This is a genomic window from Corallococcus sp. AS-1-6 (assembly GCF_020037015.1).
In the GTDB taxonomy this organism is placed as follows: Bacteria; Myxococcota; Myxococcia; order Myxococcales; family Myxococcaceae; genus Corallococcus.
This window is the reverse complement of record NZ_JAIQDE010000009.1, coordinates 1-57,263: the sequence shown is the minus strand read 5'-3', so window position 1 is coordinate 57,263 and position 57,263 is coordinate 1. Positions and strand designations below refer to the sequence as shown.

At 72.3% G+C, this 57,263-nt stretch carries 45 protein-coding genes (1 of these 45 running past the window's edge); 18 read left to right on the top strand and 27 right to left on the bottom strand.

The features are described 5' to 3' along the window. Positions 1–308, top strand: partial view of a TonB-dependent receptor gene (locus tag K8612_RS14545; protein WP_223762694.1) — the final stretch only. It extends 2,896 nt beyond the left edge of the window; only the last 308 of its 3,204 coding nucleotides appear in the window; its start codon lies beyond the left edge, outside the window; the stop codon is at positions 306–308. Between the two features lie 40 nt (positions 309–348). After that, positions 349–1,101, top strand: a complete 753-nt coding sequence (locus tag K8612_RS14540) for a hypothetical protein (RefSeq protein ID WP_223744004.1) — start codon at positions 349–351, stop codon at positions 1,099–1,101. Here the strand turns inward: K8612_RS14540 and K8612_RS14535 are convergent. Then, positions 1,073–1,786, bottom strand: coding sequence for an HAD family phosphatase (locus K8612_RS14535; RefSeq protein ID WP_223744005.1), 714 nt, complete (start codon positions 1,784–1,786; stop codon positions 1,073–1,075). The genes K8612_RS14540 and K8612_RS14535 overlap by 29 nt on opposite strands. A gap of 188 nt (positions 1,787–1,974) precedes the next feature. Between K8612_RS14535 and K8612_RS14530 the strand changes: the two genes are divergently transcribed. The 3 genes from K8612_RS14530 (at position 1,975) to K8612_RS14520 (ending at position 4,518) form a co-directional block, all read left to right on the top strand. Next, positions 1,975–3,618, top strand: coding sequence for a sigma 54-interacting transcriptional regulator (locus K8612_RS14530; protein ID WP_223762693.1), 1,644 nt, complete (start codon positions 1,975–1,977; stop codon positions 3,616–3,618). A gap of 33 nt (positions 3,619–3,651) precedes the next feature. Next, positions 3,652–4,008 carry a hypothetical protein gene (locus K8612_RS14525; RefSeq protein WP_223744007.1) on the top strand — a complete coding sequence of 119 codons (357 nt, stop codon included), beginning with the start codon at positions 3,652–3,654 and terminating at the stop codon, positions 4,006–4,008. A 129-nt stretch (positions 4,009–4,137) separates the two neighbouring features. Then, a complete protein-coding gene (locus K8612_RS14520; RefSeq protein ID WP_223762692.1) occupies positions 4,138–4,518 on the top strand; it encodes a hypothetical protein in 381 nt (126 codons plus the stop codon). A gap of 79 nt (positions 4,519–4,597) precedes the next feature. Here the strand turns inward: K8612_RS14520 and K8612_RS14515 are convergent, their stop codons facing one another. The 6 genes from K8612_RS14515 to K8612_RS14490 form a co-directional block, all read right to left on the bottom strand. After that, on the bottom strand, positions 4,598–8,152 hold the full coding sequence (locus K8612_RS14515; RefSeq protein ID WP_223762691.1) for a serine/threonine-protein kinase: 3,555 nt from the start codon (positions 8,150–8,152) through the stop codon (positions 4,598–4,600). A gap of 120 nt (positions 8,153–8,272) precedes the next feature. Further along, complete coding sequence (locus K8612_RS14510) at positions 8,273–11,497, bottom strand: DUF4215 domain-containing protein (protein ID WP_223762690.1); 3,225 nt, start codon at positions 11,495–11,497, stop codon at positions 8,273–8,275. Between the two features lie 12 nt (positions 11,498–11,509). Then, positions 11,510–13,279 carry an OmpA family protein gene (locus tag K8612_RS14505; protein WP_223762689.1) on the bottom strand — a complete coding sequence of 590 codons (1,770 nt, stop codon included), beginning with the start codon at positions 13,277–13,279 and terminating at the stop codon, positions 11,510–11,512. A gap of 222 nt (positions 13,280–13,501) precedes the next feature. Further along, positions 13,502–13,918 carry a nucleoside diphosphate kinase regulator gene (gene rnk, locus K8612_RS14500; RefSeq protein ID WP_223744012.1) on the bottom strand — a complete coding sequence of 139 codons (417 nt, stop codon included), beginning with the start codon at positions 13,916–13,918 and terminating at the stop codon, positions 13,502–13,504. A gap of 364 nt (positions 13,919–14,282) precedes the next feature. Beyond that, positions 14,283–14,720, bottom strand: coding sequence for an imm11 family protein (locus tag K8612_RS14495; RefSeq protein ID WP_306799655.1), 438 nt, complete (start codon positions 14,718–14,720; stop codon positions 14,283–14,285). Between the two features lie 161 nt (positions 14,721–14,881). Next, on the bottom strand, positions 14,882–16,201 hold the full coding sequence (locus K8612_RS14490; RefSeq protein WP_223762687.1) for an AHH domain-containing protein: 1,320 nt from the start codon (positions 16,199–16,201) through the stop codon (positions 14,882–14,884). A gap of 94 nt (positions 16,202–16,295) precedes the next feature. On the opposite strand from K8612_RS14490, the gene opgC reads away from it, so the two are divergent. Next, on the top strand, positions 16,296–17,396 hold the full coding sequence (opgC, locus tag K8612_RS14485; RefSeq protein WP_223762686.1) for an OpgC domain-containing protein: 1,101 nt from the start codon (positions 16,296–16,298) through the stop codon (positions 17,394–17,396). Between the two features lies 1 nt (position 17,397). On the opposite strand, the gene K8612_RS14480 is transcribed toward opgC, so the two are convergent. The 5 genes from K8612_RS14480 to K8612_RS14460 form a co-directional block, all read right to left on the bottom strand. Then, positions 17,398–18,474 carry a nitronate monooxygenase family protein gene (locus tag K8612_RS14480; RefSeq protein ID WP_223762685.1) on the bottom strand — a complete coding sequence of 359 codons (1,077 nt, stop codon included), beginning with the start codon at positions 18,472–18,474 and terminating at the stop codon, positions 17,398–17,400. Between the two features lie 115 nt (positions 18,475–18,589). Beyond that, positions 18,590–19,009, bottom strand: coding sequence for a hypothetical protein (locus K8612_RS14475; protein ID WP_223744017.1), 420 nt, complete (start codon positions 19,007–19,009; stop codon positions 18,590–18,592). Between the two features lie 38 nt (positions 19,010–19,047). Then, the gene (locus tag K8612_RS14470) at positions 19,048–19,992 is read right to left on the bottom strand and encodes a serine hydrolase (protein ID WP_223762684.1); all 945 of its coding nucleotides are present in this window, start codon (positions 19,990–19,992) and stop codon (positions 19,048–19,050) included. A 12-nt stretch (positions 19,993–20,004) separates the two neighbouring features. Next, positions 20,005–21,207: a DUF819 family protein gene (locus K8612_RS14465; RefSeq protein WP_223762683.1), complete on the bottom strand. Its 1,203-nt coding sequence runs from the start codon at positions 21,205–21,207 to the stop codon at positions 20,005–20,007. Then, entirely contained in the window at positions 21,204–22,223 is a 1,020-nt protein-coding gene (locus K8612_RS14460) for a dipeptide epimerase (protein WP_223762682.1), read from the bottom strand. The genes K8612_RS14465 and K8612_RS14460 overlap by 4 nt, the downstream gene beginning before the upstream one ends. 96 nt (positions 22,224–22,319) lie before the next feature. Here K8612_RS14460 and K8612_RS14455 point away from each other — a divergent pair, with 96 nt between their 5' ends. After that, positions 22,320–23,714 (top strand): M20/M25/M40 family metallo-hydrolase, encoded by a 1,395-nt coding sequence (locus K8612_RS14455; protein WP_223762681.1) that lies wholly within the window; start codon positions 22,320–22,322, stop codon positions 23,712–23,714. 54 nt (positions 23,715–23,768) lie between these two features. Here K8612_RS14455 and K8612_RS14450 read toward each other — a convergent pair whose 3' ends face one another. From K8612_RS14450 to K8612_RS14415, 8 genes are all read right to left on the bottom strand, one after another. After that, positions 23,769–24,710, bottom strand: a complete 942-nt coding sequence (locus K8612_RS14450; protein ID WP_223744022.1) for a serine protease — start codon at positions 24,708–24,710, stop codon at positions 23,769–23,771. Positions 24,711–24,829: 119 nt separating this feature from the next. Continuing rightward, positions 24,830–25,579 (bottom strand): class I SAM-dependent methyltransferase, encoded by a 750-nt coding sequence (locus K8612_RS14445; RefSeq protein WP_306799654.1) that lies wholly within the window; start codon positions 25,577–25,579, stop codon positions 24,830–24,832. A 99-nt stretch (positions 25,580–25,678) separates the two neighbouring features. Beyond that, complete coding sequence (locus tag K8612_RS14440; protein ID WP_223762680.1) at positions 25,679–28,552, bottom strand: HEAT repeat domain-containing protein; 2,874 nt, start codon at positions 28,550–28,552, stop codon at positions 25,679–25,681. Next, positions 28,545–29,762 carry a VWA domain-containing protein gene (locus K8612_RS14435; protein ID WP_223762679.1) on the bottom strand — a complete coding sequence of 406 codons (1,218 nt, stop codon included), beginning with the start codon at positions 29,760–29,762 and terminating at the stop codon, positions 28,545–28,547. The genes K8612_RS14440 and K8612_RS14435 overlap by 8 nt, the downstream gene beginning before the upstream one ends. After that, complete coding sequence (locus tag K8612_RS14430; protein ID WP_223762678.1) at positions 29,759–32,071, bottom strand: DUF5682 family protein; 2,313 nt, start codon at positions 32,069–32,071, stop codon at positions 29,759–29,761. Before K8612_RS14430 ends, K8612_RS14435 begins: the two co-directional genes overlap by 4 nt. Continuing rightward, entirely contained in the window at positions 32,071–33,156 is a 1,086-nt protein-coding gene (locus tag K8612_RS14425) for an AAA family ATPase (RefSeq protein ID WP_206800695.1), read from the bottom strand. Before K8612_RS14425 ends, K8612_RS14430 begins: the two co-directional genes overlap by 1 nt. 104 nt (positions 33,157–33,260) lie before the next feature. After that, positions 33,261–33,779 (bottom strand): cyclopropane-fatty-acyl-phospholipid synthase family protein, encoded by a 519-nt coding sequence (locus tag K8612_RS14420; RefSeq protein WP_223762677.1) that lies wholly within the window; start codon positions 33,777–33,779, stop codon positions 33,261–33,263. 7 nt (positions 33,780–33,786) lie between these two features. Continuing rightward, positions 33,787–34,194 (bottom strand): VOC family protein, encoded by a 408-nt coding sequence (locus tag K8612_RS14415; RefSeq protein WP_223744027.1) that lies wholly within the window; start codon positions 34,192–34,194, stop codon positions 33,787–33,789. A 91-nt stretch (positions 34,195–34,285) separates the two neighbouring features. On the opposite strand from K8612_RS14415, the gene K8612_RS14410 reads away from it, so the two are divergent. From K8612_RS14410 to K8612_RS14395, 4 genes are all read left to right on the top strand, one after another. Further along, positions 34,286–35,098, top strand: coding sequence for a TetR/AcrR family transcriptional regulator C-terminal domain-containing protein (locus K8612_RS14410; protein ID WP_223762676.1), 813 nt, complete (start codon positions 34,286–34,288; stop codon positions 35,096–35,098). 132 nt (positions 35,099–35,230) lie between these two features. Further along, positions 35,231–36,562 (top strand): ferritin-like domain-containing protein, encoded by a 1,332-nt coding sequence (locus tag K8612_RS14405; RefSeq protein WP_223762675.1) that lies wholly within the window; start codon positions 35,231–35,233, stop codon positions 36,560–36,562. Between the two features lie 176 nt (positions 36,563–36,738). Next, a complete protein-coding gene (locus tag K8612_RS14400; protein ID WP_223762674.1) occupies positions 36,739–38,001 on the top strand; it encodes a C39 family peptidase in 1,263 nt (420 codons plus the stop codon). A gap of 241 nt (positions 38,002–38,242) precedes the next feature. Beyond that, positions 38,243–39,682: a glutamine synthetase family protein gene (locus K8612_RS14395; RefSeq protein WP_223744031.1), complete on the top strand. Its 1,440-nt coding sequence runs from the start codon at positions 38,243–38,245 to the stop codon at positions 39,680–39,682. Here the strand turns inward: K8612_RS14395 and K8612_RS14390 are convergent. Continuing rightward, a complete protein-coding gene (locus K8612_RS14390) occupies positions 39,679–40,527 on the bottom strand; it encodes a DUF1206 domain-containing protein (protein ID WP_223744032.1) in 849 nt (282 codons plus the stop codon). The two genes, K8612_RS14395 and K8612_RS14390, sit on opposite strands and share 4 nt — an antisense overlap. 169 nt (positions 40,528–40,696) lie before the next feature. After that, the gene (gene nhaR / locus K8612_RS14385; protein WP_223762673.1) at positions 40,697–41,602 is read right to left on the bottom strand and encodes a transcriptional activator NhaR; all 906 of its coding nucleotides are present in this window, start codon (positions 41,600–41,602) and stop codon (positions 40,697–40,699) included. Positions 41,603–41,807: 205 nt separating this feature from the next. Between nhaR and K8612_RS14380 the strand changes: the two genes are divergently transcribed. The 3 genes from K8612_RS14380 to K8612_RS14370 are packed head-to-tail and all read left to right on the top strand — an operon-like array spanning position 41,808 to position 45,980. Further along, positions 41,808–43,247: a TolC family protein gene (locus K8612_RS14380; RefSeq protein WP_223762672.1), complete on the top strand. Its 1,440-nt coding sequence runs from the start codon at positions 41,808–41,810 to the stop codon at positions 43,245–43,247. A gap of 4 nt (positions 43,248–43,251) precedes the next feature. Beyond that, positions 43,252–44,937 (top strand): peptidase domain-containing ABC transporter, encoded by a 1,686-nt coding sequence (locus tag K8612_RS14375; protein WP_223762671.1) that lies wholly within the window; start codon positions 43,252–43,254, stop codon positions 44,935–44,937. Further along, positions 44,934–45,980: an efflux RND transporter periplasmic adaptor subunit gene (locus K8612_RS14370; protein WP_223762670.1), complete on the top strand. Its 1,047-nt coding sequence runs from the start codon at positions 44,934–44,936 to the stop codon at positions 45,978–45,980. The genes K8612_RS14375 and K8612_RS14370 overlap by 4 nt, the downstream gene beginning before the upstream one ends. 14 nt (positions 45,981–45,994) lie before the next feature. Here the strand turns inward: K8612_RS14370 and K8612_RS14365 are convergent, their stop codons facing one another. Then, a complete protein-coding gene (locus tag K8612_RS14365; RefSeq protein ID WP_223762669.1) occupies positions 45,995–46,801 on the bottom strand; it encodes a S9 family peptidase in 807 nt (268 codons plus the stop codon). Positions 46,802–46,909: 108 nt separating this feature from the next. Between K8612_RS14365 and K8612_RS14360 the strand changes: the two genes are divergently transcribed. Further along, entirely contained in the window at positions 46,910–50,386 is a 3,477-nt protein-coding gene (locus K8612_RS14360) for a protein kinase (RefSeq protein WP_223762668.1), read from the top strand. Positions 50,387–51,067: 681 nt separating this feature from the next. Here K8612_RS14360 and K8612_RS14355 read toward each other — a convergent pair. Then, entirely contained in the window at positions 51,068–51,970 is a 903-nt protein-coding gene (locus K8612_RS14355; RefSeq protein WP_223762667.1) for an SDR family oxidoreductase, read from the bottom strand. Positions 51,971–52,050: 80 nt separating this feature from the next. On the opposite strand from K8612_RS14355, the gene K8612_RS14350 reads away from it, so the two are divergent. Continuing rightward, entirely contained in the window at positions 52,051–52,680 is a 630-nt protein-coding gene (locus tag K8612_RS14350; protein ID WP_223762666.1) for a TetR family transcriptional regulator, read from the top strand. Positions 52,681–52,697: 17 nt separating this feature from the next. Here the strand turns inward: K8612_RS14350 and K8612_RS14345 are convergent, their stop codons facing one another. Beyond that, on the bottom strand, positions 52,698–53,195 hold the full coding sequence (locus K8612_RS14345; RefSeq protein ID WP_223762665.1) for a hypothetical protein: 498 nt from the start codon (positions 53,193–53,195) through the stop codon (positions 52,698–52,700). Between the two features lie 72 nt (positions 53,196–53,267). Continuing rightward, on the bottom strand, positions 53,268–54,956 hold the full coding sequence (locus K8612_RS14340; RefSeq protein WP_223762664.1) for a sigma 54-interacting transcriptional regulator: 1,689 nt from the start codon (positions 54,954–54,956) through the stop codon (positions 53,268–53,270). 179 nt (positions 54,957–55,135) lie between these two features. On the opposite strand from K8612_RS14340, the gene K8612_RS14335 reads away from it, so the two are divergent. Next, positions 55,136–55,750, top strand: coding sequence for a DUF2378 family protein (locus K8612_RS14335; protein WP_223762663.1), 615 nt, complete (start codon positions 55,136–55,138; stop codon positions 55,748–55,750). Between the two features lie 20 nt (positions 55,751–55,770). Next, entirely contained in the window at positions 55,771–56,172 is a 402-nt protein-coding gene (locus K8612_RS14330; protein WP_223745074.1) for a TonB family protein, read from the top strand. Here K8612_RS14330 and K8612_RS14325 read toward each other — a convergent pair. Beyond that, entirely contained in the window at positions 56,159–57,172 is a 1,014-nt protein-coding gene (locus K8612_RS14325) for an NAD(P)-dependent alcohol dehydrogenase (RefSeq protein WP_223762662.1), read from the bottom strand. The genes K8612_RS14330 and K8612_RS14325 overlap by 14 nt on opposite strands. Positions 57,173–57,263 lie beyond the last annotated feature (91 nt).

Sequence of the window (57,263 nt, the reverse complement as noted above, 5' to 3'; positions counted from 1 at the left end):
GCCTCAACCAGCGGCTGGTGAAGGACTACGTCCTCACGGTGTCCCTGGACGTGTTCAACCTCTTCAACTTCCAGCAGTACACGGACGTGGACCAGACCTTCACCACCACGCGCGTGTACGCCATCGAGCAGGGCGGCAAGCCGGACGACCTCACCGCCTGCCTCAGTGAGAACAACCCCAACTGCAAGGTCATCTCCACCGCCACGGGGCTGCCCATCGGCGTGCAGGACATCAACCCCAACTTCAAGCGGCCCACCGCCTACCAGGCCCCGCGCTCCATCCGCCTGGGCGCGAAGCTCAGCTTCTAGGCCCAAGCCCATGAGGACTCCCGCGATGAAGCTTCGTTGGATGGCAGTGAGTGCAGGGCTCGCGGCGGCGGCCGTCGCCGTGGGCGCGTGCGGCAGTGAACCGGAGCCCGAGTGCGTCGTGGCCCGCGCCGTGTCGGACGGCTCCACCGGCTCGTTCGCCGCGACGTACCAGCTCAAGACCGGGCAGAACCCGGACACGGTCTGCGCGCGGCTCAAGCCGGAGCCGCTGGGGCTGCAGAAGTTCTTCAGCCCGGACCCGTCCGCGCCCGACACCGTGGGCGTGCGCAGCGCGCGGCTGGGCAAGCTGATGGAGGACTTCGCGTCCCGGCTGACGGAGGACTCGAAGGCGTCCGCCACCGCGGTGGGGCCGTTCGCCTCCGCGACGCCGGGGGCGGACCACTTCTGCTCGGTGCCGGATTTGACGCCCACGCGGCTGGAGGTGCCCGCGTCCACGGCGGCGGACGGCGGCGTGCTGCCCGCGCAGGACTTCGGCTACACGTGGAGCAACCTGCGCATCTACAACACGCCGGAGATTCCGGGCACGCAGTTCACCGCGGACCTGGTCTACGCGGAGAACGGCTGCAGCGCCGAGTACGCCGTGAAGGGCATCTGGCCGGTGGTGAAGTGCCAGAACAGCAAGACGAAGCTGCCGGACGACGCGCTGTGCGACCCGTACGCGGACTACGACGCGGGGCGGCTGCGCGGCTCCGGCATCAACCCGCTGTTCCCCGTGAAGTGCGACCCGGACGCGCTCATCTGCGTGCTCACGGGTGAGGTGCCGTCGGCGCCGTGAGGCCGTGGCTTCCGGGGCGCAGCGCCTGCGGCAGGTCCCGGAAGTCCCTCACCAGCCAGTCCGGCCGCTCCCGCGCCAGGACCTCGCGCGGGAACGACGTGGCGACGGCGACACACGCCGCGCCCGCGGCCCGCGCGGCCTGGAGCCCCGCCACCGCGTCCTCGAACACCACGCAGGCGTGCGGCGGGACGCCCAGCGCGGCGGAGGCCTTGAGGTACACCTCCGGATCCGGCTTGCCCCGCGACACGTCCGTGGACGTCACCCGCACGGGGAACAGGTGCTCCAGCCCCACGCGCGCCAGGGCCCGCTCCGCGTTGCGCGCCAGGGCGCTCGTGCCCAGGGCCCAGGGCACGCCCGCCTGCTTCAGGGACATCAGGTAGGCGCCCACGCCGGGCACGGCGGACAGGGGCTCGTGGTCGAGCAGCCGGTGGAAGGCCCGCTCCCGGTCCTCGGTGAGCGCGGCCACCTCCTCGTCACCCAACCGCGCGCCGAACCACGCGCGCAGCGTCTCCCCGGCCCGCCGGCCGTTGGTGGCGAGCAACTGCTCGCGCGTGGGCACGTAGCCCCGCTCGCGGGCGAACTCCGTCCAGACGCGGTAGTGCAGCTCGGTCGTGTCGATGACGACGCCATCCAGGTCGAAGAGGACGGCGCCGAAGACGGTGATGTTCGAGGTCGATGGAGTCATGGAGGTCGCGCTCTCTCGAAAATCCACACGGCACGCGTCACAAAGCTATTCATCGGACGGGGCGCGGGCGTGGCTTGCGCCCCTGCCGTCCGTGCCCGGCTTGCGAGCGGCCGTGGGCACGGTTTCCGGGGAGCGACGCCTGCCAGGCCCCGGGGCAGCCAGCCCGTTGTAGGCTGCCGGGGACGTCCATGCCGCCCAAGAACCCCACGGATTTCTCCACCACCGCCGTCCGCACGCAGGGCTCGCCGTCACAGGCCGCCCAGGTGGTGCCGGCGTTGACGCTCATTGGCCATGCCCAGCCCCAGCGCATCGGGGAGCGGCTGCTGCTGGACGGGCTGCTGTCCGCGGAGCGCGCGGTGGCGCTGTCGCGCAACGCGCCGGACTTCAGCCGTCCGGGCGCGGTGCTGGCGCTGCCCCTGGGCGACCCGTTCCTCAGCCGCACGCCGGTGCGCTTCGAGGCGGGGCCGGACGGCGGCGTGCGGCTGCGGGTGCCGGAGGGCGGGACGCCGGTGTGGGTGGGCGGCGAGCCGGTGCGCGGCGGGCGGGAGTTCCCCGCGCGGGCGCTGGTGGCGGGCGTGCCGCTGGTGCTCGCCGGGCGCGTGGCGCTGCTGCTGCACCAGGCCACCGTGCGCGGCGCGGGGGCCCCGACGGAGCTGGCGGGGCTGGGCATGGTGGGCGACAGCGAGGGCATCGTCCGCGTGCGCGAGGACGTGCTGCGCGTGGCCGACCTCCAGGTGCCCGTGCTGGTGCGGGGCGAGACGGGCACGGGCAAGGAGCTGGTGGCCCGGGCGCTCCATGAGCGGAGCCCGCGCCGCGCGGGCCCCTTCGTCAGCGTCAACCTGGGCGCCCTGGCGAAGGACCTCATCGCCGCGGAGCTGTTCGGCGCGGTGCGGGGCGCGTTCACCGGCGCCGCGCGCGACCGGGAGGGCTTCTTCCGCGCCGCCCACGGCGGCACGCTGTTCCTGGATGAAGTCGCGGAGGCGCCCCCGGAGGTCCAGGCGGCGCTCCTGCGCGTGCTGGAGACCCAGGAGGTCTATCCCGTGGGCGCGCAGAGCCCGGTGCGCGTGGACGTGCGGCTCGTCACCGCCACGGACGCGGACCTGGAGGCGCGCATCCGCGACGGCCACTTCAAGGCCCCGCTGCTGCACCGGCTGGCGGGCTTCGAAATCACCGTGCCCCCGCTGCGCGAGCGCCGCGAGGACATCGCGCCGCTGTTCCTCCACTTCGCGCGCCAGGAGCTGGAGTCCACGGGCGAGGCGGGGCGGCTGAGCTCCTCGGACGCAAGGGCGGAGCCGTGGCTGCCCGCGTCGCTCGCCGCGCGGCTGGTGCGCTCCGCGTGGCCCGGCAACGTGCGGCAGCTTCGCAACATCGCGCGGCAGCTCGTGATTGGAAGCCGGGGGCTGCCCGGGCTGCGCGTGGATGCGCGGCTGGAGCAGTCGCTGGACGCCGACGCGCTCCCCATTCCCGGCCAGCCCCTGACGGAGCAGGCGCCCTCCCCTGCCTCGGAGGACACGCCCGCGCCTTCGGAGACGCGCGCCCCCGCGCGGCGCAAGCCTTCGGAGGTGAGCGAGCAGGAGGTGCTGGAGGCCCTGCGCGCCTGTGCTTGGGACTTGAAGGCCACGGCGGACTGGCTGGGCATCCCGCGCTCCTCCGTGTACGTGCTCATCGACAAGAGCTCGCTCTTGCGGACCGCGCGCGACCTGAGCCCGGAGGAGATCACCCGCTGCTTCCACGAGTGCGAGGGTGACTTGGACCGCATGGTGCAGAAGCTGGAGGTCTCCCGCCGCGCGCTCCAGCGCCGGGTGCGTGAGCTGGGATTGGACGCGAGCTGAGCTGGTACGGTGTCTGCAATGGCGGCGGGCACCATGACCAACACCCTCACCATCGACGTCTCCACGACCCCTGTCAGCTACAACCCCAGCCCGGATGTGAAGCACGGCGACGCGGTGGTCTTCACGCTGGGCAACGCGCTCAACGCCACGGCCACCGTGTCGTTCCCCAACGGCACCTGCCTCACCACGTCCGGCCCGTACACGCTGGGCGGCGCGACGATGGCGACCGCGCCCCTGACCGTCGCCCTGACGGCCGCGCGCGGGGTCTATGCCTTCGACGTGGACTTCAACAACGGCCAGGAGTCCCAGGCGCGCAAGGGCCACGAGTGGGACCGGAAGAACGGCGGCATCGACGTGAGCAGCGACCCGCCGAAGGAGCCGCGCCGGTAGGCGCCGGACACGTCAGCTCCCGGGCGGTGACGTGTCACGGACGCGTCCGGGAGCGCGCGGGCGTGAAACATCCGGGGGGCGCTCCGGGAAATGCATGTTGGTACAGGGGCTGCAATGCTGTGCGGACCTATGGCCACCATCACAGTCGACCTCTCCACGGATCCCATCAGCTACAGCCCCGGCCCGGAAGTGAAACACGGTGACACGGTTGTCTTCTCGATGGGCAGCTACCCTGCCTCCTACACCGCCACCATCACGTTCCCCTCCGGGAACTGCCTCACCGTCTCCGCCTCGAACCCGTACCCGTACGAGCTCGGAGGGACCCACGCGCTGGTGACCTCCCCGCTGACCGTCTCGGTGACGGCGTTGAAGCGGATCTACGCGTTCGACGCGACCATCGACGACGGGTCGAGCACCCGGAGCGAGGCCAAGGTCGGTCCCATCGAGTTGGATCGGAAGAACGGCGGCATCGACGTGACCAGCGACCCGCCGAAGGAGCTGCTCCGGTAGGGCGCCGGACACGTCAGCCCCGGGCCGCGTCCTGTCATTGACGCGTCCGGGGCTGCACTGCGGTGCGCGCCCATGGACTTCAGGGCGCGGGGGCGTCAGCCACTGGCTCCCCGGACGGAGCGCGGGCAGCATCGCGGAGTGACCGCAGGCTGTCCCGCACCTCGCGCGCATGGAGCCACCGGGGACGGGCCGTCACCACCGCGTCGGCCAGCTCCAGCCCCCGCTTCAGCCCGGCCGCGGCGTCCTGCCCTTCCTGGATGCGCCACCGCGCCCAAGCGCCGTGGAGCTCCGCCGCCGCGAGCCGGTACTCCAGCCTCGGGTCGAGCTTCATCGCTTCATCAAAGGCCTGCGACGCGAGCGCGAACTCGCCTGCCGCGCCGTGGCCCTTCGCCATCCAGCGCGCACGTACGCCCGAGGCCTCCGCGAGGTAACGCCAGGCATTGCCCAGGCGCGGGTTCAGCTCGCGGGCCCGGTTCAGCGCCGCCTCCGCCTTCGTGAGGTCCGCCGCCGGGTCTCGCGCTTGCGACAGCGTCCACGTTGCCTGCCGCACCCAGGCCTTGCCCAGGTTCGCCAGCAGGTCCGCGTCGTCCGGCAACCGCTTCAGCGCCTGCGTGTAGTCATCCACCGCGGCGCGCAGCGCGGCGCTCGGGTCCTCGCCCTTCGCGAGCTGGAGCTCCGCGTGGAAGACCTCCCACTCGCCCAGGTTGTTGAAGGCGAAGCCCTGCGTGGGCGCCAGGGCGCGGGCCTTCTCGAAGGACGCCTTCGCCTCTTCGAGCAGGGCCCTCGTGTCGCCGCCCTCCTCCGCGCGCAGCTCCGCCTGCCAGAACACCGCGGAGCCCAGCGCGTTGTGGAGCGCGGGCTGCTTCGCGTTGAGCGCCAGCCCCTGCCGGTACAGCGCCAGGGCGCGCTCCAGGTCCACGCTCACGTCCTCGCCCTTCAGGTAGCGGGCCCGCGCGAGCTGCTCCGCCACCTCCGCGCCGTTGAAGCACGCGCCGAAGTTGTCCGGGTTGAGGGACAGGGCCCGCGTCAGCGCGCTGTTCGCGCGGCGCAGGTCGCCCGTCGCATCCGGCGCGTTCCGGGCATCCGCCCGCTTGCGGTACGCCACACCCAGGTTGATCCACGAGAACGGCTGCTGCTCGCTCAACTGGAGCGCCGCCTGGTACTCGGCGATGGCCTTGTCCAACAGCGGCAGCGCGTCCCCGCCGCGCGCGGCCTCCGCGTCCGCCTGCCCCTGCCACGCGAGGCCCAGGTTGGCGTGGAACGCGTAGTCGCGGTCTTCCGGGCGCAATTGTTCGAACGAGGCGATCGCGAGCTTCAACTGCCCTCGTGGGTCCTCCCCGTGCAGTTGCTGGTAGCGCGCCCACTGGCGGTGCGTCAGGGCCCGCTCCAGCGGGATGCGGTCGCTCGGCGTGGCCACGGCCTCCGCGGTGCGCAGCGCGGCCAGGGACTTCTCCAGCAGCGCCTCCACGCCCTCCCCGCCCTGGTTCGTGCGCTGCTCCGCGAGCCGGCGGTGGAAGCGCGACACCAGCACCAGCGAGCGGGCGTGGTCCGGCGCGGCGGCGAGCGCGTGCGACAGCGCCTCCAGGCCCCGCTCGTAGTGCGGCAGCACGTTGCCCTCGCCGTACAGCTCCATCACCAGCGCGGCCAGCTCCAGCCGCCCCAGCACCGAGTGCACGACAGGATGGCTCTCCGCCGTGGCGACGGCGGCGGCGTACGCCTCGCGGCTCAGCGCCAGGTCCGCCTGGGCGCCCGCGCGGTCCCCGCCATTCCAGCGCCGCGTGGCGCGCGCGAGCAGGATGTCGCCGCGCAGGAGCGGCGCCTCGTAGAACCACGGCGACTGCGTGCCCGGCGCGTCCAGCAGCGCCAGCGCGTCCTCCGGGCGGTCCTCGTAGAAGGCGAACAGGGCCTTCACGAACGACGGCGGCGCGGGCACGTCCGGCCCCTCCGCCTGACGCAGGTACTCGAGCGCCGGGTCGCGGTAGCGCCCGTTCAGCTCCTTGAGGCGGGCCTCGCGCTGCGCGGGGGCGCGGCGCTCCACGTCCAGCAGCAACTGCTCGCGGTACAGGTGGCCCAGCGTCTGCGCCAGGGCCCACGCCACGCGGGGCTCGCGGTAGCCGTGCGCCCACGCGGCCTCCAGCTTCCCGCGCGCGCCATCCAGGTCGTCCAGCGCGAACAGGGCGCGGCCCAGCGCGTACTCGCCGGGGCCCACCGCCTGCGCTCCCGCGCGGGCAATCTCCGCCTCCAGCGCGGCCATGCTCGCGCGCAAGGCCTCGCGGTCCTTGCGCGTGTCGTGCAGGCGCGACAGGGCGGAGTAGCGCGCCGAGGACTCGATGCGCTCCACGCGCTCCGTGAAGGCGCGGGCCAGCCGCTCGCGTTCGGCCACCTCGCCGCGCGCGAGCCGCGCCTGCGTGAGCGCGCCGGCCACCACCGCCACCACCGTGCCGCCCAGCGCCAGCGCCGCGCGGTGCTTGCGGACCTTCTTGCCCAGCCAGTAGCGCGCGCCGTGGCGGGCCCGCACCGGCTCGCCGGAGAGGAAGCGCTCCAGGTCTTCCGTGAAGGCGCGCACGGAGTCGTAGCGGAGGGGCCGCTCCTTCTCCAGGCACTTGAGGACCACCGCCTCCAGGTCCTCCGGGATGTCCGGCTCCAGCGCGCGCGGACGCGGAGGCGGCTCCGTCTGGAGCTTCGCGAGCACCTCCTTCTCCGTCCCGCCGGTGAAGGGAGGCTGCCCGGTGAGCAGCGCATACAACGTCGCGCCCAGCGCGTAGACGTCCGCGCGGCGGTCCAGGCGGTGGCCCTCGCCGCGGGCCTGCTCGGGCGGCATGTAGTGCGGCGTGCCCAGGACCGCGTTCGGGGTGGCGCTGTCCTCGCGCCAGTCCCGCGCCAGGCCGAAGTCCATCACGAACGGGAGGAAGCCTCCGTCCTCCGTGCGCTCCACCAGGATGTTGCCGGGCTTCAGGTCGCGGTGGACCAGCCCCACGCGGTGCGCGGCGTGCACGCCCTCCGCGGCCTGGCACAGCACCCAGACGCGCTGCTCCAGCGTGAGCGATTGGGAGAGCTGCCCCAGCGACGGGCCCTCCACGTAGCGCATGGCGATGAAGGCGTGCCCGCGCACCTCGCCCACCTCATAGACCTCGCACACGCGCTCGTGGCGCACGCGGGCCTGGGCGCGGGCCTCGGACAGGAAGCGGCGGGCCAGCTCCGGGTCCCCGTCGCGCACGAACTTGAGGGCCACGTTGCGGCGCAGGAGCGGGTCGTAGGCCAGGAACACCTGCCCCATGCCGCCCTGCCCCAGGAAGCGCACGGGCTCGTAGCGGTCCCAGCCGGGCACCGGGAAGGCGGGCACGCCCTCCACGGCCAGCGAGGACGGGACCGCCGTGCCCAGCGTGGCGGCCTCCTGGATGGGGACTTCACCCCGGTCCGTGCCGCGAGCCAGGTCCTGCCGCAAGAGGTCCAGGGTGTCCTCCGTCAGCCGGCCCCGCTCCTTCAACAGCTCCAGGGGCCCGCGTTGCAGGCGGAGGGCCTCCTCGCGCAGGGCGGCCGCCTCCTCGGAGGACAGCAGCCCCTCGTCCAGCGCGAGAAGGACCTCCTCCTCGTACGACTCCTGATGACCTGCCCCGGGCACGGACGGGAGCATACGGGGAAGGCCGGGGGACACGGGAGCGCCGCCGGAAGGGCGCCATGAGAGGGAGCGAGGGGGCGCTCCCGGGAAGGGGAAGGCCGGCCCCTCCGGCGGGCTCCTCAAGGCCATGCGGCGCTAGACGGCGCGGCGCTGACGGCGGCGCAGCCCCGGCACTCCCAGCAGGCCCAGCAGGGCCAGCCAGGAGGCATCCGGCGCGGTGCTGCACCCGCCGCCCGCGAAGGCGCGCGTGCTCGTCACCGTCCAGGTGTACTCCGCCGGGGTCTCATCCGTGTTGCCGCTGCCATCCACGGCGCGCACGCGCAGGACATGGTCCCCGGTGCCCACCGTGTAGCTGCCGCTGCACGGCCCCCAGGCGCCACCGTCGAGGCTGCACTCGAACGTGGAGCCCTCCTCCGTGGAGGCGTACTCGAAGTCCGCCGTGCGGCTGGAGGTGGTCGGCGCCGGGCCCTTCACGATGGAGGTGTCCGGAGCCTGGGCGTCCGGCACCACGCCGTCCACCACGAAGGGGACGGTGGAGGACGGAGGGCTGGTGACGCCCGCGGGCGACCGGGCCGTGGCCGTCACGGAGTGCGGGCCGTCCGGCAGCGGCGTCGTGGGCACGCAGCTCCACGCGCCGGCCGCGTCCACGGTGGCCGTGCAGAGGACGGTGGAGCCCTCGCGCACCGTCACCTCGGCGCCGGGCTCGCCGGTGCCGGTGATGGCGGGCGTGCCGGTGGTCACCGTGGCGTTCGCCTCCGGCCCGGTGATGACCGGGGCCGGGACCTCCGTGTCCACGACGAAGGGGACGGCGGTGGACGGGAAGCTGGGACTGCCCGTGGGCCCCTTCGCCGTGGCCGTCACGGAGTGCGGGCCATCCACCAGCGGCGTCGTGGGCGTGCAGGTCCAGTGGCCGGCCGCGTCCACGGTGGCCGTGCAGAGGACGGTGGAGCCCTCGCGCACCGTCACCTCGGCGCCGGGCTCGCCGGTGCCGGTGATGGGAGGCGTGCCGGTGGTCACCGTGCTGCTCGCCACGGGGCCGGTGATGACCGGGGTCGGCGTCACGGGCTCGGGCTGCTGCGCCACGCACTGCTGGGAGACCGGGTCGCAGTACGCCTCGCAGACGTTGGACGCGTTGCACGTCTGGCCCACCTCCAGCAGGCAGCGCGGCGAGCAGGTGTCGCCGCCCACCAGGTTGCCGTCGTCGCACACCTCGGTGCCCGCGCGGACGCCGTCGCCGCACGTGGTGCCGCAGGCGCTGGGCGCGCCGCTGCAGCTCCAGCCCGGCTCCACGGCGCAGATGGCGTTGCAGCCGTCGCCGCTGGCGGCGTCGCCGTCATCGCACTGCTCACCAGCCTCCAGCGCGCCGTTGCCGCAGGTGGCGAGGCACGCGGTGCCGGGGACGGGGCAGCTAAAGCCCGGCTCCACGGCGCAGGTGGCGTCGCAGCCGTCGCCCGCCACCGTGTTGCCGTCGTCGCACGACTCGGCGCCCGCGCGGAGGCCGTCACCGCAGAGGGTGGCGCAGGTGCTGGGCTGACCCGAGCAGCCATGGCCCGGCTCCACGCGGCAGCCGCTGGAGCAGCCGTCGCCGGAGGACGTGTCGCCGTCGTCGCAGGTCTCGTTCGCGTCCAGGGTGCCGTTGCCGCACGACTGGGCGCACACGGAGGGGCCGTTGGACGGCGTGGAGCAGGCGTAGCCGTCCTCCACGCGGCACTCGGTGGCGCAGCCGTCGCCGGAGGTGAGGTTGCCGTCGTCGCACTGCTCGCCCGGGTCCACGTCGCCGTTGCCGCACGTCTTCGCGCAGGGCTGGCCCGGCGTGGCGCAGGCATAGCCCAGCTCCAGGGTGCAGGCGTTGGAGCAGCCGTCGTTCAGGTGCGTGTTGCCGTCGTCGCACAGCTCACCGGCGTTGAGCACGCCGTTGCCGCACAGCGGGGCGCAGACGGACGGGGCGCCGCCGCAGGAGGAGCCCGTCTCGATGCGGCACGCCGCGGAGCAGCCGTCGGAGCTGAACACGTTGCCGTCGTCACACTGCTCCCCCGCGTGGATGACGCCGTCGCCGCAGGAGGCCACGCACGCCTGGCCCGGCGTGGGGCAGGCGTAGCCGTCCTCCACGCGGCAGCTCGCGTTGCAGCCGTCGTTGGCGGTGGTGTTGCCGTCGTCACACTGCTCGCCGGGGTTCAGGTTGCCGTTGCCGCACGTCTTCGCGCAGGCGCTGGGCGCCCCGGCGCAGCCGTAGCCGGGCTCGATGCCGCAGGTGGCGCTGCAACCGTCGTTGTTGTTCGTGTTGCCGTCGTCGCACTCCTCGCGCGGGGAGATGGCGCCGTCACCGCAGCGGTCGTCGTAGGCGTCCACGAAGAGGTAGCGGAAGGCGTTCGGCGGGCTGGCGGCGTTCTCGTTGCACAGCTCGATGCGGTTGAGGCCCGGGTGCCAGGCCGCGTGGGTGCCGAACTCGCGGAAGATGTTCTTCTGCCAGGGCTGGCCGGGGGGCTCGCTCACGGTGACCGGGGTGATGGCCACGCCGTTCACCCTGGCGCCGTCGAACTGGTTGTCATTGAAGGTGGCCAGGCGCAGGCGGAACTGCGCGATGTTCGTCGTCGAGGGGATGAGGAAGTCCTGGTACACGCACGTCTGCGCGCCCTGGGGCGCCATGAAGCGCGCGGTCTGCATCTCCAGCGGCCAGTCGTTGGCGTTGCGCACGCCGGTGTCCGCGCCGGTGGTGGTGCCGGCGTAGAACCAGTGCGGATCCACCGCGCCCGCGGGCAGGCGGCGGTTCTGCGCGTCCACGCCGGTGTTGAACACCGCCACGCCCGCCCTCACGCAGCGGCTGGGGCTGCCCGCGCAGGCGAAGCCGGGCTCCACCTCGCACTGGCGGCTGCACCCGTCGCCCTCGAAGCGGTTGCCGTCGTCGCAGACCTCCTGCGCGTAGGACGGGTACTGCCGGTTGTCGAACGCGCCGTTGCCACACAGCGACAGGTCACACGTGGCCGAACAGCCGTTGCCGTCGTCGGTCGTGTTGCCGTCGTCGCACAGCTCGCCGGGGTTCACCGTGTTGTTGCCGCACAGGCTGGCCAGCGAGCACGCGTTGCCGGGCACGTGGCACAGGTAGCCCGCCTCCACGGTGCCGGTGGACGAACAGCCGTCCCCGCTCGCCGTGTTGCCGTCGTCACACTGCTCGCCGGGCTGGAGCCGGCCGTCCCCCACGAGCGCGGACGCCTGGCTCGTGAGCACGGGTCCGGGAGTGGAGGAGCGCGCTTCGCAGCCGGCGACGAGGAACAGCGAGCACAGGGCCAGCATGTGCAGGCCCGTGCGCAGGGCCATGCGGGATGAATCTCCCCGGAGGGAAGGCATCAGGGTCTTGAACATGAACGGTCCGCCTTACTTCCGGAGGGTGTCGGGGGAAGAGGAGGAGGCCGGCGCCGTCTGCACGCCCTCGGCCTCTCCGACGATCTTGAACTCGACGCGGCGGTTCTTCGCGCGGCCGTCCGCCTTCGCGTTGTCCGCGATGGGCTGCGTGGGCCCGAAGCCCTTCGCCTCCAACCGCTCGCGCTGCACGCCCTTGCTCACCAGGTAGTCCACCACCGCCTCGGCGCGCCGCTGGGACAGGTCCAGGTTGTAGTCGGCCTTGCCGGTGTCGTCGGTGTGGCCCTCCACGCGCACCTTCTCGATGTCCGGGTGGGACACGAGGATGGCCGCGACCTTGTCGAGCACCGCGTGGCTGCGCGTCTGGATGACGGCCTTGTTGTTCTCGAAGAAGACCGCCTCGAGGATGCGGATGCTCCCGGCGTCGATGCGCGCGACGGGCGCCTCCTTGCAGCCGCCGTTCGCCTCGGTGCCGGGCTCGTCGGGGCAGTTGTCCAGCCGGTCCACGATGCCGTCACCGTCGCGGTCCGGCTCCACGTCCGGGCAGCCGTCCTTGTCCTGGAAGCGGTTGAACGTCTCCGGCTCCTTGGGGCACTGGTCCTTGGAGTCCACGATGCCGTCCCCGTCGGAGTCGGGGTCGTCCGGGCAGCCGTCCTCGTCCTGGAAGCCGTTCTTGTTCTCCGCCTGCGTGGGGCACCGGTCCGCCAGGTTGGGGATGCCGTCCTGGTCGTCGTCCTTGTCCGGGCAGCCCTGGAGCTGCGCCAGGCCCGCCGTCGTGGGGCACGCGTCGTCTCGGTTCTTCACGCCGTCGCCGTCGGCATCCAGGTCGGGGCACTCGGCGGCCACGTGGGGCTGGCCCGCGATGCAGACGGGGCCCTGGGGCGCGGGCGGCGTGCCGAAGGACACCCCGGCGAGCACGCGGAAGCGCGGCGTGCCCGGCGTCTGGCCAAAGCCCGGGCCGCCCATGACGTACACCTCGGTGCCGTCCGCGGAGGGGACGCGCAGGCCCAGGAGCGCCTCCAGCGAGCTGGGCGAGTCCTGCGTGGGGACGGTGCCGCGCACGATGACCTCTTCGCGCAGGCCCCAGAGGCCGGCGGACAGGTTGACGCCGCCGTTGAGCTCCACGCCCATCTCGTCCAGGGGGGGCTGCGTCTGCGGCGTCAGCGCGTACGTCTTCGTGCGCACGAGCGCGCCGACGTCCGCGCCCACGCGGAAGGTGCCGCCCAACTGCTTGCCGGCGCCCAGGCGCGGGGAGAAGGTGAAGCCCTCGTCGCGGGTGAGGGCGGCCTTGTTGCCCAGGGGCAGGGCCGCGCCCAGGTGCAGCGCCAGGTCCAGCGGCCCGCCCCGGTCCTCGGCGAGGAAGCCCACGCGGGCCTGGACCCACGGCGTGCCGAGCGCGCTGGTGGTGGGGCGGGACACGCCATTCGACGCGGTCTCCGGCCCCCACTGGGCGACGATGGGCACCTGCGCGCCCAGCTCCAGCCAGTTCGTGAGGGAGTACGCCGCGCTCACGTGCGCCGTCACGCGGTTCGAGACGATGTCGGCCTGCCGCTCGCCGTCCTCCACCAGGACGAGGGGCCGGTTCTCGTAGTGCGCGGTCAACCCGATGCGGAACTGACCCGCGGGGAGCAGGTCACCGGTGGACAGCACGAGGCTGTCGCGCATGCCGGGGTTGAGCTGCAGGCGCTCCAGTTCAATGCCCGGAATGCTGCTCTGGGCCTGGGCGCTGAAGGCGCAGAGGACCGCCAGTCCTCCGAGCCCCAGGTGATGCCTTCGTGCGAACAAGCGTTCCTCCACATGCACACGCGGGCGTGAGAGCGGCCCGCGTCCCTTCGCCAGGGCGAGGGGTGCGCGGACGTCTGCACGCCCGGGGCCAGGAGGTGTCCGGAAGACGACGTTCAGCAATCCCGCGGGGATGCGGCGGAGGGCCTGCCTCCCCGGGGTGGGCATGACGCGTCAGCGCGGGCCATGGGCACGGCGCTGACGCGTCATGGGAGGACGCGGGGCCTACAGGTGGAAGTGCCCGGCGGCCTCCGGCTGGTAGGGCACGGCGAGGATGCGCAGGCGGCGGGTGCGGCCCTGGGGGAGGGGCCACTCCACGGTCTGGCCCACGGACAGGCCCAGCAGGGCGCTGCCCACGGGGGCGAGGATGGAGATGCGGCCGGCGTCGCTGTTGGCGTCCTTGGGGTAGACGAGCGTGACTTCGCGCGTCTCGCCGGCCTCCTCGTCCTCATAGACGACGGTGCTGTTCATGGTGACGACGTCGCGGGGAACAGCGGTGGAGGACGTGACGACGGCGCGGGCGAGCTCGGACTCCAGTTGCTCCACGAGCTCGGCGTTGCGGGCGTTGCCGTACTGCTCGACGACGCGCTCCAGGCGCTGGAGGTCCGTGTCGGTGACGATGAGGGAATGGTCGTGGGTCATGGCGATTGCCTCCTGTGGGAAGGGGAGTGGGGATGGCACGCACACCTGGAAAGGTGGGCGTGCGTGGCGCGAAGGTTCAGTGGGGGTGGAGCGGACGCCGTCCGTCGTGAACTACGCGAGACGGGCGGCGTGGGTGACAAGCCAGGCGGTGGCTCGGCCGTGCGCGGGCAGCGTCCGGCGCACGGAAATCCGGCGCGGAGCACGCTGCAGGCAGGCTGTGAGCGAAACCGTCATCTGACGAGGGACCCGGGGGTTGCGGCTGCGGTGAAGTGCTGAATGTAGCCGGGTGAGCCCTGATTGCAACCGGCCCCCCGGAAACAAGCAACCTGGCGGACAGCCGCCGTGACGCACGCAGGCGCGGAAATCAGCGGAGCGGGGACACGTCCTTGAACCTCACGCCCGTGGCGCCGATGGATTCCAGCGCGAGCTTGATGTCCTCCGGAATGACGAGGACCACTTCCCAGTGCAGCGGCCGGAAGACCCGCGCGCTGCCGAGCCGCGTGGTGTCGATGCGCATGCCCCACACGGAGAGATAGGTCCCTACCTTCTCCGTCAGCCCATCCCTGGGCGTCCAGTACCGCGCCTCCTCCGAAGCTTCATCGTCGATGCAGTTCACGCGGCGGATGGCGTTCAGGATGAAGAAGTCGCCGGCCTGCCCCTCGATGTCCACGGGGAAGAGCTGGACGTCGTTCGGGGCCAGTTGCTCGAAGATGGATGCCACCCGCGAGGTGACCACCGGCGTGCTGAACGCCGCGTGGGAGTAGTCGAGCGCGTTGCCTGGAACCTCCACCGGGATGCGCAAGCTTCCTTCCCATGAACTCGGTCGGCCCATCCGGAACTGCCAGGAGTCCTCAAGGTCCCGCCCCTGGGCGTCCTGTGGATGGCCCAGTTCCCAGCGGCCCTCAAGGTACACGTCATCAGCGAGTTCGAAATATCGCAAGGACATGGGTCGGGTTCGTGCACTCACTGCGTGCGGGTCACCAGCTTGTTGAGGAAACTGCCCTCCTGGACGATCTCACGCGCCAGAGCGCGTAGCGCACCTTGCAACGCCTCTCGGCATTGGTCGATGGTTTTGCAGGTCGCCGTTACCTGCTCAAGCCGTTGATGGACTCTTTCATGGTACTCGCGAGGATGAGGGCCACGGTGGCCGGGAACATCCACCTGGTTCTCGGGATCGTTCAGCGACATCCCGGCCTTGTTGAAGATCCGCTGGTAACGCGGCGTCCACGGGCCGCCATTCGCGGTGGACGTGCTGAACTTGTCCGACGCGATGTGGTGCTTCGGCCCCTTCACCTCCACGGGCCCACCGGTCGCCACCGCGCCCGGCGCCAGGGTGAGGAGGATGTCACCCGTCGTGGACACGGCGACGGACTCCACCTGCGCGACCGCGCCCAGCCGGAAGCCGCCCTCCGCCGCGCCCACGAGTGACGCCTGCGCCGAACCGGGCAGCGTGGGCACCTTCGCGGCCAGTGTCTCCGCGGTGCTGCCCAGCGCCGCCGTGGCCAGCATCACGAAGGCCCGCGCAGCGTTCTGGCCCATCACCTCGCCGTACTGTTCTCCCGCGTCCCGGAGCGCGTCGAAGGTCGTGGCCTCCACCACCGCCTCCGCGAGCCGCATCCATCCCTGGATGAGGCTCCACACCGTGTCGACGCCCAGGTAGGCGATGAGCACCGCCGTCATCGTCGCCGCGACGCCCTTGGACACCGGCTCCGGCAACAGCCACAGGCCCAGATACAGGGCGCCGGTCGTGACGATCATGGACAGCACCGCTTCGCGATCCGTCATGCCGCGCAGCGCGTCCTCCGTCTCGTCCCACACCGAGTCCAACGCGATGGAGAAGGCCAGCGTCCGCTTGCCGTCCTCATCCAGCGTGGACCCGCGCTCCAGCAGGTGGAGACAATCTCCGGAGAGCGCCTTGCGCTTGCACCACCGGCCATACGCCGCCGCCAGCTCCGCCTCCGGTGCATCGTTGAGCCGGAGGTGTCCGCGTCCGGGCTCCTGCACGGAGATGAGCCCCAGGTGCCCACGCACGTGTGCGTAGGGGCGTGACGGAAGCGAAGCCGCCAGCAGCCGGCGGGCCGCCTCCACGGGGCGCGAGGCAACAGGCGCGGTACGTGCGAGCCCCGTGACCGCGGACGCGAAGGCATCTTCGTCCAATTCAACGGGCCGGAGGTCCCCTCGCGGCGTGTGGACACGGGCAGGGCCCTGGCCCGTGTCGAGCCGCACGTTTCGGGACGCCGCGCAGCCCGTGCCCACGAGCAGCAGCCACGCGATGACGGCCATGTGCGCCATCCGGACAGTGACACTGGATCCGCGAGGCCGGTGCGGTTTACCCGGGGCGTGGGGCTGTGGCATGGGTGAAGCGAGTCTACCCGCCATGAAACGCCGCCCTGAGTTCGACAGCCTGCGCGGAGTGCTGCTCGTCCTGATGACGCTGACGCACCTGCCCACCCGGCTGAGTGTCATCGGCAATCAGCCGTTCGGCTTCGTGTCCGCCGCCGAGGGCTTCGTGTTCCTCTCCGCGTTCCTCGTGGGCGTGGTGCACGCGAAGAAGCCGGGCACGGCCGCGATGTTCAAGAGCCTCTGGAGCCGCGCCCTCAAGGTGTACGGCTACCACGTCGCCCTGCTCTCCTTCGCGTTCACCATCATCGCCGCGCTGGGCGTCGCCGCGCGCAGGCCCGCCATCCACAACCTGCTGGGCTTCTTCCATCAGGATCCGTTCACTGCCCTGTGGAGCAGCCTGTTCCTCCTCTACTGTCCCCCGCTGCTCGACATCCTCCCGCTCTATGTCGTGCTGCTGTTGCTCACCCCCGCCGTGCTGCTCGGTGCGCGCAAGGAGGGCTGGTCGCGGGTGTTGGGGCTGAGCGCCCTCATCTGGGTCTGGGCGCAGGTGGGCCTCAAGCGCGCCCTGTATGACCTGCTCGTCGCCATCCCCGTGCTGCCGTGGCCGCCGTTGAGCATCGACCTGTCGGGCGCGTTCGACCTGTTCGCGTGGCAGTTCCTGTGGGTGCTCGGGGTGTGGATGGGCGTGGCCCGCGCCACGGCGCCGGAGCAGCGCGAGCCCGTGTCCCGCCGGCTCCTCACGGGCGCCATCGTCGTCAGCCTGGGGTTCTTCGTCGTGCGCCACCTCGACGTGGACCTGGGCGCGGCGGGGGCGCTGTTCGACAAGTGGTCGCTCGCGCCGCTGCGGCTCGTGAACTTCCTGGCCGTGGCGCTGCTCGCGAGCTGGCTCGCGCCCCGCCTGTTCCGCTGGCTGCGCCCCAAGGTGCTGGAGGCGCTGGGACAGGCGTCGCTGCCCGTGTTCGCCGTGCACGTGGTGCTGTGCCTGCTCAGCCTGTCGCTGCTGGACGAGAACGAGGAGCCGCTGGACTACTGGGATGAAGCCGCGGTCCTCGTGGCCACCTTCTGCAGCATGTACTTCGTGGCGCTGCGCCAGCGCATCGCGGGCCGGAGCATGGGCCCGCCCTCCACGTCCTGAGTCAGCCGCGCACGGCGGACAGCGCGGCGTCGGTCTCCGCCACCAGGGCGCGCACCAGGTCCGCGGCAGAACCCTCTCGCGACAGGCCAATGCCCTGCCCCGCCCACAGGGCCATGAAGCGCGTGTCGTTCTGCTTCGACGACGCGGCCCTCAGCGTGCGCGTGGCGCCGTGCTGCTGCGGGAAGGGCAGGATGGCTCCAGCCTCCTCCAGCGTGGTGGTCAGCTCGTTGGGAATCGCGCGGGCCGGACGTCCGGAGAAGGCGCGGGTGATGCGTGACGACTCATCCCGGGCCTCGCGCAACAGCGCCTTGTGGGCCGCTGCCGCGCTGGACTCCTGGCACCGCAGGAACGCCGTGCCCAGTTGCACGGCCGCAGCCCCCAGCATCCGGGCCGCCGCGATGCCGCGTCCGTCCATGATGCCGCCGCTGGCGATGACCGGCACCCGCACGGCGTCCACCATCTGCGGCACGAGCGCCATCGTGCCCACCATGCCCGCATCGAACGAGCCGCCGAACGAACCCCGGTGGCCCCCCGCCTCCGAGCCCTGCGCGACAATCGCATCCACGCCCGCGGCCTCCAGCGCCTGGGCCTCGCGCACGTTCGTCGCGGTGCCCACGACGAGGATGCCGCGCGACCGGAACGCCTCCAGCACCGGCGCGGGCGGGATGCCGAAGGTGAAGCTGAACACCGTGGGCGCCGCATCGAGCACGGCCTCCACCTGCTTCGCGAAGTCCGGCATCGCCGCCGCCGGAATCACGGGAGGAGGCAACCCCAGCGCCGCATGGAAGCGCTCGAGGATGGCGAGCGTGGGACCAGGATCCGCGGGAGCCACCGCGGGCTGTGGCGCAAAGAGGTTGATGGCGTAGGGCCGCGAAGTCAGGGAGCGCACCGCGCGGGCCTGCTGGACGATGTCCTCCGGCTGCACGTACGCGGCGCCCAGTGAGCCCAGGCCCCCGGCCTCGGACACCGCCGCGACCAACTCCGGCGGCGTCAGGCCCCCTGCCATCGGAGCCTGGATGATCGAATGCGCCACCCCGAGCCGCTCCGAGAACCTGCGCCACGCCTGCGGATCCATCATGGCTACCCCTCCCCGTGATTCACGTCGGACAGCATCAACAACCCGAGTTCACGCGGGGACGCCATGCGCCCCAAAGGCATCCGTCCTGCTTCCGCGCCCCATGCCGAGCGCGGCGTCATGCGCCGTACTTCCCCGTATCCAGGTAGGTACTGAGGGGCCCGGTGAAAGGCCGGCGGGAGTACCACCACGTCGTGCCAGCGGGCTTCCAGAACCTCGATAGGGCCTGCCCGCCATCGTCTCGTGTCGCGGCACGGAACGTTTCGTCGGCCTCCTCGACCAGCCGCCTCAGTACATCCACGGCAGGCTGGGGGCCCTTCTCCAGGATGAACTCCAGCGCGTCCCGGCTCGTCAGCCAATAGATGAAGTCATCAATGCCGTCCGGGTAGTCCGCGACGGTCTCCGCGGTCTGCTGCCATCGATACAGGTACGCCTCGACGGGATAGCCAGGCCCCGTCCACACCGAGGTCCGCATGTACGTGGTCAGCGACTCCAGGACCTTCAATTCGTCTTCGGTACACCGCGGTCGTTGCTTCATGAGTTCACTCGCACTGAAAGGTCGGCCGGGCTTCCGACTCATTCGCAGTCGTAGTTCGGCGCGGGCGCTCCGGGCTCCAACACCACCGGCGCGGGGCCCCCAGCCTCCGCCAGCGCGTCACCACAGTCGAGCGCCGCGTCCTTCGCCAGGTGCCGATACAGGACACACGACGCGCGCTCCACGAAGAACGCCTGCTTCGGCCAGTCCGGTCCTCGCGAGGCCAGGATGGCCACCGCGTACCGTCCTCCGTCCGGCAGCGTCACCAGCCCCACTTCGTTGAGAACGTTGTAGCGCGCGTCATCCCCACAGCAACCCGGCGGCAGCCACCCGCCCTTGTGCTGGAGCGACGCGCGAGCGCTCACCGGCAGGCGCGTTCCCAGCCACCCACCGCAGCCCTCCCGAGGCGTCAATTCCATCCACTTCAGCAGCCGCGCCGTGGGCTCCGGCTCCAACAACTGCCGCCGGTCCAACCGCGCCAGGAACGACACCATGTCGTTCGCGCAGAAGTAGTTATCCCGCCCCATCACGCGCGGAGAGTTCGTTGCCCAGCGCTCCCGGCCGTAGTTCCACTTCGTCAGCGCCGTGTGCTCCAGGCCCAGGCCGCGAAGATAGACATTGATGGCATCCGGGCCGCCCACCAGGTCGATCACCTCGCCGGACGCCTCGTTGTCCGACGTGCGGAACACCTGCTCCGCGAGCGGCGCCGCCGTCGCCATGTCCCGCTGTCCCAACGCCGCCGCCACCCAGAACACCTTCGCGGAGCTGGCGGAGATGTGCGGCTCCAGGCCGGAGACGCTCGCCGTCTCCCCCGTGCGCAGGTCCATCACCGCGAGCGACAGGTCCGTCCCAGGCGACAGGCGCGTGGCCTCGCCCGCCAGCGACTCCACCACCGCCTTCAGGGACTCACGAGGCGCGCCCACCTCCGGCTTCGTCGCGCAACCGCTCATCGCCAACAGCCCTGCCCAGAGCAGCCCCGTCCGCATCCGCGACTCCCTTCAGTGAATCATCCGGTGCACCTGCTCCAGCATCAGCGCCGTCACCAGCCCGCCGTACGTCCCCAGCACGTACCCCAGCACCGCGAGCAGCACGCCCACCGGCGCGAGCGCGGGATGGAAGGCCGCCGCCACCACGGACGCGGAGGCCGTGCCGCCCACGTTCGCCTGCGACCCCACCGCCGCGAAGAACACCGGCGCCTTCAGCCACCGCCGCGCGCCCATCGTCACCGCCGCGTGGATGCACATCCACAGCGCCCCCACCGCCACCAGCGCGGGCGCGTCCCACAGCCGCCGGAACTCCGCCTGCGCGCCAATCGTCGCCACCAGCAGGTACAGGAACAGCGAGCCCATCCGGCTCGCCCCCGCGCCCTCCAGCCTTCGCACCGGCGTGAACGACAGCACCACGCCCACCGTCGTCACCAGCAGCACCACCCACGTGAAGCCCGTCACCACGTTGCCCAGGTCCGGCAGCAGCTTCGCCAGCGCCGTGCACGCCACCGTCACGCCAAACGCCACCGCCAGCATCGACAGCAGGTCGGACAGACTCGCGGGCCGGGCGGACGCCGCTTGGATGCGCGCGGACTCCTCACGCACCCGGTCCAGCGCGGTCCGGTCCGCGCCGATGCTCGCGTCCATCGCCTTCTCCCGCCCGGCGAAGGACAGCAGCACCGCCGTCCACACGTTGGACACGCCCACGTCCACCACCACCAACATGCTCAACGTGCTGTCCAGCGCGCCCACGCTCTGGCCAATGGCCACGAAGTTCGCGCTGCCGCCGATCCACGACCCGCTGAGCGCCGCCAGTCCCTTCCACGCCTGGTCCCCCAGCTCCGCCGGCACCAGCCACCCCAACGCCAGATACGCGAGCGGCCCGCCCACCATGATGCCCACCGAGCCCGCCAGGAACACGCCCACCGCGCTGCGCCCCAGCCGCGCGATGGCCGGCAGGTCCACCGACAGCACCAGCAGCACCAGGCTCGCGGGAAGCAGGTACACGCGCGTGAAGCGGTACAGCTCCGACTGCGTGGGGATGACGCCCGTGTTCGACAGCAGCGTCGGCACGAAGTACGCGAACACCAGCAGCGGCACCACGTTGAAGAACCGCGCCACCGCCGGGTAGCGCTGCAACGCATACAGCCCCGCCAGCACCGCCAGCAGCACGGCGAGCACCGCCATCGGGTCCTGGATGAGCGGTGGCGTCACCGGGGCTCCACGCCCAGGCCCGCGCCCGCTCCCAACTGGATGCGGCCCTGCACCACCGGATGCGCGCGGTACGGGTCCTCCGCGAGCAACAGGTTGCCGTCCAGGTCCACCCAGTCCACCAGCGGCGCCAGGTGCGCGCCCGCCGCGATGCCCAGCCCCGTCTCCACCATGCAACCCAGCATCACCTTCAGGCCGCACGCGCGCGCCGTCTCGATGATGCGCAACGCCTCGCGGATGCCGCCGCTCTTCTGGAGCTTCACGTTGATGCCGTGGAAGCCCTCCGCCAGCTTCGGCACGTCCGACGCCTTCGTCAGCGACTCGTCCGCCACCAGCGGCAGCGGCGAGCGCGCGCGCAGCCACCTCGCGCCCTCCACGTCCGCCGCGGGCAGCGGCTGCTCCACCAGCTCTACGCCCTGCGTGGACAGCCACTGGATGTGCGCCAGCGCCTCGTCCGGCTTCCACGCCTCGTTCGCGTCCACGCGGATGGTCTGCCCCGTGAGCGCGCGCACCGTGCCGAACACCTCCCGCACGCGGTCCGCGCCCAGCTTCACCTTCAGCACCGGGAAGTCCGCCGCCTCGCGCACCTTCACGGCCAGCGTCTCCGGCGCGTCGATGCCAATGGACATGGACGTCACCGGCTGCCGCGCGGGGTCCACGCCCAGCATCCGGTACAGCGGCACGCCCAGCACCTTGCCCGCCCAGTCATGCAGCGCCAGGTCCACCGCCGCCTTCGCCGCGGGGTTGTCCGGCAGCGCCGCGTCCACGGCCTCGGACACGTCGCGGAAGTGGCGCAGGTCGCGGCCCTCCAGCACGGGGGCCAGCTTGTGGAGTGCCGCCTCCACCGTCTCCCACGACTCGCCGTAGCGCACGTTGGGCGCGGCCTCGCCGTACCCCACGTGCCCCTCCGAGCGCACCTCCACGAACACGTTGCGCTTCACCGTGCTCGTGCCCCGGGCGATGGTCCAGGCGTGACGCAGCGGCAGCTCCACGGTGCGAAAGCTCAACGGCGAGGCCATGGCGGAATCCCTCCAGGGCCCTTCCCTTAACACGGCACTCCTCGCAAACACCGCTTCCGTTGCCTTCCCGGGCCGGAAGGGGCGAGCCTCTCCCCCATGCGTCTCCTGCCCCTCGTCATCGTCCTCTTCGCGCTGGGTCCAAGCCACGCCGCGTCATCCCGTCCCGCGCCCAAGGATGAGCTGCGGACGCTGCTCGCGGAGCTCATCGCCGCGGACACTTCCAATCCGCCCGGCAACGAGACGGCCGCGGCCCAGGTGGCGGCGAAGTGGCTGCGCGAGGCCGGCATCGACTCGGAGCTCATCGAGCCCTCGCCCGGTCGCGGCAACCTGCTGGTGCGCTTGAAGGGCAGCGGCAAGGGCCGGCCGGTGCTCGTGCTCGCGCACCTGGACACGGTGCCCGCCGTGAAGGCCGAGTGGGTCACCGACCCGTGGACGCTCACGGAGAAGGACGGCCTGCTCCATGGACGCGGCGTGCAGGACAACAAGGGCATGGCGGCGGCGAGCATCCTCGCGCTGCGCCGGCTGAAGCAGGAGGGCGGCACGCGCTCGCGCGACATCCTGCTGTACCTGGGCGCGGACGAGGAGGTCGGCTCCGGCCAGGGGCTGGACTGGATGATGGAGCACCGCCCGGAGCTGAAGGAGGCGGAGTTCGCGCTCAACGAGGGCGGCCTCACGGAGCTGTCGCCGGACCGCAAGGAGGTGCGCTTCGTGGCGCTCCAGGCCGCGGAGCGCGTGTCCCGCAACGTGACGCTCAATGCCACCGGCCCCGGAGGCCACTCCTCCGCGCCGCCCGTGGACGCGGGGCCCCTGGTGCGGGTGGCCGCGGCGGTGGCGCGTGTGGGCGCCCTCACCTTCCCCGCGCACCTGACGCCCGCCGCCAGACTGCACGTGCAGGGCCGCGCGCAGGCGACCCCCGGCGAGCTGGGCGAAGCGCTGCGCCGCATCGCCGCGTCTCCGGACGCGCCGCCCGAGGACGCGGTGACGACCGTGGCCCGGCTGGACCCCGCGCTGGGCGCCGTGCTGCGCACCACCTGCGTGCCCACGGTGTTCAAGGCGGGCACGAAGTCCAACGTCATCCCCGCCACCGCCGAGGCCACGGTGAACTGCCGCCTGCTGCCGGACGCGGACCCGAAGGCCGTGCGCGAGCGCCTCGTCGCCGCCGTGAATGACGAGGACATCCAGGTGGAGATGGACGTGTCGCCGCCGGACTCGCCCATGTCCCCCGTGGGGGACAACGCCATGTTCCGCGCGGTGAAGGCCGCCACGGCGAAGGTGTGGCCGAAGGCGCCGGTGATTCCCCGCATGTCCACCGGCACCACCGAGTCCGCCACGCTGCGCCGCGCGGGCATCCACGCCTATGGCATCGACCTCTTCGCGTTGACGCCGGACGACGCGCGCACCGCGCACGCCCCCAACGAGCGCGTCCCGGTGGCGTCGCTCCAGCCCGGCGCGGAGTTCGTCTACCTCACGCTGAAGCACCTGACGCGCTGAGCGCCTCCGCCAGGAGGGAGCGGACGCCCGCCGCCCCTCCCGGGGACACCCGCGCTACATGTCCTTCACGAGGTCGTACAGGCTGCCCGCCGTGTCGTAGCTGAAGTACGGGCCCTGCCACTTGTAGACGTGGGTCGGATCCGGGTTCCAGAACTGCCAGCTATTGACCGAGTACAGGTACGCCCAGAACGTCTGCCCATAGCTCTCCAGCCACGGACCGCCGCTGGCCCCGCCCGTCATGGAGCAACTGATGGTGGGGAAGCCGCTCTCGTTCCAGGTGGCGCCCGCGCAGTAGTACAACTGCGAGCCGTTGTAGGGCGGATCCGCCGGGTAGCCGAACTGGTAGATGGACTGCCCGTACCCGATGCCCCACTTGATGCCCTGGCCGCCCACCGCGTCCACGATGCGCACGCCGTTGAGCGGGTTCATCACCGCCGCCGCCACGTCATAGGCGCGGTCCGCGTTGTTGATCCATCCGTTCTTCGCCCACAACTGGTAGGACGACCACACGCCGTACGGCGAGCCCGCGTGGTACGCCGGCACGAAGACCCAGTTGTAGTGCCAGCCGCGCCCCGCGCCGCCGCCGTGCACGCAGTGGCCCGCGGTGAAGACCACCCGCTTGCCATTGCTGTTCACCGTGCTGCCGGAGCAGGAGTAATTCACGCCCTGGTCGCTCGTGTAGAAGACCCGGCCGCTCATGGAGTGGATGTCCGCCGCCCCCATGGGCACGCCGCCCCGGGGCTCCGCGCCGTCCACCTGTCCCCACGCCTTGTCCTCCGGCGTCGGCCTCAGGCTGATGGGCGCCGTCCCCGACGTCGCCGGCGCATCCGCGGGAATCGCCGCCGCCATGCGCTCCGGCGTCCAGTACGCGAGCACCGCGGCGATGTCCGACTGCGCCGCGAACGTCCGCGACCCCGCGTTGCCCGTGGGGTCCGCCGCCCCACCCGCCTCCGGCGCGGCCCGCGCCGTGCCCCCACCCACGAGGACCGCGACCACCGCCGCCGCGAAAGCGTTACGGCCTCTCAACCCGAGGTGCATGTCGGCCTGCCTTTCCCATCCAACTGCGAGTGAAGGCAGGCAGACTAGGCGTGGCGTCTGACATCAACACGTCAAGGTTATGTGATTGCGTCCGGGCGGTATTCTTGAAGCCAGACTTTCTCCAGGCCCCACGTGAAGAGCATCCAGTGACTGACATGCCCCGTGAAACCTTCCGCCTGGATGGGACGGGTGACGGTGATGATGCGCGTGCCGGGCGCGCAGGTGCGCAGGTGGGTGACAAGCCGGGCCTTGGTCTCCGGGCTGAACGCCACCCAGTTGCAGAAGATGTGGGTCGCGTCCGTCAACGGCTCGCGGGTCATGTCCCCCACGGTGAGCGTGATGCCCGCGGGCTGGAGCCACGGCGCCACGCGCGCCACGTGGTCCGGAATCAGCTCCACGCCATGCGCCCCGGCGCCCCACCAGCGCGCGGCGAGCAGCACGCGTCCGCGACCCGCGCCCAGGTCCACCACCCGGCTCCTCCGCCCCACGCCCGCCCGCTTGAGGAACCACAGCGCCGTCACCAGCGGCGTCTCGCCGTACATCAGCTCGCGGAACGACTGGCCCGTGGTCTGGAGCGCCCGCGCCATCTCGAAGGTGCGCCGCGCGCTGTAGGGCGTCCGCAGGAGGCGCTGCCACCAAAGTCCCAGGTACGGCTTCAGGAGCCGGGGGCGCGGCAGCAGCAGCAGCAGGTCGGTGACGCGCAGCACGACCGCGATGACGATGCCCTGCATCTGGAGCGACAGCCGCTCGAGGAACGTCAGCTCGAACTCGCCCATCGTGTCGTCGCGGCGCGGTGGGGGCGCGGGAGGAGGAGCGGGTTCCGTCATGCGGCGCGAAGGCTGTCCGGATTCCGGACGCCGCGCAACGGCTCCGCGCCTGCCTCCCCCACCCGCGTCGGCCCCCCGCGAAGCGGGCGGGCGGACGCGTCACAGGAGCTTCTTCGCCGCCTTGGCCAGGGCCCTGTCTCCCGCCACGGCCGGGAGCTCCATGAGGCGCGCGGCCACGGCCTTGCCCACCGCGGGGTTCACGGCCGCGACCTTGAGGTACACCTCCGCGCGCTTGAGCAGGTCCACGTGCACGCTGGCCTTGAGCACGCGGGCGAGCAGCTCCTTCGCCAGGATGGGCGGGTCGAAGGCCTCGAAGAGGCCGCGCAGCGCCTGCCGCTCCAACAACTCCGGACGCGCTTCCGCCAGGTCCAGCGCGGGCCGCAGCAGGGCCAGCCCCAGCGTGCGCATGGCCTCCGCGACGACGCCGGGCTTCCACCCGTCCGCGAACGCCAGCAGCAGGGCCTCCGCGCCGCGCACGTCACCCAGCATGCCCAGCGCGTACACGGCGTGCTTCGCCTCCACGTCGTCATGGCCGCGGCCCTGCACCATGTCGACGAACCGCCCGAGCACGTCCGCGTCCCCCATCCGGGCCAGCGCCTCCGCCGCCTCGCGCCGCACCTCGCGCGCCGGGTCCGAGTTCAGCACCTGGCGCAGCACGGGCATCGCCACGGTGCCCAGGTCCGCCAGCAGGGCCACCGCCGCGGCACGCGCGTCCTTCGTCGTCTCCGACAGCGCCGCCTGCATCAGCGGCACCGCCTTGCCCTTGCGGCGCCGCGCCAGCTCCGCCACGGCCTTCTCCCCTGACTCCCGGGCCTGCACGTCCTCCAGCGTCTCCCGCGCGAACAGGCGCAGGCCCATGTCGTGCCCCGCGCGCGTCAACGCGTCCAGTTCGCGCCGCGCCTGCACCCCGCCCATCGCGCCCAGCACGCGGATGGCGGTGCGGCGCACCATGCGGCTGTGGCGCTCGTTCAGCGCGCCCCGCACGACCCCCAGCGCCTCCTCGCCCCGCGCCGCCACCGTGCGCGCCACGAAGGCGCTCGCCGAGCCATCGCTCCACGCCGGGTACAGCTCCCGCATCAGCGCGTCCGGCCCCAGGCCCGCGTAGTAGCGCGCCGCGTGCGCCGCCGCCTCGTAGCGCGTCAGCTCCCCGAGCGCCCGGCGCACCATCGCCGTCCCCGGGCTCAGCACCTCCTCCGGGCGGCGCACGTGGATGCTCGGGTGCGTGGGCACGGACTCCAATCCGGCCATGTCCACCTGCACCGCGCCCGCCAGCCGCACCAGCGCGATGCCCAGCACCTGGTACACCTTGATGAAGTCGTCCAGCCGCTCCGCGGGGTCCGCGCGCCGCGCCAGCGCCTCCAGCAGCGCGCCCGGCTTCTCCAGCCCCAGCTCCTTCAGCCGGGACACCAGCGGCTCCACCGTCCGAGGCCCCAGCGCCGACAGGCCGCTGGCGAAGGCATCCGCCAGCTCGTCGCGCACCTCCGCGAGCGCGATGGCCGCCCGTGACGCACCCGCCGCCCGCGCCGCGTCCGCCCACCCGCTGCGGGGCAGCGCGCTCGGCGTCGCGGGGGCCCGCACCCGGCCGCGCCGGGGCGACACGGGCGCGTCCGAGGCGCGCGTCAGCGGCCGCAGGTCCAACCCCTCCGGCGTCCGCACCACGACGGCCGAGGGGAACAGGGTCGGCAGCGCCGCCTCCAGCCCCACGTCCCCCAGCACCGCCAGGAGCTTCGCGTCCTCCAGCGCGCTGGCCAGCGGCTCCTCCAGCGACGGGTCCGCGGGCAGGAAGAGTCCGCGCCCCGCGCCGTCCACGAACTGCGAGCGGGCCCCGCTGGCGAGCAGCGTCTCCGCCCGCACGGACACCGGCAGCAGGTCCGGCGCGAACACGTCCTTGCGGTGCTCCTGGAAGGCCGTCATCACCGCGCCCACGTCCGGCAGCGCCGCGCCCACCAGCCGCTCCAGCGCCGCCGTGTCCACCGTCGGCGCGTCCTTCCACGACTCCAGGTCCAGCCGGTGCGGGGCGAAGCCCGGGTACTGACCGCCGTGCGCCCCCTGGAGCACGGCGCCCGCGTGGCTGTTCTTCGGGGCCACCGTCTTGAGGTTCGCGGGGAGGATCTGCTTCTCGCTGTAGTGCGTGCCCGACACCAGATCCACGAAGCGGCTCTCGCGGACCATGAACCGGTCCGGCGTCACCTTGGAGGAGAACGCGTACTCCACCAGCTCGAGCCCCTCGACGGGCGCGCGGTCCTTCTTCGTCCACGTCTTGCCGATGAGCTCCTCGACGTGGCGGGGCTCCAGCGCCTCGCCGCCCAGGTGCTTCTCCACCTTGCGCGCGGTGAGCAGCATGTCCGCCACCAGGTCCGCGTACGCCGGCGCCTCGAAGGTGCCCGTGCGCGCCGCCGCCGCGTCCAGCAGGCCCGCCAGCTCCACCGCCCGCGCGGACAGCCGCCGCAAGCCGTTGGCCCGGAGCGCCTCGCCCAGCGCGCGCACCTGCTCCGGCCGCTCCGCGCCCAGCGACGCCACGCCCGACAGGCCCAGCTCGCGCACCAGCGTGGACACCTGCGCCACGCCCGCCTTCATCAGGTCGCCCGCTTCGGCCTTGCCCTTCTTCACGCTCTTCCTCGCGCCGCCGGAGCCCGCGGGCGCCGCCGGGGCCGCCTCCGCCGTCACGAAGGCCTGCGGGGCCCGGGCCCACGCCACCAGCAGCGCCGCCGCGTGCTTGCAGAAGGGGCGCGAGCGCGCCGCCATGCACGAGCACCGCCCCTTCACGTCCGAGCGCGCCTCGCCGAACACCAGCGAGACCTTGTACGGCGTCGCCCCGGAGCCCGCAGCGTCCGCGAAGAGCCGGTTCTCATAGCGCGAAAGGTTCGTGAGCTGCTTGCCGTCGAACAGGGCCGCGCCCTTGGCCAGCTCCGCCTTGTCGCTGATGATCTCCGTCATTCCGCCCATCCCGATGACGGGCCGCACCTCAGCCATGACGCTCCCCCTTCTTGTCGTCGGACGCGAGCAGCGGCGCCAGGTCCTGGTTGCGCATCACCCGCTCCACCACGTCCACCAGCTTGCGCGGCGTGCACCCGAAGCACGGAATCCCCAGCGCCGTGAGCTGCTCCGCCATCGCGTGGTCATACGAAGGCCGCCCGCTGTCCGACAGCGCCAGCAGGCACAGTACCTTGGAGCGCGAGTCCACCAACTGCCGCAGGCGGGCCACCAGCTCCTCGGCGTTGCCGCCCTCGTACAGGTCGGTGATGAGGATGAAGAGCGTCTTCTCCGGCCGGCGCACGTAGTGCTCCTGCGCGTACGCCACCGCCCGGTTGATGTCCGTGCCGCCGCCCAACTGCGCGGAGAAGAGCACCTCCACCGGGTCCGCCAGCACGGGCGTCATGTCGACGATCTCCGTGTCGAACAGCACCAGGCTCGTGCGCAGCACGTCCAGCGACGCGAAGATGGCCGCCATCACGGAGCTGTACACCACGCTCTCCGCCATGGAGCCGGACTGGTCCACCACCAGCGTCACGTCCCACTCGTGGTGACGGCGCTGGTTGGGCCAGAAGTAGAAGCGCTCCGGGATGAGCCGCTTTCGCTCCGCGTCCCAGCCCTTCAGGTTGGAGCGGATGGTGCGGCGCCAGTCGATGTTGCGCGCGATGGGGATGGGGCTCGTCCTGTCGCGCCGCAGCGCCCCCAGCACCGCCGTGCGCAGCGGGGACTCCAGCTTCTTGCGCAGGTCCTCCACCACCTCCCGGATGATGGCGCGCGCGGTGTCCTTGGCCTGCTCCGGGATGAGCCCCCGCGCGCTCACCAGCGTCGTCACCAGCTCCAGGTTCTTGTCCAGGAAGGGCAGCGTCTCCGGCTCGAAGAGGAGCTGGGTGAGCCCCTTCTTCTCGATGGCGTCCTTCTGCACCAGCGCGATGACGTCGTCCTGGAAGAAGTCGCGCAGCGCGCCCAGCCACTTGGGCAGGTACGGCTTCGAACCGCCGCGCCCCGCGGAGCGCTCGCCGTAGACGAAGGAGAGCGCGTCATCCAGGCCCTCCAGGTCGTCACCCTTGAGGTCCACCGTGTCCGCGCTGGCGCCCAGCTCGCCCAGGGAGGGACAGGCCCCTGTCTTCTCCGCCTCCGGGCCCAGCGCCAGCCGCCAGCGCAACAGCGCGTCGCGGTCCTTCGGGTCCAGGTCCTTGGGGTCCACGCTCATAGCAGGTCATCCAGGTCGTCGAGCGCCTTGCCCAGGTCCGCGCTCAGGTCCTTCAGCGTCGCCTTGTCCTTCTCCTCCAGCACCGCCTTCACCGCGCGGCCCTTGTCCTTCAACTGGCGCACGCCCATCACGTTCTCCATCAGGTAGCGGCGCTCGGTGGCCCCCAGCGCGCCCAGCGCCCGGCGCAGCACCGGCAGCGTCTGCCGGAAGCGCTCCGGCTCCACGCTGGTGAGGAAGTCATCCAGCGCCTTCACCACGTCGCGGCTCTTCACCAGCACCAGGGCGTTCACCTGGAGGAAGCCCTCCAGGTACGCCGCCGCGTCCGCGGGCTCCACCGCCGCCGACAGCCGCCGGCCCACCTCCAGCGCCACCTCCGCCTCCGGCAACTCGCGCGCCAGGTACAGCAGGCCCGTGGCCAGCCCGGACGTGGCCGGGTGCACCGCGTGGCTCTCCATCAACCCGCGCGCCTCCGTCAGCCAGCCCTCCTTGTCCGCGCGCGGCTGGGACAGCGCCACCTCGTGCAGCGTGCGCAGCGCGTCCAGCACCGGGGGCACGCCCTCCGGAGCGCAGGCGCTGGCCTCACGCACGCGCAGCAGCGCCCGGCCGAAGGTCTTCTCCCCCAGGGCCGCCACCGCCTCGTCCCCCACGTCCGAGTGCGCGCGCGAGGTGCCGTAGGCCATGAGCCCCGACAGCGCCCGCGCCGCGTTCGCCAGCGACGGCAGGTCCGCGTCCGTGGCCGCGTGCGCGTCACAGGCCTTGAGCGCCTGGGCCACCGTCTGGGAGCAGCCGGTGATGACGGACTCCAGGAGCACGTCCGCCGCCTCCGCCGTCGTCTTCGCCTGCGTCAGCCGCTCCTGGAGCACGCGCGTCGTCACGCCCTCCAGCGAGTCGCCCAACACAATCTTCTCCACCAGCGCCACGTCCGTGGACGGCGTCCACTGCGCCTGCCAGGACTCGCGCACGCGGGTGAGCGCCGCGTAGCCGCCGGCCTCGCCTTCCGCGCCCTGCTTGCGCGAGGACCCCGTCCCGGACAGCGACGCGTACGGGATGCCCGCCACGCGCAGCCGGTGCAGGAACACGGAGGAGCCCACCTCCACCGGGTTGTTGAGCCGCAGGCTGAACGTCTCCGGGCTGTCCGTACGCGGCAGCCGCCGCTCGCCCACCTCGCGCCAGAACTCCGCCTGGAGCGAGTTCTGCCCGATGCGGCTCGCCACCTGCCCCACCTCGTGGCCGATGACGCTCTTCCACAGGAAGCTGTCCACGTGCGTCGCGTCGCCGCGGCACAGCGTGGCCACGGTCGCCTCGCGCAGCTCGTCCAGGCCCGGGGCGCTCTTCTCGCGCAGGTCCGACAGCGTCACCGCCAGCCGGTACGCCTCCAGCACGTCCGACAGCGACGCGGAGAAGCCGCGCATCCGCAGGTGAGCGGCGAAGTCCAGCAGCACCTCCAGCGTGGCCCGCCGGAAGTCGCAGTTCGCCTCGTGGGCCTTCTGGTAGAAGTGCGGCGCCCGGTTGCCCGCGCCGTACCCCAACTGCTCCGCCAGACGCGGGAAGCTGTACGGAATCACCGTCACCGCGCACGGCCCGGCCTCCGGCAGCTTCGCCTCCTCCTTCGGATCCACGTCCCCCGCGAGGAACGCCGCGGTGTGCGCCGCGCCCGCCACCACCGCCACCTGGTCCGGCGCCACGCCGCCCGCCACCACCTCCAGCACCTTGCGCGCCATGAAGGCGTCGCGCTGGCGGTGGTAGCCCGGCCGGGGCCCCGCGTTGACCACGTCCGCCCAGGCGGTGAGCACCGGCCGGAACTGCTCCGGGCTCCAGTCCGGCGCCTCGAAGGACGCCTCCCAGAACTCCTCGAAGGAGCGGAACCCCTGCGAGCGCGCGAACGCCTCCGTGAGCGGCACCGCCTCATCGGGAGCGGGCGCGCTGCCCTCCGGGGCCTCCGACTCCACGCCCAGGCCGGGCGCGTGGCGGTCCACCGCGAGGCTGACGCCCACCGGGATGTCGATGAACTCCGCCCGCGCGCCGTTCGCCCGGGCCCACTTCAGCGCCTGGTACTCCGGCGAGTACGCCGCGAAGGGCCACAGCGACGAGGACGGGGTGCCGTCCGTGCGGTAGCCCAGGATGGCCACGGGCGGCCGGGTCTGCGCGTCGCACAGCACGTCCACCAGCGCCGTCGCGTCGCAGGGTCCCTCCACCAGGACGACGGCGGGCTTCACGCGCTCCAGCCACTTCAGGAGCACCGCGGTGGTGCGCGGCGAGTGGTGACGGACCGGGAAGTGCCGCACCCGGGAGAGCAGTGCCAGGTCCATCAGCCCCTCAAGAGCTTCTTGCTCGCGGAGTACAGCTCCTTCCACGGGCCCGTGCGCCCCTTGGCCACCGTCTCCATGTACTCGCGCAGCGCCTTCACGTCGTCCTCCTGCTCCTTCACCACCGCCCCCACCAGCGACGCCGCCAGCTCCTGCGACGTCACCGTCCCCGAGCCGAACTGCTGCGCCAGGATGGAGCTGTTGAACAGCACGCTGATGGCCTCCGCAGTGGACAGCACCGCCCCCGGCGTGCGCACCTTCGTCTTGCCGTCCTTCGTCACGCCCTTGCGCAGCTCATGGAAGAGCGTCAGCAGCACGCGCGACAGCTCCTCCGGCGGCGGCACGCCCACCTGGTAGTCCGAGCGCAGCTCCGCCTCGCGCTTCGTCACGATTTGAATCTCCTGCTCCAGGTCCTCCACCACCGGCACGGTGACGAAGTTGAAGCGGCGCTTGAGCGCGGCGCTCATCTCGTTGACGCCCCGGTCGCGCGTGTTCGCGGTGGCGATGAGGTTGAAGCCGCGCTGGGCGCTCGTCACCTCGCCCAGCTCCGGCACGGACACCTGCTTCTCCGACAGGATGGAGATGAGCGAGTCCTGGATCTCCGGCGACGTGCGCGTCACCTCCTCGAAGCGGGCGAACTTGCCCGTGCGCATGGCGCGCAGGATGGGCGACGGCACCAGCGCCTCCGGCGTGGGCCCCTGCGCGAGCAGCAGCGCGTAGTTCCACGAGTACTTGATGTGGTCCTCGCTGGTCCCCGCCGTGCCCTGGACGACGAGCGCGGACGTGCCGCTGATGGCCGCGGAGAGGTGCTCGGACAGCCAGCTCTTCGCGGTGCCCGGCTCGCCCACGAGCATCAGCGCGCGGTCCGACGCGAGCGTGGCGATGCACACCTGGATGAGCCCCTTGTCGCCCACGTACTTGGGCGTGATGGCCACGCCTCCCACGGGCTTGGGGCTGCCCAGGATGTACGTCTCCACGGCGCGGGGCGACAGCGCCCAACCCGGTGGGCGGGGTTTGTCGTCATGCGCGGCGAGGGCGTCCAGCTCGTTCTTGTACTTCGCTTCGGCAGGCAGGCGGATGTCCGGCATGAGCTGCACGCTATCCACTCGGTCTGACATCCGGCAAACGCTCCGCCTGCCTCGCGCGTCGCATCCGGAGCGGTGGGACTCCCCACCCGGTGGGAGGCATGCCTCTACCCGGACGCCTGCCCCACGACGCACGCGCGCGACGGCGCGGCAGGGACGGTCCGCACGTTGAAACCATGCGCCTCCAGATTGCGCGCGGCCCGCGCGGCGAAGCGCTCCGCATGGGCGGCGACGGGCGCTTCGTGGAAGAGGAACAGCGCGCCTCCAGGCCGCAGCCGCTCGCGCAGCCGGGAAAGCTCCGCGCGCGCGTCGTCCTCCGCGAACAAGCTGACGTTGATGGCGAAGGCGACATCGAACGGCTCGCGCCCCAGGTCCACCTCCGCGAGCGTCCCGGTGCGCGCCACGACGCGGCCCGCGAGGACGGCGTCCGCGTTGCGCCGCAGCGCCCGGGAAATCATCTTCTCCGAGCGGTCGACGCCCAGGACGCACCCCTCCCGCAGCCGCGCGGCCACGAGCCCCAGCGCGATGCCGTGGCCGCACCCCACCTCCAGCACCCGCAGGCGCGGGGCGAGGGGCAGCACCTCCATCGCCCAGCGGAACCGGGGCGCGATCAGGTCCGTGCTCATGCGCGCATCATGCAACGCCTTCAGGCTGCCCCGTCGCGTGCATCCACTGGACGAGCTGGACGATGACGCCGTTCGCGTCGGCGACCTGGAAGTAGCGCTCGCCCCACGCCTCCGTCTCGATGGGGGTCAGGATGCTCACGCCCTCCGCCTGGATGCGCGCGTACTCCGCGTCGATGTCGTCCACGACGAACGCGACGATGAGCCCGTCCGCCCGGCGCGTCTTCAGCGACTCCGGCTTGAGCGTCTTCAGGCCCGTGCGCAGGTAGATGACGTTGAAGCCCACGTCGGGCCGGGACAGGGACACGAAGCCGTCCGCCGCCATCGCCTCCGTGAAGCCGAAGTGGCGCTTCAGGAAGGAGGCGGAGGCCTCCACGTCATCGACATTCAGGGACACGGCGGAAGCGGTGACTCGCATGAACGGCCCTCCTCACGGATTCCAGGGACCCAATCTACGTACGACGTACGTAGTTGCGCGTCAAGGCGGCGGCGTTGGAAGAATCCGGCGCATGGCATCGCATCGCAGCAGCATGGGAGACCCCACCCGGACGCTGGAGCTGCTGTGGCGGGACTCCCTCCCCTCGCAGGCCAAGCGGGGTCCGAAGCAGGCGCTCACCGTCACCGCCGTCGTGGAAGCCGCGGTGGCGCTGGCGGACGCGCAGGGGCTGGACGCGGTGACGATGCGGGCGCTCGCGGGGAAGCTCGGCATCGCGCCCATGGCGCTCTACACGTATGTGCCCGGGCGGGCGGAGCTCATCGACGTAATGCTCGACACCCTCTACGCGGGCATGCCCCGGCGCAAGCCGAAGGGCCGGGACTGGCGCTCGCGGCTGGAGGCCGTGGCCCATGACAACCGGGCGCTGTTCACCCGGCACCCCTGGCTCGCGGACGTGTCCACCACGCGTCCGCCTTTGGGGCCCGGGCAGATGGCCAAATACGAGTACGAGCTCCAGGCGCTCGAAGGCGTGGGCCTGGACGACGTGGCGCAGGACGCGGCGTTGACGTTCGTGCTGGGCTTCGTGGAGTCCTCCGCCCGGGCGGCCTCGGACCAGCGCGCCGCGCGGCTCGAGTCCCAGATGGACGATGGGGCCTGGTGGGAGACGAACGCGCCCCTGCTCGCGCGCATGTCCGACCCGGAGCGCTACCCCATCGCGTCGCGGGTGGGCTCCGCGGCGGGCAAGGCCCACGGCGCCGCGTACGACCCGGACCACGCCTATGCGTTCGGGCTGGAGCGCGTCCTGGACGGGCTGGCCGCGCTCATCGAACGGCCCCGCGCGCCTCGCGGCCCGGCCCGGAGGCCCGCCCGGAAGCGCGGCGCCTAGGTCCTGTCCCCCTCAACTTTCCGAGTCCCTCACGGCTTTCCGAGCGACTCGGAAGCGGCGCTTCCCTGGGAAGAAGCCCTGGCATCCCCATTGCTCAGGGTCCCGGACACACGCCCTTCCCAGGAGCCTCCCTTGAACATCCATCGACTGCGCCGCCTCTTCTCGCGGGCCCTGCACGCCTCGCTCGCCACGCCCCTGGTGCTGGCGGGCTGCGATGGTTCGGAGGGCAGCGTGGACCTGACGGGCTACGCGGAGGTCGCTTGCACGGAGCAGGGGCTGTCCGTCAGTGGCCTGACGCTGACGCCAGCGCCGGACTTCGTGCAGCTCCGCTACATCAGCACCTACGGAGGCCCGGCCCCGTCCACCTATGCCAACGCGGCCGCCTCCGGTGAGCCCTGCGCGACGGCCACGGACGTCCCCGCGTGCAAGACGGCGCTGGAGAACGCGAACGTCACCGCCGGCTTCCACAAGGTCTGCGTGGACTTTTGCAGCGAGGCCTTCCTGGTGACGACCCGCGGCGACGAGGTGAAGACGTACGGGACGCTGGCGGAGCTCCAGCAGTTGCTGGGCACGGTCGACACGGAGCAGGAGGCGGTGCTCAAGACCTTCGCGTCCGGCTACACGCTCCTCTGCGGCAACAGGGAGCAGGGGGCGGTGAAGACGAACGCGGATGGCAGCTTCAGCGTCATCGCGACGAAGGGGTACGCCTGCGGGCCGGGCACGGAGCTGACGCAGCACGTGCTGAAGGTGACGGCCTCCGGCGAGGTCCAGGAGCAGGAGAAGCGCGTCCTGGAGAAGGGGGACCCCAACTGCAACATCGGCCGGCGGCCGGTGGGGCTCCAGGTGGCGGAGTCCTGCGACGGCCCGGAGGCGCTGGGCCGCTACTTCGCGAACGCGGCGCACCTGGAGGCGGCGTCCGTGCACGCGTTCCTGCGGCTGCGGGATGAGCTGGCGCTGCACGGCGCGGACGTGGGGCTCCAGGACGCGGCGCGGAGGAGCGCCATGGAGGAGGTCCAGCACGCCCGGGTGACGGACCGCCTGGCGCGCCGCTTCGGAGGCACGCCGCAGCGTCCGGTGGTGGAGGACCTGCCCCCGCGCTCGCTCATGGACGTGGCGTTGGAGAACGCCGTGGAGGGCTGCGTGCGGGAGACGTACGGCGCGCTGCTCGCGCACCACCAGGCGATGCACGCGCGGGACCTGGAGGTGAGGCAGGCCATGGTCCGCATCGCGGAGGACGAGACGCGGCACGCGGCGCTGTCCTGGGACATCGACCAGTGGGCCCGGCCGCGCCTGTCCGAGGAGGAGCGGCGGACGCTGCGCGAGGCGCAGAAGCGAGCGGTGGCGCTCCTGCGCGAAGAGGTCGCGGTGCCGCTGGACGCGAGCATCATCACGGAGGCGGGCATGCCCACGCCGGACGCGGCCCTGGCGCTGCTGGACACGCTGGAGCAGGACCTCTGGGCATGAGCCGCCGCTGCTCATGAGTCCCTGCCACGGCTCGTGATGCCGCACCGCACGGTCGCGCACGGCGATCTAGCAACCGCGTCTGACATTCCGGCGCTTGACCGGCATCTGTCCGCCCGGCCGGACTTTCCCGGAATCCGCCTTGAGCCCCTACGCGGGCGTTTGCGAAACTCACCTTCGTGAACGCCCGCGCTCGCGTCCTCTCCGCCGTCCTGCTCGCCACCTGCATCTGGGCCTGCGCCTCCTCGCCATCCTCGGTCCCGCAGGACACGTCGTCTCCGGAGACCGGCTCCCCCGCGCGCCTGTGGCAGAAGACGTCCGTGGCCGGCGACCTCGCGCGCTTCTCCCGCGACGGTACTCGCGTCACCGCTGACGGCGCGCTGGAGCTGGACCCGTCCACCGCGAAGGACGGCACCGACCCGTTCCCCGCGGGCGGCTGGCTCGACGGCGGCAGCTTCTACAACGGCGGCACCTTCCGCGTCGGCACCGCCACCTCCGAGGTCCAATCCGTCCCCGGCGGCTTCGACAGCGTGGTGCCCTCCTTCGACGCCCAGACGCCTCCCGGCACCTGGGTGAAGCTCACCGTCGCCGCCCGCATCGAAGGCACCTGGACGAAGGACTACGAGCTGGGCGTCTGGGCCTTCGACACCGCCACCGTCGCGCGCCACAGCGTGGACGGCCAGGGCGACGCCGACGGCAACGTCCTCACCGACACCCTCAACCTCAAGCGCCGCGCGGACGCCCTGCGCGTCACCGTCCACCTCTTCTCCGAACGCGCGGACACAAGCCCCCGCGTCCGGGCGCTCGCCGCCGCCGTCACCGACACGCGCCTCAGGCCCCAGGACGCCACGTCCGACCGCACCGGGTGGGGCGTCGTGCTCGACGTGCCGGGCTACTCGCAGATGATCTACCCGGACGGCGGCGAGGTCTGGTGCTCCCCCACGTCCACCACCATGCTGCTCGGCTACTGGAGCCGGAAGCTGGGCCGCGCGGACCTGGAGCACCCCGTGCCCACCGCCGCCGCCCACACCTATGACTGGGTCTACAAGGGCACCGGCAACTGGGCCTTCAACACCGCCTACGCCTCCAGCATGTCCAACGGCGCGCTGCACGGACTCGTCGCCCGCTTCGACTCGTTCGCCCCCGTGGAGCGCCTCATCGCCGCCGGCATCCCCGTCAGCATCAGCATCGCCTACGAACCCGGCGAGCTCCCCGGCGGCGCCTCCCGCCGCACCGACGGCCACCTCATCGTCGTGAGGGGCTTCACCGACACCGGCGACGTCGTCGTCAACGACCCTGCTTTCGGCTCCAACGAAACCACCGGCACCACCTACCCCCGCGCCGAGCTCTGGCGCGCCTGGCAGCACTCCCGGGGGGCCGCGTACGTGCTGTGGCCCGCCGGCACGCCCCTGCCCGAGCAGGGGCTCGTGCCCCTCCCGTAGCCCGCACGTCCGAATGCGGACACGCCGCCAACGCAGCGCGGCGCGCAGTGTCCACTGGCCGGGGCCTCGGACACCCCATCCCTTGACGTTCGAGCGTGCGTGCGCGGCCCGACACGCTCTTTAGCCTTCAGTCCGCCAAATTTAGGCTTGATTTCGCGTCACGGAATGTAAATACCTGCGCCCGTGCTTTTGATGTCTCCGCCGGTATTCCGGAACCGGGGACACGCCTGGAGGCAGGACCATGGAGCAGAAGCCGCTGCGGGACTTCCTGGAGATTCCCTACGACGAGCTGGAGGAGCTCAACCTCCGGGTGAAGGAACAGCGCCTCCGCCGCGAGTCGCCGGAGAAGATTCGCGAGGAGCGGATCAAGTACCTGACCGACGAGAAGCGCATCAAGGCCATCACCGTGTGCTTCACCGACCTGGAAGGTCGGCTGCACATGCTGGACTACGACAAGAAGTTCCTGCTCAAGAGCGCGGACAACCTCACCTTCGACGGCTCCTCCATCCGCGGCTTCTCCGCGCAGGCGGAGAGCGACCTGCGCCTGAACGTGGACTGGAGCGCGTTCTACTGGCTGCCGTCCGACATCTTCGGCCCCGGCAAGGTGCTGGCCTTCTGCGAGGTGCTGGAGCGCGACGGCACGCCGTACCACTCGGACATGCGCGGCCAGCTCAAGCGCGCCACCGAGCAGTTGTTCCAGAAGGACGGCACCGTGTTCCACGCGGCGCCGGAGATCGAAGGCTTCCTCTTCAAGAACCGTGACGCCGAGCGCCACTACCACGAAGAGGGCAAGTTCGAGTTCATCTCCATCGGCGGCTACTACCACGCGCTGCCGGGCGACGCGCTGCGCACCTTCATCGACAAGGCCGCGGAAGCGCAGCGCGCCATGGGCTTCCAGAACGAGAAGGACCACCCGGAGGTGGCGCCCTCCCAGTTCGAGATGAACTTCTCCTACAGCGAGGCGCTGGTCGCCGCCGACCAGATCCAGCTCTACAAGCTGCTCTGCCGCCAGGTCGCCGCGCAGCAGGGGCTGACGGCCAGCTTCCTGCCCAAGCCCGTCACGGGCGTGAACGGCAACGGCATGCACATCAACATGTCGCTGTCGAAGAACAACAAGAACCTGTTCCACGACAAGGGCGGCCAGGACGGCCTGTCGGCGATGGGCTGGGAGTTCATCGACCGCATCCTGACCAACGCGAACGACATCTGCCTGGTCCTCAACTCCAGCGTGAACTCGTACCGCCGCCTGGATCCGCACTACGAGGCGCCCAACCAGATCAAGGCCTCCGCGAACAACCGCGGCGCCATGGTGCGCATCCCGTTCGGCAACGAGCGCAGCGCGCGCATCGAGTGCCGCTCGGTGGCGCCGGACGCGAACCCGTACATGGTCCTCTTCACGCTGCTGAAGACCGGCCTGGAGGGCCCGCAGCCGCAGGAGGACGCGGAGACCAAGCGCAGCCGCACGCGCTTCCTGCCGGACAACATCTACGACGCGGTGCGCTTCTTCAAGGGCAGCCAGTTCATCGCGCAGACGCTGGGTGAGCAGGTGCAGGGCAAGTACGCGGAGCTGAAGGTGGCCTCCGCGGACCGCTGCCCCAAGCAGTTGGGCACCCGCGTGAAGGACGCGGAGATCCAGTTCCACCACGAGGTGACCAACCAGTACCTCTGGAACCTCTTCTAGAGCCGGCGGTAGCGCGCCTGGAGGAACAGGTAGGCGGCGTAGGCCACCAGGCCCGCCGCCACCACCCCCAGGAGCACGTCGCCCGCGGGTTGGCGGGCGACGACGGCCAGGGCCTCTCCCAGGCCCTTGGCCTCCCCCGGGTTCGCGTCCACGCCCGCGAGCACCAGGAAGCCGCCGATGACGGTGAACACGACGCCTCGGGCGGCGATGCCGAACTGGCACACCCGCTCCACGCGGTGCTGATGCGCCGCCGCCAGGCCCGTGAGCGAGAGCTTCTCCCGGAACTTCGCCTTCCACGCCGTGTGGAACTGCTTCAGCGCGAAGCCGATGATGCCCAGCCCCACCAGCACCACCAGGACGCGGCCGAAGGGCTGCTCCATCAGCGTCGCCGTCCAGCCCTGGGTGCCCTTGCGGCTCCCCTGTGACGCGCCCACCACCGTCTTCACGGCGAACAGCGCCAGCGAGCCGTAGATGACGCCGCTGATGAAGTACATGGCGCGCGAGGCGAGCCCCTTCGCGTCCGAGCCCTTGTCCTCCGTGTCCGCGAACGCCTGCGCGAAGCGCCAGATGACGTAGCCGGCCAGGCCCACGGCCAGGAGCGACAGGAGCGCGATGCCGAAGGGCCCGTGCGCCACGGTGGCCACCGCGCCGTGGCTGTCCGTGGCGCGTCCGCCCTCGCCTGCCGCCAGCTTCAGCGCGAGCACCCCGATGATGGCGTAGACACAGCCCTTGGCCGCGTAGCCCATGCGGCCCAGCTTCTTCGCCCACGGGTGGTTCGCGGCATCCTTCGCGCCGCGTGACAGCCGCTCCATCCCGGGCCCGCGCATCACGTCCATCGTCGCCATGCCGTCTGCTCCTCCCGTCCCTCTGGACCGAAGGACAGGGTGCGCATCCGCGGGCGCGAACGGGCGCAAGCCATTCCCCCCGGTCCCCCATCCGGGCGGGCGACGGTGGGCCCGGCTGCCTGACTGCCGGGGCCGCCCCTGGCCTGGCCCCTGGGGCCCGGCCGCCGTGTCACGGCTGCCGGAACAACTGCGTGCGCGCGGCGTCGGAGATGGCCACCGCCGCGGGGTGCCGCAGCCGCCGCTCGACGGTCAGCGCGTAGAAGTGCTCGCGCACCGCGTCCACGCGCCCCACCACCTCCACGTCGTATTGGGCGCGGATCTCCGCCTCGATGACGGAGGGGCCCGGGAACACGCCCTCCCCCGCCTGGCCGAAGGCCTTCATCAGCGCGCTGTCCTGGAACTCGCCCCGCACGCGGGGGCGCACCCCCTGGGCCTCCAGCCACTGCATGAGCGAGCGGCGCGACGGCGCGACCTCCGCCAGCAGCAGGAAGGGGGCCCCGTCCAGCGACTTCGGGAAGCCGCGGCGCAACGACGATGCGAGCCTGGCGGTCGCGAACAGCGTCGTGCCGCACTCGCCCAGCAGGTGGTTGTAGGCGCGGATGCCGGACGCGGGCGGCACGGGCGAGCCCGACAGCACCAGGTCCAGCGCGTGCTGGGACAGGTCACTCAGCAGCTTCTCCGTCCGGTCCTCGGTGCAGATGAGCTGCACGTCGTCGGACATGCGCATCGCGGGCTCCAGCAGGCGGTGCGCGATGAGCTTCGGCATCTCCTCCGCCACGCCCACCAGCAGCTTGCGCGGACGCGCCGTGGGCAGCCCCTTCAGCCCGTTCTGCAGCTCCTGGCCCAGCGCGAAGATTTCATCCGCGTAGCGGTAGACGTAGCGGCCCACCTCCGTGAGCACGAGCTTGCGGCCGACGCGCTCGAACAGCTTCTCCCCCAGGGACTGCTCCAGCGCCCGCACCTGCCCCGTCACCGTGGGCTGGCTGAGCCGCAGCTTGCGCGCCGCCGCCACGACGCCGCCCTCGCGCGCGACCATCCAGAAGTACAGCAGGTGGTGGTAATTGAACCAGTCCATTGCCCCATCGTATCGGTTTCCCAGATGCGAAGACTCTCCAATTACCTATTTGCCGATACGTCAGCGCTTCTCTAGCTTCTGGGACCGCGCGAGGGAGGGCGCCCTCCGCCCCGCTCGTCCGCGCTCAAGGAGGAACTCCATGCACGCCGCCGTCAGGCAGACCTCGCGGGTCCCGGGGGGTGACGGGCTCGGTTGGCCCCGCGCCATGAGCCCCTGGCGCGCTTCGTGCGCGGCCGCGCTGTGCGGACTGGTGCTGGCGTCGTGGAGCCCCCGGGCGCGCGCGCAGGAGGCGTCCTCCGCGCGCCCCCTGACGCTGGAGGAGGTGCTCGACTCCACCGCGACCCACTTCCCCCTCATCGAGGCGGCCCGGCAGGACGCGGAGTCCGCGCGCATGGAGCTGCTCGCCGCGCAGGGCGGCTTCGACCCGGAGCTGAAGGCGCGCGCCGCGGCCTTCCCCCTGGGGCCGTACACGTACTCACGGCTGGAGGCGATGGTGCAGCAGCCCACGCCCTACCACGGGGCCACCGTCTTCGGCGGCTGGCGCCGGGGCGACGGGGAGATTCCGCCGTACTACGGCAACCTGGAGACGCTGAGCGCGGGCGAGCTGCGCGCCGGGGTGACGGTGCCGCTGTGGCGCAACGGCCCGGTGGACCGCCGCCGCGCCACGCTGGAGCGGGCGCGGCTGGGGCGCGGCGCGGCGGAGCTGTCCGTGCGGCAGGCCGTGCTCGAATCATCGAGACAGGCGGCCCACCGCTACTGGGACTGGGTCGCGGCCGGGCGCCGCCGGGCCATCGCCGTGGAGCTGCTGGAGTTCGCGCGCGTCCGCGACGCGCAGTTGGCGCAGCGCGTGCGCAAGGGGGACCTGGCGGCCTTCGAGCTGACGGACAACCAGCGCGCGCTCGCGCAGCGCGAGTCGCAGGTGGTGGCGGCGGAGCGGCTGTTGACGCAGGCGGCGCTGGAGCTGGGGCTGTACCTGCGCGGCGCGGACGGCCAGCCCGTGCCCCTGCACCCGGAGCGGCTGCCGGAGGGCTTCCCCTCGATGGACGCACCGCCCCCGGCCCCCGAGCCGCTCGACGACGTGCTGGCGCGGCGCCCGGACGTGACGCGGCTGGAGGCCCAGGCCGCCCAGCAGCGGGTGGAGGCGCGCTTCGCGGCCAACCAGCAGGCGCCCCTCATCGACGTGACGGTCGCGGCCGCGCAGGACCTGGGCTCGGGCCCGGCCCGGCTGCGCAAGACGGAGCTGGAGGTGGGCGTGGTGCTGGACGTGCCCGTCCTCAACCGCGTGGCGCAGGGCCGCGACGGCAGCGCGCGCGCGGCCGTGTCCCGCCTGGAGGCCCAGTTGCGGCTGCAGCGCGAGCGGGCCGCCGTGGAGGTGGGGGACGCGCGCGCGGCCCTGGACGCGGCCCGCTCGCGGGTCCTGCTCGCCCGGCGGGAGTCGGCCGCCGCGCGGGAGCTGGCGGTGGGCGAGCGCACGCGCCTGCTCCAGGGCGACAGCAGCCTGCTCATCGTGAACCTGCGCGAGCAGACGGCGGCCGAGGCCCAGGTGCGCGAGGTGGACGCGCTCGCGGAGTACTTCAAGGTCGCGGCGACGCTGCGCGCCGCGCTGGCGCTGCCGGTCGCCACGGCGACCCCGGCGGGGAACTGAGCCCATGGACACACGAACGCATCCTCCCCACATGACGCCCTGGGAGCGCCTGAAGGCCGTGCTCACCCCGGAGCGCGGCGACCTCTGGGTCCTCATCGTCTACGGCGCGGGAGTGGGGCTGCTCTCGCTCGTGGTGCCCATCACCGCGCAGGCGGTGGTGAACACCGCCGCCTTCGGCACCGTGCTCCAGCCCCTGGCGGTGCTGGGGCTCGTCGTCTGCGGCCTGCTCGTCCTGGCCGGAGGCCTGCGGGTGATGCAGGTCCTGGTGGCGGAGCGGCTCCAGCAGCGGCTCTTCGCGCGCATGGCGGTGGACCTCGCCTGGCGGCTGCCGCGCGTGCGGCAGCAGGCGCATGACACCTTCCGCGTGTCGGAGCTGGTGAACCGCTTCATGGACGTGATGACCATCCAGAAGGCGACGGGCCTCATCCTGCTGGACGGGCTGGCGCTCGCGCTCCAGGCGCTCGTGGGGCTGGTGTTGCTCGCCTTCTACAGCCCGCTGCTGCTCGGCTTCGACCTGCTGCTGCTGGGGAGCATGGCGCTGGTGCTCTTCGGGCTGGGGCGGGGCGCGGTGCGCAGCAGCGTCCAGGAGTCCTACCGCAAGTACGAGGTCGTGGGCTGGCTGACGGAGCTGGCGCGGGTGCCGCTCGCCTTCTGGGGCCCGGAGGGCGGGGCGCTGGCCCTGCGGCGCGCGGACGAGGCGACCCAGGCCTACCTGGAGGCACGCAACGGACACTTCCGCATCCTGCTGCGGCAGGTGGTGGGGACGCTCGCGGTCCAGGCGCTGGCGAGCGGGCTGCTCCTGGGCGTGGGTGGCTGGCTCGTCACCCGCCAGCAACTGAGCCTGGGCCAGCTCGTGGCCGCGGAGCTCATCGTCGCGCCGGTGGCCGCCAGCTTCGCCAAGTTCGGCAAGTACCTGGAGACCCTCTATGACCTGCTGGCCGCGGTGGACAAGGTGGGCCAGCTCTTCGACCTGCCCCTCCAGCCCGAGGACGGCGAGCCCCTGGACCGCCGGGACGGGCGCGCCGCGGCCCTGCGCCTGCGGGACGTGAGCCTGCCCCCCACCCCGCTGTCCACCGCGGCGCTGCGCGGCGTGGACCTGACGGTGGAGCCCGGCAGCCGCGTGGCCATCGTCGGCCCGTACAGCTCCGGCAAGCGCCTGCTGATGGACGTGTCCGTGGGCCTGCGGGAGCCGTCCCACGGCTTCGTGGAGCTGGACGGCATGGACCTGCGCGAGGTGTCCACCGACTCGCTGCGGGCACAGGTGGCGCTGGTGCGCGGCATCCACCTCTTCGACGGGACGGTGCAGGAGAACGTGGCGGTGGGCCGCGCGGAGGTGTCGCTCCAGGACGTGCGGCAGGCCCTGGACGCGGTGGGCCTCCTGGATGAGCTGGTGCGGCTGCCGGACGGGCTGCGCACGCGCCTGACGGGCGGACATACGCAGTTGTCGCCGGGGCAGGCCCAGCGGCTGATGCTCGCGCGCGCGCTGGTGGGGCGCCCGCGGCTGCTCGTGCTCGACGAGGCCCTGGACAGCCTGGACGCGGACGTGCGCGCGCGGGTGGTGGACCGGCTCCTGGCCCCCGGCTCGCCGTGGACGCTGCTGCTCACCACGCACCTGCCGGAGCTCGCGGCGCGCTGTGACCGGATGCTGCGAATGCAGGACCACATGCTGACGGAGGAGAAGCGGTCATGAGCATGCGCTATCGCGTGTCCTTCGAGGACGGCCGCGTCGGGTCCTTCGCCCGCGTCCGCCCGGTGGCCTCCGCCCGCAGGCTCGCCGGGTGGATGGCGGGAGCGGGCGTCGCGCTCGCGCTCGGCCTGGCCTTCATCCCCTGGCAGCAGTCGGCCTTCGGAGAGGGCCAGGTGGTGGCGTACTCGCCGGACGAGCGCCAGCAGCGCGTGGACGCCCCGCTGGAGGGGTGGCTGGAGGAGTGGTTCGTCCAGGAGGGCTCGTACGTGGCCGAGGGAGCGCCCATCGCGCGCATCGTGGACAACGACCCGGAGCTGCTCCAGCGCCTGCGCTCCGAGCAGGAAGCGGCGCACGCGCGTCTCAAGGCGGCCGAGCGCGCGCTCGACACGGCGCTGCGCAACGTGCGGCGCCAGTGGCAGCTCTTCAACCAGGGCCTCAGCTCGCGCAAGCAGTACGAGGAAGCGCAGCTCAAGGAGGCGGACGTGATGAAGGAGCTCACCAGCGCCCGGGCGGAGCTGGCGAAGGTGGACACGCGGCTGGCACGCCAGGGGCGGCAGTTGGTGACGGCGCCGCGCGCGGGCGTCATCCTGCGCAGGAGCGCGGGCAACAGCTCCGTGTACGTGAAGACGGGAGAGACGCTGGCGGTGCTCGTGCCGGAGACGCGCTCGCGCGCGGTGGAGCTGTGGATGGATGGCAACGACCTGCCGCTGGTGATGCGCCAGCGGCAGGTGCGCCTGCAGTTCGAGGGCTGGCCCGCGCTCCAGGCCAGCGGCTGGCCGTCCGTGGCCGTGGGCACCTTCGGAGGCGAGGTGTCCGTCATCGACGCGGCCGGGGGAGGCCAGCCGGGCCGCTTCCGCATCCTCGTCACGCCGCGGCCGGGCGACTCCTGGCCGACGAGCGACCTGCTGCGCCAGGGCGTGCGGGCCCACGGGTGGGTCCTGCTCGAGCAGGTGCCGCTCGGCTACGAGCTGTGGCGCCGCTTCAACGCGTTCCCGCCCTCGCTGTCCAAGGCGCCGCCCACCGAAGCGGCGCCCCAGAAGAAGTAGCCTCCGGCCGCGGCTCAGCGCAGGTGCTTCACGGCCTGGACCACGCGCGGCCACTCCTTGGAGCGCGGGTCGATGAGCTCGAAGTGGCCCGCGCCCTTCAGCGGCACCAGGTGCACCGGGTCCTTCCGCTGGACGCCCCGGGCGTGGAAGCCCTCGCTGACCTCCAGCGGGACGGTGTCGTCCTCGGTGCCATGGAGGAGGACCTGCGGCAGCTTCAGGGGCTGGAGCGCGGCGGGGGACGCCACGGCGTAGCGCTCCGGGACCTGCTCCGGGGTGCCGCCCATGAAGGTCTTCACGATGCCCTTGCCCAGGTCCAGCGCCGCGCCCCGCGCCAGGTCCAGCACGCCGGCCAGGGACACCACGCCCTTCAGCTTCAGCGGGGCGTCACGGTAGAGCGGATGCTTCGGCGGGAGCCGGTGCCGCGCGGCCAGCCACATGGCCAGGTGTCCGCCCGCGGAGTGGCCCATGGCCACCACGTGGGAGAGGTCCAGCCCCAGCGACGGCGCCGCGCTCATCAGGTGGTCCGCCGCGGAGGCCACGTCCTCCAGGGTGCCGGGGAAGCCGCCGCCGTCCTGGCCCACGCGCCGGTACTCCACGCTCCACGTCGCGAAGCCGCGCTTCGTCAGGTCCGCGCACAGGTGGCCCGCGTGCTCCAGGCCGTACTCGGCGCGCCAGAAGCCGCCGTGGACGAAGAGGACCACGGGGTGCGGGCCCTTGCCCTTGGGTCTGCGCAGCTCGGTGAACTGCTGCGGGGCTTCGCCATAGGCGATGCGCGCGTCCGGCGGCGGCTGCGGCGTTTCCAGGACCCACATGGAGCTCATGCCGCGCATCTTGGGAACGGGCGGCCGGGCACCGCAAGCCGCGCCGCGCCGCCGTGCGTGGGGGCTGGGGGCTCCGGTACGCTCCGGGGTGCATGGGAGCGTGCTGGCGTGCTTGAGGCGAACGAAGCGGAGCTGCGCATGGCCCTGGCCGAGGGCCTGCTCTCCCGCGAGGACATGGAGCCCCTGCGCGAGGAAGCGCTCCGGCGTGGCGTCTCCCCGCTGCGGCTCCTCGTGGAGCGCGGGCGGCTCACCGAGGAATCGCTCGTGTCGCTGCGCCGGAGCCTGGACGTGGAGACGCCGGGCACCGCGGACGACACGCTGCCTCCTGGGGCCGCCCCCTCCACCGTGACGGACGGCCCCGCGTTCCCGGTGCCGCACTGGACGCTCTACCGGCCCGTGAGGTTCCTGGGTCAGGGCGGCATGGGGCGCGTGTTCCTCGCGCGGGACCTGCGGCTGCACCGCGACGTGGCGCTGAAGTTCGTGCGCGACGAGGACCCGGAGCTGTCCCGCCGCTTCATCTCCGAGGCCCGCGCCCAGGCCCGCGTGGACCACGAACGCGTCTGCCGCGTGTACGAGGTCGGTGAGGTCCAGGGCCGCGCGTACATCGCCATGCAGTACATCGCGGGGGCGCCGCTGCACACGCTCGCCGGGACGCTGTCCGTGGAGCAGAAGGCGCTCGTGCTTCGCGACGCCACGCTGGGCGTCCACGCGGCCCATCTGGCCGGGCTCGTGCACCGAGACCTCAAGCCGTCCAACATCCTCGTGGAGCGCGGCGAGGACGGCGCCCAGCGCCCCTACGTGATGGACTTCGGTCTGGCGCGCGATTGGACCAGCGACGAGGCCGCCACCGCCACCGGCACCGTGCTGGGCACGCCCCAGTACATGGCCCCCGAGCAGGCCCGGGGCGAGGTCACCCGGCTGGACCGGCGCGCGGACGTCTACAGCCTGGGCGCCACGCTGTACCACCTGCTCACCGGCCAACCGCCTGTCACGGGTGCCAATGGATTGGAGGTGCTCGGGCGCATCGCCACCCAGGAGCCTCGCCGGCCGCGGGAGCTGGACGCCGGCATTCCGGCGGACCTGGAGGCCATCGTCCTCCAGTGCCTGGAGAAGGACCGCTCCCGGCGGTACGGCTCCGCGCGAGCGCTGGCGGACGACCTCACGCGGTTCCTCGAAGGGGACCGGGTGCTCGCGCGCACGGGCCCCGCGTACCGGGTGCGCAAGTGGGTGGCGCGTCACCGGGCCGCCGTCGTCGTCGCGAGCCTCACCGGGCTCGCCGTGGCGGGCGCAGTGGGCCAGGGCGTGATGGCGCAACGGGAGGTGTCGCGCCGCGAGTCGCTGGCCCGGCGCTTCACGGAAGGCGTCGAGCGCATCGAGGCCCAGGCCCGCTACTCCGGCCAGGCGCCCCTGCACGACACGCGGCCGGACCGAGAGGCGATGCGCGCCCGCATGCGGGACATCGAGGCCTCCATGCGGGACGCCGGTCCCGTCGCGGAAGGCCCGGGCCACTACGCGCTGGGGAGCGGGTTCCTCGCGCTGGGGGACGAGGAGGCCGCGCTCACGCACCTGGAGGCCGCCTGGGCGAAGGGCTTCCGCGAGCCCCGCGTGGCGTATGCGCTCGCGCTGGTGCTGGGCCACCGCTACCAGCGCGAGCGGCTGGAGGCGGACCGCATCCCGGACGCGGACCGCCGCGAGGCGAAGCGGCGCGAGGCCTGGACGCGCTCCCGGGACCCGGCGCTGGCCTTCCTGGAGCAGGGCCGGGGCGCGGAGGTGCCCGCCCCGGAATACGCGGAGGCCCTCCGCGCCTTCCATCAGGAGCGCTTCGAGGACGCGCTGAAGTCGCTGGACGCGCTGGGCACGCGGCTGCCGTGGTTCCACGAGGCGCCGCTGCTCCGGGGCGACGTGCTGCTCGCTCGCGCCGTGCGCCATGCCCTGGCGAGTGAGCGGGACGCGGCCCGGGAGGACCTGGAGGCCGGACGGCGGGCCTACGGCGCGGCGGCGAACATCGGCCGCAGCGTGTCCGCCGTGCACCGCGCGCGGGCGGAGTTGGAGCGGGAGGCACTGCTCCTGGAGTTGTCCGGCAAGGGGGACGTGCTGCCCGCGTACACGCGCGGCATGGAGGCCGTGTCACGGGCGCGCACGGCGGCCCCCGATGAAGCGGACACCTGGGTGCTGGAGGCCTGGCTGCACCGGCGGCTGGCCCAGGCGAGCCTCAGCAGTGGAGGCGACGTGGTGCCGCTCCTGACGCGCACGCTCGACGCGGCGAAGGAGGCGCTGAGGCTCGCTCCCGGGAAGGTGGAGGCGCGCCACGCGCTGGCCATGGGTTGGTGGCAGTGGGCCCGCTACCGTCAGGACCGGAACGAGGATCCGCGCGAGCAACTGCGGGCCGCCGTCGCCGCCTTCGAATCCATTCCCGAGTCCGCGCGCGACTACGACTTCCACCTGGACCTGGGGCTCGTCTTCAAGGTGTGGGCGGACTCGGAAGACGGGCGCGGCGGGGATTCACTGCCATTCCGGCAGCGGGCCATCACGGCCTATCGGCAGGCGCTGGCGCTGGACGCGAAGCGGCCGGATGCGTGGATCAACCTGGGCACGGCGTATGTGAACCGCGCCAACCATCCGCGTGCACCGTCGAAGGACGCGGACCTGGAAGAGGCCCGGGCCGCGCTGGAGCGCGCGAGCAGGCTGGACCCGGGGCACGTCGTCGCGTGGTTCTATCTGGCGGAGGTGCACCGCGCGCTCGCCTTGCGCCTGCGAGACCACGGCGGTGACGCCGGGCCCGGGCTCGCGCGTGCGCTGGAGGCCTACCGCCGGGGCGTCGCCATCAACGCGAAGCTGCCGCCGCTCCAGAACGGGGTGGGGACCATCCTGCTCGACCAGGCCCGCGAGGCGTGGGACCGGGGAGATTCGCCAAAGCCCCTGCTGGACCAGGCGGAGCAGGCCTTCGTCCAGGCCATCGCCATCGCGCCCAAGGTGGGCTTCGCGCACAACAACCTGGGCGAGGTGCGCATGTGGCGCGCGACCTGGAGCCTGTCGCGCGACCAGGACCCCACCGCGAGCGCGAAGGAGGCCCAGGCCGAGCTCCAGCAGGCCACCACGTTGCTGCCGGGACTCGCGGAGCCGTGGGCCAACCTGGGCCAGGTGCACCACACCGTGGCCGCGTACGCGCTGAAACATGGGAGGGACCCACGGCCGGCGCTCGTCCAGGCCACGGAAGCACTGGAGCGCGCGCTGAAGCTCAACCCGTCTCTCGCGCTGGCATGGCGCTGGAGGGGTGAAGTGCGGGCGCTCCAGGCTCGCGAGGAGGTCCGCAGGGGCCAGAAGCCGGACGCGTCCTTCCAGGCCGCGGCGAGCGACTTCCAGAAGGCGCTGGAGTTGGAGCCCGAGAACCTGGAGCCACGTCTGGCCTACAGCGCGTTTCTTCGCGACTGGAGCGCGACGGCCTCCGGCCCGGACGCACGCGCCCGCCTCCAGCAGGCGCTGTCCCTCATCGAGGCCGTGCACACCGCGCGCCCCCGGTGGAAGGACGCGAACAGCTTGCGCGAGGATCTGCGTCGAGCCCTCGCGAAGCTGCCGCCGGAATGACCCCACCGGTGGGGTGCGGCAAGCAGTCCCTGCTCGGGTCTCCACGAATGACCGACTGAACCGGTCCGATTGTGCGACAGGTCTCCGAGGCTTGAATGGAGCGGCGCCCCGGCGGACACGACCGCACCAAACCTGTCCGACTGTCGGACAGGCTTTCGCGGCTCGGAGGAAGCAGGGCCATCCGGCGAACGTGACCGCCCAGAACCTGTCCGACTGTCCGACAGGTTTTCGCGGCTCGGAGGAAGCAGGGCACCCGGCGGACGTGACCGCCCAGAACTTGTCCGACTGTCCGACAGGTTTTCGCGACTCGGAGGAAGCAGGGCACCCGGCGGACGTGACCGCCCAGAACTTGTCCGAACTGTCCGACAGGTTTTCGCGGCTCGGAGGGAGCAGGTCACCCGGCGGACGTGACCGCCCAGAACCTGTCCGACTGTCGGACAGGTTTCGGTGGTTCGGGGGAACCGGGGCCCTTGCGGGCTCGGCTGTTTGAACCTGTCCGACTGTCCGACAGGTTTCGGTGGTTCGGGTGAACCGGGGGCCCTTGCGGATTCGGCTGTTTGAACCTGTCCGACTGTCGGACAGGTTTTGAGGTGGCCGCGGGCGGGGAGCGTCTCGCGGGTTCTCACCTTCTCATTCATGCGGACGGCAGGACGCCGCCGGTCCAGCGCTCCCCCACCGCGCTCACAGAATCGTGCCAGCGCCCGGTGCGAAGTAGTGGTCGTCGTCGAGGTCCGCCAGGAGCCCGGGCCCTTCGGGCCGCCAGCCAGACTGTTCGCGCGTGCGGGCGCTCGACGCAGGCGTGTCGAGCGCGAAGAGGCTCCCCAGGAAGCCGAGGAAGTCGCCGGCCTCTCCTGGCGTCTTTGATTCGACCGGCACCCCCACCCGGCGACCGATGACGGCCGCGATGTCCCGGACGGGCACCCCCTCGTCGGCGACCGCGTGGAGCCTCGAACCCGCGGGGGCCCGCTCCAGCGCGAGCCGGAAGAGCCGGGCCGCGTCGGACCGGTGCACCGCGGGCCAGCGATTCACTCCCTCTCCAACGTAGGCGGCCACCCCCGTCCGCCGCGCGGAGGCGATGAGGTGCGGCACGAAGCCATGGTCGCCCTTGCCGTGAACCGATGGTGGAAGCCGCACGACGGACGTGCGCACGCCTCGCCCCGCCAGCGCGAGCATCGCCGCCTCCGATGCGCCACGCCCGGAGGGAGCCGCCGCGTCGGTCTCCACGGCGATGCGTCCCGGCGCCAGGCCCAACAGCCCCGCCGCGATGACGAAGGGCCGCTGGGAGCCCTCCAGCGCCGCGCCGATGGCTGCAATCGCTCGCGCGTCGGCACGCACCGAGTCTTCGAAGCGGGAGAAGTCGTGGATGAACGCCAGGTGGATGACGCCGTCCACCTTCGCCGCCCCGGCGCGCAGGCTGTCCGGATCGTCCAGCGAACCGCGATGCACCTCCGCCCCCGCCGCCTCCAACGCCCGGGCCGAAGCGTCCGAGCGGGCAAGCCCCACCACCTGATGCCCCGCCCCCAGGAGTTCAGGGACCACCGCCGAGCCGATGAAACCAGACGCACCCGTGACGAATACGCGCATGGAACGCTCCTTGATGTCAGCTACTGACATCACTCCTAACAAGTGATGTCAGTGACTGCAATCAGGTTATGCTGGTGCCCATGGGCCGCTGGGAACCCAACGCACGAGACCGGCTCGCACAGGCCGCGCTGACGCTGTTCCAGGAGCACGGGTACGACCGGACGACGGTGGAGGAGATCGCCGCGCGCGCGGGGCTCACGGAGCGGACGTTCTTCCGCTACTTCACCGACAAGAAGGAGGTCCTGTTCGGGGGCTCGGACGCGCTCCACGAGCGCATCGTCACCTGCATCGCGGATGCACCCCAGGGGACCGCGCCGCTCGACGCGGTCGCCGCCGCCCTCGAGTCCCTGGCCCCCTTCTTCAAGGACCGCCGCGACCATGCACGTGCGCGGCAGACGCTCCTCGCCGCGCACGCGGAGCTCCGGGAGCGCGAGCTGATCAAGCTGGCCTCGCTTGCCTCGGCCGCCGCGGAGACCCTTCGCGGACGCGGCGTCACCGAGCCCACCGCGAGCCTGGCCGCGGAGGCAGGCATCGCCGTCTTCAAGGTCGCGTTCGAGCGCTGGCTCGAGGACCCGAAGGCGCAGGACCTCTCACGGCACATCCAGTTCGGACTCGATGAGCTCCGGGCCGTCACCGCCAGCACCGGCCCCCGGACACCCACCGAGCCCTCGCGCCCCCTCGCCAGGCCGGCCAGGGCCCGCAAGCCCTGACAGGCCCCGCCGGGGCTTCAGTCCTCGCCGCGCCCGGTGACCTCCAGCGTGCCGTTGATGGTCTGCCGGAGGCCCTCCTCGGGCTGCGTGCACCTCGAGCAGTCGCTCGTGGGGCAGGACCACAGGGACGTGGTCCTTCCCGGCTCATCCTCGGACTTCAGCGTCCACGTGGCGCTCGTGCACGCGGGCAGCGGCAGCGGGTTCGACGAGTCCGCCGCCAGGAGCCCGCCCTTGGACACGACGATGCACCGGTCCTGCTGCACCTGGGACACGAAGCCCACCGTCTGCCCGGGCTGCACCTGCACATTCGTGGTGCTGAAGTGCACCTTGCCGCCCTCGCTGGCGGTGATGGTCACCAGGGTGTTCGCATCGGGCGGCGTCGGGTTCACCGCGCAGGGCTGCACCGGCCCGGTGTCGGACAGCGCGGCTTCGGAGGCGGTGGAGCGGGAACCTCCGCTGGCACAGGCCAGCAGCAGTCCGGTGAGGCACAACGGGAAGTGGACGCGGCTTCGCATGGGGAACCCTCCAGGGGGACGGATGACGCGACGGCTTAGCACCCAGCGTGCCACGTGGCGCGGCCCTGACGCTCAAGGTGCCTTCGCCGTCAGCCCCAGCTCCTTCAAGCGCCGCCCCAACGCGCGCTTCGACACCTCCAGCGTGCGCGCCATCGCGTCCAGGTCGCCGCCGCAGGCCTCGAAGCAGCGGGTGATTTCGTCCGCGCCCAGGTCCCCGGCGGTGCGCAGGTTCGGGCTGCGCTCGATGAGGTCGTAGACGGACGGGCGCGGGATGCCCAACGCGTCCGCCGTGGCCTTCAGGTCCCACGCGCTCGCCCGCAACGCGGCCAGCAGCTCCGCCTCCGTCACCTGCGAGGGCTTGCGCCGGGGCGCCGCCGCCTCGCGCGCCTCCGGAGCACCCGCCGCGGCCCGCGCGCCCGGGGGCACCGCCACGTCCCCCGTCGCGGAAGCCCTCGCCGGCATCCCCAGGGGCCTCGCCACGGTCCCTGCCCCTTGCGCCCACGCCGGAGCCGCCGCGCCCAGCGCTTCATCGAGCGCCGCATCCAGTTGCAGCCGCGCCTGGCCCCGGCTCCCAATCACGAGCTGCCGCGTGAGGTTGCGAAGCTGCCGGATGTTGCCCGGCCACGCCGCCCGCACCAGCCGCGACGCCAGCGGCGCGGGCAGCCACGGCTCCGCGTGCGGCTCCTCCGAGTCCAGCCGCGCCGCCTCGCCCAGCGCCGCCAGCTCCTCGCGCGCGAAGTGGAAGAAGAGCCGGCCCACGTCCTCGCGCCGCTCCCGCAGCGCGGGCACGCGCAGGTCGTAGCCCGCCAGCCGGTGCAGGAGCGGCGCCTTGAAGCGCCCGTCGCGGATCTGCTCCTCCAGGTGCGCGTCCGTCGCGGCGATGAGCCGCACGTCCACCTTCACCGGCTGGCTGGCGCCCACGGGGTACAGCTCCCCCGTCTCCAGCACGCGCAGGAGCATCACCTGCACCTCCGGCGGTGCCTCGCCCACCTCGTCCAGGAACAGGGTGCCGCCGTGCGCGGCGCGAAAGAAGCCCTCGCGGTCCTGCGTGGCCCCGGAGTACGCGCCCTTGCGCGAACCGAACAGCTCCGCCGCCGCCAGCTCCTTGGGGATGGCGCCCAGGTTGACGCTGAGGAAGCGCCCGGCCCCGCGCGGTGACAGCCGGTGGATGGCCTGCGCCACCAGCTCCTTGCCCGTGCCCGTCTCGCCCCGGATGAGCACCGACACGTCCAGGTCCGCCACCCGCTCGATGTGCTTGCGCAGCCGCCGCAGGCCCGCGCTCTCACCCACCATGCCGAGCGTGTCCGCCACGCCCTCGCCGTCCAGCTCCACCGTGTGCAGCAGCAGCACCACGCGGCCCGACAGCTCCAGCGCCACGCCGTCCCGCAGCTCCGCCGGCCCGAAGTCCCGCGCGCCCGGGAGCGGCTCGCCCGCCGCGACCACGTGCGTGCCGTCCTCCGGCACCGTCAGCCGCACGCCTCCGCCCGCCAGCGCGGAGAGCTCCAGCGGCTTGCGGCTCACGAAGGGATCCGCCAGCGGCAGCCCCAGGGAGCTGCCCGGCTTCGCGAAGTCCGGCCCGTTGCGGGACAGGGCCACCGTCCGCCCCGCCGCCACCGCCTCCAGCAGCACCCGCTCCCCCACGCGCCGGGGCACCGGATGGGACACCACCGTCAGCGCGGGCACGGCGCGGGGAGCCCCCCGGGAGGCTCCGCGCTCCTGCATCGCGGCCGTGGAGACGTCTGCGAGGGGGTCGTGCGGCATGGCCCACGACGCTACCGCACCCTTCCCGCCCCCCCCTCCTTCGACGCGTCGAGCCGCGTCGGCCGACCCGCCGGACCGCGTGCCGCACTGCGTTTTCGGACACTTTCGCGCGGACTTCTTGAGACCTGGGAACCTACCGGGTTGAGACAGCCCCGCTCACACGGGTAGCGTGGAAGGACATGCCGAGCCCGAGTCCCGAACGCCTTGTCTTCCAGCAGAGCTTCGAAGGGCTGATTCGCGCCCTGGGTGACCACCTGGACGAGCCGTGCGCGCGGCAGTTGCGCGAGGCCGGCATCGACCCGCGCGGAAAGCTGGCGGTGGCCTATCCGCTGGAGGTGTGGGTGGAGTCGCTGAAGCTGGCGGCGTCCGTGCTCGCGCCCTCGGCCACGCTGGACGACGGGGCGGAGGTGGTGGGCCGGCGCTTCCTGGAGGGCTACGGGGCCACGCTCATCGGCAGCGCGCTGCTGGCGGGCGTGCGGCTGTTGGGCCCGCACCGGATGCTGGAGCGGATGACGCGCAACCTGCGCACGGGCACCAACTACCTGGAGGCGCGGCTGGAGCAGACGGGCCCCACGCGCTACGTGCTCACCTGCCGCCCGGTGGTGGTGGCCGGCTTCTACCGGGGCCTGTTCGCCGCCGGCCTGGAGATGAGCGGCGCGCACGGCGCCTCCGTGGTGCTGATGCGCAGCGCGGGCGACGCGGCGGTGTACGACCTGTCCTGGCTGCCGGAGAAGGGCGCGGGCAAGCCCCCCGAAACGAAGCCCCTGCCCCGAGGCCCCCAGCCGAGGAGCTGAGCGGGCCCTATATTCGGCCCATGCTCCGCATCCCGAAAACCGCCGTGGTGGTGCTCGCGCTGGCCCTCGCCTCCGGGGCCCTGGCCGCGGGCGGCAGCCCCCAGTTGCAGACCTACTTCCAGGGCTCTGTGGACAGCCCGGCCTATCAGCAGCAGGCCTTCCAGCGCGTGGCGAAGGCCTGGAAGCAGCCGGGTCCCAAGGGCACGCCGGCCCCGGGCAGGAAGACCATCGTCCAGGCCGTGCTCGACAAGGACGGCAAGCTGGTCTCCACCGCCATCCTCACGGAGTCCGGGGCCAGGGCGTGGGACGCCGCCGCGCTCGCCGCGGTGAAGAAGGCGGCGCCCTTCCCGCCCCTGCCCAAGAGCACCACCACGGCCACGGTGGAGGCCCACTTCCACTTCGCGTGGGTCAGCTCACCTTGATGACGATCTTCCCGAAGTGCGCGCCCTGCTTCATGTGCTCGAAGGCGGCGCGCGCCTCCGCGAAGGGGAACACGCGGTCCACCACCGGGTGGATGTCATTGAGGGTGAACGCGCGCGCCATCGCCTCGAAGGACTGACGGTGGCCCACGAACACGCCCTGCACGCGCAGGTTCTGCATCAGGATGGGGACCAGGGACACGGAGCCCGCCCCGCCGGACAGCACACCGATGACGGACACGGTGCCGCCCACGCGCAGCGCCTTGAGTGACTTCTCGAAGGTGCCCGAGCCGCCCACCTCCACCACGTGGTCCACGCCCACGCCGCCGGTGAGCGTGCGCGCCGCCTTCTCCCAGTCCGGCGTGGTGACGTAGTTGATGCCCTCCTGGGCGCCCAGCTTCAGGGCCCGCTCCAGCTTGTCGTCGCGGCTGGACGTGGCGATGACGTGCGCGCCGAACATCCGGGCAATCTGCAGCGCGAAGATGGACACGCCGCCCGTGCCCTGGACCAGCACCGTGCCCCCGGCCTTGAGCGCGCCTTGCGTCACGAGCGCGCTCCACGCCGTCACCGCCGCGCACGGCAGCGTGGCGGCCTCCTCGTCGGTGAGGTACGCGGGCGTGGGCACCACGCCGTCCTCGTGCAGGAGCATCGTGTCCGCGAGCGCGCCGTCCAGCGGCCCGCCCAGCGTGGTGGCGGTGATGGCCTTCGTCGGCTCACCGGCCTGCCAGCCCTGCGCGAACAGCGTCATCACCCGGTCGCCGGGCTTCACGCGGGTGACGCCCGGGCCCACCGCGTCCACCACGCCCGCGCCGTCCGAGTTGGGCACCAGCGGCAGCCTCTGGCGCGAGTTGTAGCGCCCCTCCACCATCATCAGGTCGCGCGAGTTGAGGCTCGTGGCCTTCACGCGCACGCGCACCTGGAAGGGTCCAGGCACCGGGTCCGGGCGCTCCGCGCGCACCAGGTTGTCCAGACCGAAGGCTCCGCGAATCTCGTAGACGTTCATGCCCGGGACCTTAGTACTACTTGATCAGATACGTGACGGTCCTCGAGGAGGAGCGCGAGCGCCGAGTCTGCGGAGGCACAGCGGGCAGTGG

What these genes read in the sequence shown, in the direction of transcription:
- K8612_RS14540 (WP_223744004.1), top strand. Translation starts at nt 349, where the DNA reads ATGGCAGTGAGTGCAGGGCTCGCGGCGGCGGCCGTCGCCGTGGGCGCG.
- K8612_RS14535 (WP_223744005.1), bottom strand. Translation starts at nt 1,786, where the DNA reads ATGACTCCATCGACCTCGAACATCACCGTCTTCGGCGCCGTCCTCTTC.
- K8612_RS14530 (WP_223762693.1), top strand. Translation starts at nt 1,975, where the DNA reads ATGCCGCCCAAGAACCCCACGGATTTCTCCACCACCGCCGTCCGCACG.
- K8612_RS14525 (WP_223744007.1), top strand. Translation starts at nt 3,652, where the DNA reads ATGACCAACACCCTCACCATCGACGTCTCCACGACCCCTGTCAGCTAC.
- K8612_RS14520 (WP_223762692.1), top strand. Translation starts at nt 4,138, where the DNA reads ATGGCCACCATCACAGTCGACCTCTCCACGGATCCCATCAGCTACAGC.
- K8612_RS14515 (WP_223762691.1), bottom strand. Translation starts at nt 8,152, where the DNA reads ATGCTCCCGTCCGTGCCCGGGGCAGGTCATCAGGAGTCGTACGAGGAG.
- K8612_RS14510 (WP_223762690.1), bottom strand. Translation starts at nt 11,497, where the DNA reads ATGTTCAAGACCCTGATGCCTTCCCTCCGGGGAGATTCATCCCGCATG.
- rnk (WP_223744012.1), bottom strand. Translation starts at nt 13,918, where the DNA reads ATGACCCACGACCATTCCCTCATCGTCACCGACACGGACCTCCAGCGC.
- K8612_RS14490 (WP_223762687.1), bottom strand. Translation starts at nt 16,201, where the DNA reads ATGGCCGTCATCGCGTGGCTGCTGCTCGTGGGCACGGGCTGCGCGGCG.
- opgC (WP_223762686.1), top strand. Translation starts at nt 16,296, where the DNA reads ATGAAACGCCGCCCTGAGTTCGACAGCCTGCGCGGAGTGCTGCTCGTC.
- K8612_RS14480 (WP_223762685.1), bottom strand. Translation starts at nt 18,474, where the DNA reads ATGATGGATCCGCAGGCGTGGCGCAGGTTCTCGGAGCGGCTCGGGGTG.
- K8612_RS14475 (WP_223744017.1), bottom strand. Translation starts at nt 19,009, where the DNA reads ATGAAGCAACGACCGCGGTGTACCGAAGACGAATTGAAGGTCCTGGAG.
- K8612_RS14470 (WP_223762684.1), bottom strand. Translation starts at nt 19,992, where the DNA reads ATGCGGACGGGGCTGCTCTGGGCAGGGCTGTTGGCGATGAGCGGTTGC.
- K8612_RS14460 (WP_223762682.1), bottom strand. Translation starts at nt 22,223, where the DNA reads ATGGCCTCGCCGTTGAGCTTTCGCACCGTGGAGCTGCCGCTGCGTCAC.
- K8612_RS14455 (WP_223762681.1), top strand. Translation starts at nt 22,320, where the DNA reads ATGCGTCTCCTGCCCCTCGTCATCGTCCTCTTCGCGCTGGGTCCAAGC.
- K8612_RS14445 (WP_306799654.1), bottom strand. Translation starts at nt 25,579, where the DNA reads ATGACGGAACCCGCTCCTCCTCCCGCGCCCCCACCGCGCCGCGACGAC.
- K8612_RS14440 (WP_223762680.1), bottom strand. Translation starts at nt 28,552, where the DNA reads ATGGCTGAGGTGCGGCCCGTCATCGGGATGGGCGGAATGACGGAGATC.
- K8612_RS14435 (WP_223762679.1), bottom strand. Translation starts at nt 29,762, where the DNA reads ATGAGCGTGGACCCCAAGGACCTGGACCCGAAGGACCGCGACGCGCTG.
- K8612_RS14430 (WP_223762678.1), bottom strand. Translation starts at nt 32,071, where the DNA reads ATGGACCTGGCACTGCTCTCCCGGGTGCGGCACTTCCCGGTCCGTCAC.
- K8612_RS14425 (WP_206800695.1), bottom strand. Translation starts at nt 33,156, where the DNA reads ATGCCGGACATCCGCCTGCCTGCCGAAGCGAAGTACAAGAACGAGCTG.
- K8612_RS14420 (WP_223762677.1), bottom strand. Translation starts at nt 33,779, where the DNA reads ATGAGCACGGACCTGATCGCGCCCCGGTTCCGCTGGGCGATGGAGGTG.
- K8612_RS14415 (WP_223744027.1), bottom strand. Translation starts at nt 34,194, where the DNA reads ATGCGAGTCACCGCTTCCGCCGTGTCCCTGAATGTCGATGACGTGGAG.
- K8612_RS14410 (WP_223762676.1), top strand. Translation starts at nt 34,286, where the DNA reads ATGGCATCGCATCGCAGCAGCATGGGAGACCCCACCCGGACGCTGGAG.
- K8612_RS14395 (WP_223744031.1), top strand. Translation starts at nt 38,243, where the DNA reads ATGGAGCAGAAGCCGCTGCGGGACTTCCTGGAGATTCCCTACGACGAG.
- K8612_RS14390 (WP_223744032.1), bottom strand. Translation starts at nt 40,527, where the DNA reads ATGGCGACGATGGACGTGATGCGCGGGCCCGGGATGGAGCGGCTGTCA.
- nhaR (WP_223762673.1), bottom strand. Translation starts at nt 41,602, where the DNA reads ATGGACTGGTTCAATTACCACCACCTGCTGTACTTCTGGATGGTCGCG.
- K8612_RS14380 (WP_223762672.1), top strand. Translation starts at nt 41,808, where the DNA reads ATGAGCCCCTGGCGCGCTTCGTGCGCGGCCGCGCTGTGCGGACTGGTG.
- K8612_RS14375 (WP_223762671.1), top strand. Translation starts at nt 43,252, where the DNA reads ATGGACACACGAACGCATCCTCCCCACATGACGCCCTGGGAGCGCCTG.
- K8612_RS14370 (WP_223762670.1), top strand. Translation starts at nt 44,934, where the DNA reads ATGAGCATGCGCTATCGCGTGTCCTTCGAGGACGGCCGCGTCGGGTCC.
- K8612_RS14365 (WP_223762669.1), bottom strand. Translation starts at nt 46,801, where the DNA reads ATGAGCTCCATGTGGGTCCTGGAAACGCCGCAGCCGCCGCCGGACGCG.
- K8612_RS14355 (WP_223762667.1), bottom strand. Translation starts at nt 51,970, where the DNA reads ATGCGCGTATTCGTCACGGGTGCGTCTGGTTTCATCGGCTCGGCGGTG.
- K8612_RS14350 (WP_223762666.1), top strand. Translation starts at nt 52,051, where the DNA reads ATGGGCCGCTGGGAACCCAACGCACGAGACCGGCTCGCACAGGCCGCG.
- K8612_RS14345 (WP_223762665.1), bottom strand. Translation starts at nt 53,195, where the DNA reads ATGCGAAGCCGCGTCCACTTCCCGTTGTGCCTCACCGGACTGCTGCTG.
- K8612_RS14340 (WP_223762664.1), bottom strand. Translation starts at nt 54,956, where the DNA reads ATGCCGCACGACCCCCTCGCAGACGTCTCCACGGCCGCGATGCAGGAG.
- K8612_RS14335 (WP_223762663.1), top strand. Translation starts at nt 55,136, where the DNA reads ATGCCGAGCCCGAGTCCCGAACGCCTTGTCTTCCAGCAGAGCTTCGAA.
- K8612_RS14330 (WP_223745074.1), top strand. Translation starts at nt 55,771, where the DNA reads ATGCTCCGCATCCCGAAAACCGCCGTGGTGGTGCTCGCGCTGGCCCTC.
- K8612_RS14325 (WP_223762662.1), bottom strand. Translation starts at nt 57,172, where the DNA reads ATGAACGTCTACGAGATTCGCGGAGCCTTCGGTCTGGACAACCTGGTG.